66 protein-coding genes, 1 tRNA gene and 1 other RNA gene (2 of these 68 cut by a window edge) are annotated in these 54083 nt (G+C 69.7%); 49 read left to right on the top strand and 19 right to left on the bottom strand.

What is annotated here, in order from left to right; all coding sequences use genetic code 11:
- The 5 genes in view from BN1056_RS02145 to BN1056_RS02125 are tightly spaced (at most 56 nt apart) and all read right to left on the bottom strand, a layout consistent with a single transcriptional unit that may run on beyond the window.
- Positions 1 to 70, bottom strand: the 5' portion of a protein-coding gene (locus BN1056_RS02145; RefSeq protein WP_210578678.1) for a dihydrodipicolinate synthase family protein. It extends 848 nt beyond the left edge of the window; the window shows 70 of its 918 coding nt (coding positions 1–70); its start codon is at positions 68 to 70; the stop codon falls past the left edge of the window.
- 56 nt (positions 71 to 126) lie between these two features.
- Positions 127 to 951 carry an ATP-binding cassette domain-containing protein gene (locus BN1056_RS02140; RefSeq protein WP_210578676.1) on the bottom strand — a complete coding sequence of 275 codons (825 nt, stop codon included), beginning with the start codon at positions 949 to 951 and terminating at the stop codon, positions 127 to 129.
- Entirely contained in the window at positions 951 to 3095 is a 2145-nt protein-coding gene (locus tag BN1056_RS02135) for a dipeptide/oligopeptide/nickel ABC transporter permease/ATP-binding protein (protein WP_210578674.1), read from the bottom strand. The genes BN1056_RS02140 and BN1056_RS02135 overlap by 1 nt, the downstream gene beginning before the upstream one ends.
- Positions 3095 to 4060, bottom strand: coding sequence for an ABC transporter permease (locus BN1056_RS02130; RefSeq protein ID WP_210578672.1), 966 nt, complete (start codon positions 4058 to 4060; stop codon positions 3095 to 3097). Before BN1056_RS02130 ends, BN1056_RS02135 begins: the two co-directional genes overlap by 1 nt.
- Positions 4061 to 4100: 40 nt before the next feature.
- Positions 4101 to 5732, bottom strand: a complete 1632-nt coding sequence (locus tag BN1056_RS02125; protein WP_210578670.1) for an ABC transporter substrate-binding protein — start codon at positions 5730 to 5732, stop codon at positions 4101 to 4103.
- Between the two features lie 193 nt (positions 5733 to 5925).
- On the opposite strand from BN1056_RS02125, the gene BN1056_RS02120 reads away from it, so the two are divergent.
- The gene (locus BN1056_RS02120) at positions 5926 to 6657 is read left to right on the top strand and encodes a FadR/GntR family transcriptional regulator (RefSeq protein WP_210578666.1); all 732 of its coding nucleotides are present in this window, start codon (positions 5926 to 5928) and stop codon (positions 6655 to 6657) included.
- A 45-nt stretch (positions 6658 to 6702) separates the two neighbouring features.
- Here BN1056_RS02120 and BN1056_RS02115 read toward each other — a convergent pair whose 3' ends face one another.
- Positions 6703 to 7827, bottom strand: a complete 1125-nt coding sequence (locus BN1056_RS02115) for an alpha/beta hydrolase fold domain-containing protein (RefSeq protein WP_210578663.1) — start codon at positions 7825 to 7827, stop codon at positions 6703 to 6705.
- 187 nt (positions 7828 to 8014) lie between these two features.
- Here BN1056_RS02115 and BN1056_RS02110 point away from each other — a divergent pair, with 187 nt between their 5' ends.
- Entirely contained in the window at positions 8015 to 8668 is a 654-nt protein-coding gene (locus BN1056_RS02110; RefSeq protein ID WP_210578660.1) for a hypothetical protein, read from the top strand.
- 55 nt (positions 8669 to 8723) lie between these two features.
- Positions 8724 to 9239 carry a hypothetical protein gene (locus tag BN1056_RS02105; RefSeq protein ID WP_210578657.1) on the top strand — a complete coding sequence of 172 codons (516 nt, stop codon included), beginning with the start codon at positions 8724 to 8726 and terminating at the stop codon, positions 9237 to 9239.
- Here the strand turns inward: BN1056_RS02105 and BN1056_RS02100 are convergent.
- From BN1056_RS02100 to ssrA, 3 genes are all read right to left on the bottom strand, one after another.
- Entirely contained in the window at positions 9187 to 9999 is an 813-nt protein-coding gene (locus BN1056_RS02100; protein WP_210578654.1) for a hypothetical protein, read from the bottom strand. The genes BN1056_RS02105 and BN1056_RS02100 overlap by 53 nt on opposite strands.
- A gap of 175 nt (positions 10000 to 10174) precedes the next feature.
- Positions 10175 to 10999, bottom strand: a complete 825-nt coding sequence (locus BN1056_RS02095) for a MerR family transcriptional regulator (RefSeq protein ID WP_210578652.1) — start codon at positions 10997 to 10999, stop codon at positions 10175 to 10177.
- A 378-nt stretch (positions 11000 to 11377) separates the two neighbouring features.
- Positions 11378 to 11748, bottom strand: a transfer-messenger RNA (tmRNA) gene (gene ssrA / locus BN1056_RS02090).
- Between the two features lie 174 nt (positions 11749 to 11922).
- On the opposite strand from ssrA, the gene BN1056_RS02085 reads away from it, so the two are divergent.
- Positions 11923 to 12918 carry an aldo/keto reductase gene (locus tag BN1056_RS02085; protein ID WP_210578649.1) on the top strand — a complete coding sequence of 332 codons (996 nt, stop codon included), beginning with the start codon at positions 11923 to 11925 and terminating at the stop codon, positions 12916 to 12918.
- A 140-nt stretch (positions 12919 to 13058) separates the two neighbouring features.
- Here the strand turns inward: BN1056_RS02085 and smpB are convergent, their stop codons facing one another.
- The 4 genes from smpB to ftsE form a co-directional block, all read right to left on the bottom strand.
- Positions 13059 to 13589, bottom strand: a complete 531-nt coding sequence (smpB, locus tag BN1056_RS02080) for an SsrA-binding protein SmpB (protein ID WP_073330831.1) — start codon at positions 13587 to 13589, stop codon at positions 13059 to 13061.
- 130 nt (positions 13590 to 13719) lie between these two features.
- Positions 13720 to 15069 carry a M23 family metallopeptidase gene (locus BN1056_RS14925; protein ID WP_210578645.1) on the bottom strand — a complete coding sequence of 450 codons (1350 nt, stop codon included), beginning with the start codon at positions 15067 to 15069 and terminating at the stop codon, positions 13720 to 13722.
- 5 nt (positions 15070 to 15074) lie between these two features.
- Entirely contained in the window at positions 15075 to 15989 is a 915-nt protein-coding gene (gene ftsX / locus BN1056_RS02070; protein ID WP_210578643.1) for a permease-like cell division protein FtsX, read from the bottom strand.
- Between the two features lie 64 nt (positions 15990 to 16053).
- Positions 16054 to 16743, bottom strand: a complete 690-nt coding sequence (gene ftsE, locus BN1056_RS02065) for a cell division ATP-binding protein FtsE (RefSeq protein WP_073330837.1) — start codon at positions 16741 to 16743, stop codon at positions 16054 to 16056.
- A gap of 151 nt (positions 16744 to 16894) precedes the next feature.
- On the opposite strand from ftsE, the gene BN1056_RS02060 reads away from it, so the two are divergent.
- Positions 16895 to 17422 carry a TY-Chap domain-containing protein gene (locus BN1056_RS02060; protein WP_210578642.1) on the top strand — a complete coding sequence of 176 codons (528 nt, stop codon included), beginning with the start codon at positions 16895 to 16897 and terminating at the stop codon, positions 17420 to 17422.
- Between the two features lie 23 nt (positions 17423 to 17445).
- On the opposite strand, the gene BN1056_RS14920 is transcribed toward BN1056_RS02060, so the two are convergent.
- From BN1056_RS14920 to BN1056_RS02045, 3 genes are all read right to left on the bottom strand, one after another.
- Complete coding sequence (locus tag BN1056_RS14920; protein ID WP_210578641.1) at positions 17446 to 18132, bottom strand: single-stranded DNA-binding protein; 687 nt, start codon at positions 18130 to 18132, stop codon at positions 17446 to 17448.
- Positions 18133 to 18280: 148 nt separating this feature from the next.
- Positions 18281 to 19768: a GTPase gene (locus BN1056_RS02050; protein ID WP_210578640.1), complete on the bottom strand. Its 1488-nt coding sequence runs from the start codon at positions 19766 to 19768 to the stop codon at positions 18281 to 18283.
- Complete coding sequence (locus tag BN1056_RS02045) at positions 19765 to 21360, bottom strand: GTPase (RefSeq protein WP_210578639.1); 1596 nt, start codon at positions 21358 to 21360, stop codon at positions 19765 to 19767. Before BN1056_RS02045 ends, BN1056_RS02050 begins: the two co-directional genes overlap by 4 nt.
- Positions 21361 to 21572: 212 nt before the next feature.
- On the opposite strand from BN1056_RS02045, the gene BN1056_RS02040 reads away from it, so the two are divergent.
- From BN1056_RS02040 to BN1056_RS02020, 5 genes are all read left to right on the top strand, one after another.
- Positions 21573 to 21648: transfer RNA gene (locus tag BN1056_RS02040), tRNA-Arg, on the top strand.
- A 118-nt stretch (positions 21649 to 21766) separates the two neighbouring features.
- Positions 21767 to 22999, top strand: a complete 1233-nt coding sequence (locus tag BN1056_RS02035; RefSeq protein ID WP_210578637.1) for a tyrosine-type recombinase/integrase — start codon at positions 21767 to 21769, stop codon at positions 22997 to 22999.
- Between the two features lie 98 nt (positions 23000 to 23097).
- Positions 23098 to 23628 carry an ImmA/IrrE family metallo-endopeptidase gene (locus BN1056_RS02030; RefSeq protein WP_210578636.1) on the top strand — a complete coding sequence of 177 codons (531 nt, stop codon included), beginning with the start codon at positions 23098 to 23100 and terminating at the stop codon, positions 23626 to 23628.
- On the top strand, positions 23625 to 24029 hold the full coding sequence (locus BN1056_RS02025) for a hypothetical protein (protein WP_210578634.1): 405 nt from the start codon (positions 23625 to 23627) through the stop codon (positions 24027 to 24029). Before BN1056_RS02030 ends, BN1056_RS02025 begins: the two co-directional genes overlap by 4 nt.
- Positions 24030 to 24155: 126 nt before the next feature.
- Entirely contained in the window at positions 24156 to 24725 is a 570-nt protein-coding gene (locus BN1056_RS02020) for an SHOCT domain-containing protein (protein WP_210578633.1), read from the top strand.
- Positions 24726 to 24756: 31 nt separating this feature from the next.
- Here BN1056_RS02020 and BN1056_RS02015 read toward each other — a convergent pair whose 3' ends face one another.
- The gene (locus BN1056_RS02015; protein ID WP_210578630.1) at positions 24757 to 25170 is read right to left on the bottom strand and encodes a DUF6782 family putative metallopeptidase; all 414 of its coding nucleotides are present in this window, start codon (positions 25168 to 25170) and stop codon (positions 24757 to 24759) included.
- A 94-nt stretch (positions 25171 to 25264) separates the two neighbouring features.
- Positions 25265 to 25705, bottom strand: coding sequence for a helix-turn-helix domain-containing protein (locus BN1056_RS02010; RefSeq protein ID WP_210578628.1), 441 nt, complete (start codon positions 25703 to 25705; stop codon positions 25265 to 25267).
- 80 nt (positions 25706 to 25785) lie between these two features.
- Between BN1056_RS02010 and BN1056_RS02005 the strand changes: the two genes are divergently transcribed.
- On the top strand, positions 25786 to 26232 hold the full coding sequence (locus BN1056_RS02005; RefSeq protein ID WP_210578626.1) for a helix-turn-helix domain-containing protein: 447 nt from the start codon (positions 25786 to 25788) through the stop codon (positions 26230 to 26232).
- A 74-nt stretch (positions 26233 to 26306) separates the two neighbouring features.
- Here the strand turns inward: BN1056_RS02005 and BN1056_RS02000 are convergent, their stop codons facing one another.
- A complete protein-coding gene (locus BN1056_RS02000; RefSeq protein ID WP_210578624.1) occupies positions 26307 to 26567 on the bottom strand; it encodes a hypothetical protein in 261 nt (86 codons plus the stop codon).
- 317 nt (positions 26568 to 26884) lie between these two features.
- Here BN1056_RS02000 and BN1056_RS01995 point away from each other — a divergent pair, with 317 nt between their 5' ends.
- The 38 genes from BN1056_RS01995 to BN1056_RS01810 form a co-directional block, all read left to right on the top strand.
- Positions 26885 to 27139, top strand: coding sequence for a helix-turn-helix domain-containing protein (locus BN1056_RS01995; RefSeq protein WP_210578623.1), 255 nt, complete (start codon positions 26885 to 26887; stop codon positions 27137 to 27139).
- A gap of 82 nt (positions 27140 to 27221) precedes the next feature.
- Positions 27222 to 27425 carry a hypothetical protein gene (locus BN1056_RS01990; RefSeq protein WP_210578622.1) on the top strand — a complete coding sequence of 68 codons (204 nt, stop codon included), beginning with the start codon at positions 27222 to 27224 and terminating at the stop codon, positions 27423 to 27425.
- Entirely contained in the window at positions 27422 to 27676 is a 255-nt protein-coding gene (locus tag BN1056_RS01985) for a hypothetical protein (protein WP_210578621.1), read from the top strand. The genes BN1056_RS01990 and BN1056_RS01985 overlap by 4 nt, the downstream gene beginning before the upstream one ends.
- Entirely contained in the window at positions 27673 to 28335 is a 663-nt protein-coding gene (locus BN1056_RS01980; RefSeq protein WP_210578620.1) for a hypothetical protein, read from the top strand. The genes BN1056_RS01985 and BN1056_RS01980 overlap by 4 nt, the downstream gene beginning before the upstream one ends.
- 29 nt (positions 28336 to 28364) lie before the next feature.
- Positions 28365 to 29099, top strand: coding sequence for a hypothetical protein (locus tag BN1056_RS01975; RefSeq protein ID WP_210578618.1), 735 nt, complete (start codon positions 28365 to 28367; stop codon positions 29097 to 29099).
- 3 nt (positions 29100 to 29102) lie between these two features.
- Positions 29103 to 29429: a hypothetical protein gene (locus BN1056_RS01970; protein WP_210578616.1), complete on the top strand. Its 327-nt coding sequence runs from the start codon at positions 29103 to 29105 to the stop codon at positions 29427 to 29429.
- Positions 29426 to 31258, top strand: a complete 1833-nt coding sequence (locus BN1056_RS01965) for a ParB N-terminal domain-containing protein (RefSeq protein ID WP_210578614.1) — start codon at positions 29426 to 29428, stop codon at positions 31256 to 31258. The genes BN1056_RS01970 and BN1056_RS01965 overlap by 4 nt, the downstream gene beginning before the upstream one ends.
- Entirely contained in the window at positions 31258 to 32193 is a 936-nt protein-coding gene (locus BN1056_RS01960; protein WP_210578613.1) for a hypothetical protein, read from the top strand. The genes BN1056_RS01965 and BN1056_RS01960 overlap by 1 nt, the downstream gene beginning before the upstream one ends.
- Positions 32190 to 32396: a hypothetical protein gene (locus tag BN1056_RS01955; RefSeq protein ID WP_210578611.1), complete on the top strand. Its 207-nt coding sequence runs from the start codon at positions 32190 to 32192 to the stop codon at positions 32394 to 32396. Before BN1056_RS01960 ends, BN1056_RS01955 begins: the two co-directional genes overlap by 4 nt.
- Positions 32396 to 32704: a glutaredoxin family protein gene (locus BN1056_RS01950; protein WP_210578609.1), complete on the top strand. Its 309-nt coding sequence runs from the start codon at positions 32396 to 32398 to the stop codon at positions 32702 to 32704. Before BN1056_RS01955 ends, BN1056_RS01950 begins: the two co-directional genes overlap by 1 nt.
- On the top strand, positions 32701 to 33126 hold the full coding sequence (locus BN1056_RS01945) for a RusA family crossover junction endodeoxyribonuclease (protein ID WP_210578607.1): 426 nt from the start codon (positions 32701 to 32703) through the stop codon (positions 33124 to 33126). The genes BN1056_RS01950 and BN1056_RS01945 overlap by 4 nt, the downstream gene beginning before the upstream one ends.
- Positions 33123 to 33677 (top strand): hypothetical protein, encoded by a 555-nt coding sequence (locus tag BN1056_RS01940; RefSeq protein WP_210578604.1) that lies wholly within the window; start codon positions 33123 to 33125, stop codon positions 33675 to 33677. The genes BN1056_RS01945 and BN1056_RS01940 overlap by 4 nt, the downstream gene beginning before the upstream one ends.
- Positions 33677 to 33985, top strand: a complete 309-nt coding sequence (locus BN1056_RS01935) for a hypothetical protein (RefSeq protein ID WP_210578603.1) — start codon at positions 33677 to 33679, stop codon at positions 33983 to 33985. The genes BN1056_RS01940 and BN1056_RS01935 overlap by 1 nt, the downstream gene beginning before the upstream one ends.
- Positions 33982 to 34602, top strand: coding sequence for a hypothetical protein (locus BN1056_RS01930; RefSeq protein WP_210578602.1), 621 nt, complete (start codon positions 33982 to 33984; stop codon positions 34600 to 34602). Before BN1056_RS01935 ends, BN1056_RS01930 begins: the two co-directional genes overlap by 4 nt.
- Positions 34603 to 34629: 27 nt before the next feature.
- Positions 34630 to 34782 carry a hypothetical protein gene (locus tag BN1056_RS01925; protein ID WP_210578601.1) on the top strand — a complete coding sequence of 51 codons (153 nt, stop codon included), beginning with the start codon at positions 34630 to 34632 and terminating at the stop codon, positions 34780 to 34782.
- A gap of 113 nt (positions 34783 to 34895) precedes the next feature.
- A complete protein-coding gene (locus tag BN1056_RS01920) occupies positions 34896 to 35345 on the top strand; it encodes a hypothetical protein (protein WP_210578600.1) in 450 nt (149 codons plus the stop codon).
- 103 nt (positions 35346 to 35448) lie between these two features.
- Entirely contained in the window at positions 35449 to 36963 is a 1515-nt protein-coding gene (locus BN1056_RS01915) for an HNH endonuclease (RefSeq protein ID WP_244671457.1), read from the top strand.
- Between the two features lie 32 nt (positions 36964 to 36995).
- Positions 36996 to 37751, top strand: coding sequence for a hypothetical protein (locus BN1056_RS01910; protein WP_210578598.1), 756 nt, complete (start codon positions 36996 to 36998; stop codon positions 37749 to 37751).
- Positions 37748 to 37969, top strand: coding sequence for a MerR family transcriptional regulator (locus tag BN1056_RS01905; protein WP_210578597.1), 222 nt, complete (start codon positions 37748 to 37750; stop codon positions 37967 to 37969). Before BN1056_RS01910 ends, BN1056_RS01905 begins: the two co-directional genes overlap by 4 nt.
- Positions 37970 to 38093: 124 nt before the next feature.
- Positions 38094 to 38414: an HNH endonuclease gene (locus tag BN1056_RS01900; protein WP_210578594.1), complete on the top strand. Its 321-nt coding sequence runs from the start codon at positions 38094 to 38096 to the stop codon at positions 38412 to 38414.
- Positions 38415 to 38599: 185 nt separating this feature from the next.
- Positions 38600 to 38944 carry a helix-turn-helix domain-containing protein gene (locus tag BN1056_RS01895; RefSeq protein ID WP_210578592.1) on the top strand — a complete coding sequence of 115 codons (345 nt, stop codon included), beginning with the start codon at positions 38600 to 38602 and terminating at the stop codon, positions 38942 to 38944.
- 171 nt (positions 38945 to 39115) lie between these two features.
- Positions 39116 to 39685, top strand: coding sequence for a P27 family phage terminase small subunit (locus BN1056_RS01890; RefSeq protein WP_210578591.1), 570 nt, complete (start codon positions 39116 to 39118; stop codon positions 39683 to 39685).
- 42 nt (positions 39686 to 39727) lie between these two features.
- Positions 39728 to 41335, top strand: a complete 1608-nt coding sequence (locus BN1056_RS01885; RefSeq protein ID WP_210578589.1) for a hypothetical protein — start codon at positions 39728 to 39730, stop codon at positions 41333 to 41335.
- A 17-nt stretch (positions 41336 to 41352) separates the two neighbouring features.
- Positions 41353 to 42621 (top strand): phage portal protein family protein, encoded by a 1269-nt coding sequence (locus BN1056_RS01880; protein WP_210578587.1) that lies wholly within the window; start codon positions 41353 to 41355, stop codon positions 42619 to 42621.
- Entirely contained in the window at positions 42618 to 43796 is a 1179-nt protein-coding gene (locus tag BN1056_RS01875) for a head maturation protease, ClpP-related (RefSeq protein ID WP_210578586.1), read from the top strand. The genes BN1056_RS01880 and BN1056_RS01875 overlap by 4 nt, the downstream gene beginning before the upstream one ends.
- Positions 43797 to 43798: 2 nt before the next feature.
- On the top strand, positions 43799 to 44149 hold the full coding sequence (locus BN1056_RS01870; protein ID WP_210578585.1) for a capsid cement protein: 351 nt from the start codon (positions 43799 to 43801) through the stop codon (positions 44147 to 44149).
- A 16-nt stretch (positions 44150 to 44165) separates the two neighbouring features.
- The gene (locus BN1056_RS01865; RefSeq protein ID WP_210578584.1) at positions 44166 to 45080 is read left to right on the top strand and encodes a phage major capsid protein; all 915 of its coding nucleotides are present in this window, start codon (positions 44166 to 44168) and stop codon (positions 45078 to 45080) included.
- Complete coding sequence (locus BN1056_RS01860; protein ID WP_210578582.1) at positions 45080 to 45334, top strand: hypothetical protein; 255 nt, start codon at positions 45080 to 45082, stop codon at positions 45332 to 45334. Before BN1056_RS01865 ends, BN1056_RS01860 begins: the two co-directional genes overlap by 1 nt.
- A gap of 18 nt (positions 45335 to 45352) precedes the next feature.
- Positions 45353 to 45730 (top strand): hypothetical protein, encoded by a 378-nt coding sequence (locus BN1056_RS01855; RefSeq protein WP_210578580.1) that lies wholly within the window; start codon positions 45353 to 45355, stop codon positions 45728 to 45730.
- Between the two features lie 3 nt (positions 45731 to 45733).
- Positions 45734 to 46078, top strand: a complete 345-nt coding sequence (locus BN1056_RS01850) for a hypothetical protein (RefSeq protein WP_210578578.1) — start codon at positions 45734 to 45736, stop codon at positions 46076 to 46078.
- On the top strand, positions 46079 to 46366 hold the full coding sequence (locus BN1056_RS01845; RefSeq protein ID WP_210578576.1) for an HK97 gp10 family phage protein: 288 nt from the start codon (positions 46079 to 46081) through the stop codon (positions 46364 to 46366).
- 20 nt (positions 46367 to 46386) lie between these two features.
- Positions 46387 to 46779: a hypothetical protein gene (locus tag BN1056_RS01840; protein ID WP_210578573.1), complete on the top strand. Its 393-nt coding sequence runs from the start codon at positions 46387 to 46389 to the stop codon at positions 46777 to 46779.
- A 58-nt stretch (positions 46780 to 46837) separates the two neighbouring features.
- On the top strand, positions 46838 to 47635 hold the full coding sequence (locus tag BN1056_RS01835) for an Ig-like domain-containing protein (protein ID WP_210578571.1): 798 nt from the start codon (positions 46838 to 46840) through the stop codon (positions 47633 to 47635).
- A gap of 19 nt (positions 47636 to 47654) precedes the next feature.
- Complete coding sequence (locus BN1056_RS01830) at positions 47655 to 48032, top strand: hypothetical protein (protein ID WP_210578569.1); 378 nt, start codon at positions 47655 to 47657, stop codon at positions 48030 to 48032.
- 50 nt (positions 48033 to 48082) lie between these two features.
- Positions 48083 to 48415 carry a hypothetical protein gene (locus tag BN1056_RS01825; protein WP_210578567.1) on the top strand — a complete coding sequence of 111 codons (333 nt, stop codon included), beginning with the start codon at positions 48083 to 48085 and terminating at the stop codon, positions 48413 to 48415.
- Positions 48416 to 48435: 20 nt separating this feature from the next.
- On the top strand, positions 48436 to 51750 hold the full coding sequence (locus BN1056_RS01820) for a tape measure protein (RefSeq protein ID WP_210578565.1): 3315 nt from the start codon (positions 48436 to 48438) through the stop codon (positions 51748 to 51750).
- Between the two features lie 21 nt (positions 51751 to 51771).
- Entirely contained in the window at positions 51772 to 52617 is an 846-nt protein-coding gene (locus BN1056_RS01815; protein ID WP_210578564.1) for a hypothetical protein, read from the top strand.
- A protein-coding gene (locus BN1056_RS01810) for a fibronectin type III domain-containing protein (protein WP_210578561.1) crosses the window boundary here: on the top strand, positions 52614 to 54083 show its 5' portion. 573 nt of this gene lie beyond the right edge of the window; 1470 of the gene's 2043 nt are visible here — the first part of the coding sequence; the start codon lies at positions 52614 to 52616; its stop codon lies off the right edge, out of view. Before BN1056_RS01815 ends, BN1056_RS01810 begins: the two co-directional genes overlap by 4 nt.

Below are 54083 nucleotides of genomic sequence, written 5' to 3'. Positions count from 1 at the left end.
CCATGTCGATCTCGCCGTGCTTGAAGGGGGTGACGACCGGCGGGATGACGCCGGTGAAGCGGGTGTCCATGTGACGGTTTCCTTGCGGGTTGGGGTGCAGGTTAGGGGTGTTTGTGGGGCGGCCGATCAGGCCTCGAGCAGGGAGGGCACGGAGCCGAGCAGCGTGCGCGTGTACTCCTGCTGGGGGTGGGCGAAGATCTCCGCCGTCGTGTTCATCTCCAGGATCTTGCCGAAGTACATGACGGCGATGCGGTCGGAGACGTAGCGGACCGTGTTGATGTCGTGGCTGATGAACACCAGCCCCAGACCGAGGGCGGCCTTGAGGTCCTGCAGCAGGTTGAGGACCTGGGCGCGCACGGACACGTCCAGGGCGCTGGTGGGCTCGTCGGCGACGATGATGTCCGGGTCCAGGGCCAGTGCCCGGGCGATGGCGACGCGCTGGCGCTGGCCGCCGGAGATCTGCCGGGGCAGCACCTCCAGGGCGCTGGGCGGCAGGCCCACCAGGTGCAGCAGATCGCGGACCTTCGCCTCGCGTTCGGCGGGTGAGCCGATGCCGTGGACGTTGAGTGGGTCGATGAGCGTGTCGTGCACGATCATGCGCGGGTTCAGCGCGGTGGCCGGGTCCTGGAAGACCACGGACACCGAGCGGCCCAGGGCGCGCCGGTCGGCGGCGGAGTGCCCGAGGGGGCGCCCCTTGAAGTAGACCTCGCCGCGAGTCAGCGGTTGCAGGCCGGTCATGACGCGGGCGGTGGTGGACTTCCCGCAGCCGGACTCCCCCACCAGTCCGAGGGTCTCGCCGCGCTTGACCTTCAAGGAAACGTTGTTGACGGCGTGGACCGTGTCGGGGCGGAACAGCTTGCCGGTGCGGGACTTGTGAATGACGTGGGCATGGCGCAGCTCGATGACCGGATCGGTCTCGGGATTCCAGCCGGCGTACTTGTCGGTGGGCATCAGTGGGCCTCCTTGGCGAGGATCGCCTCGAGCTCGGGCGTGATGGCGTAGTAGTGCTCGCCGGCGCCGGCCACGGGCCGCAGCACCGGGCGGGTGTTCAGGCCGACGTCGGGGTGGGATGAGCGCGGGGCGAAGCGGTCGCCGGCCACGAACTCCTGCGGGCTGGGCACGGTGCCGCGCACCTGGTGCAGGCGCTTGGATCCGGCCTCGATGGAGAGCACCGCGCCGAGCAGGCCGCGGGTGTACTCGTGGACGGGGTTGGTCAGCAGTTCGGCGGTGGTGGCCTGCTCGACCACCTGGCCGGCGTACATGACGGTGATGCGGTGGGCGACCTTGGCCACCAGGGCCAGGTCGTGGCTGACGAAGACCATGGCGAAGCCGAGCTTCTCGCGCAGCTGGTTCAGCAGGTCGATGACCTGCTTCTGGACGGTGACGTCCAGGGCGGTGGTGGGCTCGTCGGCGATGACCAGGCTGGGGTCGCGGGTGAGCGCCATGGCGATCAGCACGCGCTGGCGCTGCCCGCCGGACAGCTCGTGCGGGTAGCTCTTCAGGGTGCGCACCGGGTCCAGGCCCACCAGCTCAAGCAGTTCCTCGGCGCTGCGGGTGCCGCCGCGGGAGGTGAGCTGCTTCATCTGGGAGCGGATGAGCATGGAGGGGTTCAGGGAGGACAGAGCGTCCTGGTAGATCATGCTCATCTCGTGGCCGCGCAGGGCGTTGTGGTCCTTGGGGCTCAGCTCCAGCAGGTCGCGACCCTGGAAGCGGATCCGTCCGGTGATGCGCGCGCTGGACGGCAGCAGCCCCATGACCGCCATGGAGGTGATGGACTTCCCGCAGCCGGACTCCCCGACCAGGCCCATGGTCTCGCCGGGGCGCACGGAGAATGACACGCCGTCGACGATATTCACCTCCCCGTGCTGAGCGGGGAAGGCGATCGACAGGTCCTCCACCTCCAGCACGGGCGCGGCCTGCGGGGTGGGGTAGACGAGCCGGTCGTGGCGGGCCAGTTCGGCGTCGCGCAGGGCGGCCAGCCGCTCGGCGAGCGGGACCTTCTCGGCGGCGGGCTCCACGATCCCGGTCAGGGCGCTCTTCTGCCCGCCGGGGACGGCGTCGGCGGTCAGCTCGGCGTGGGAGCGCACGGCGTGGCCGGCCTCGTCCCAGGCCTGCTGGGTCTGCATGGCCTCCTCGTCGGCCTCGACGTCCACATGGGCGCGGATACGCGGGGAGGCCATGGCGTCGGTCAGGCCCTCGGACAGGATGTTCAGGCACAGGGTGGTGATCAGGATCATCAGCCCGGGGAAGAACGTCGGCCACCAGTGGCCGGACAGCAGCAGGGCCTTGCCCTCGGAGAGCATGTTGCCCCAGGTGGGGGTGTTGACGGCCTTGATGCCGGCCCCGATGAATGACAGGGAGGCCTCGAAGACGATGGCGTCGGCCACCAGGACGGTGGCGTAGACCATGATCGGGGCGACGCAGTTGCGCACCACGTGCTTGGCCAGGATCCAGGGGACGCGGGCCCCCATGACCTTGGAGGCGGCCACGTAGTCCTCGCCGAACTGGGCGAGGATATTGGCGCGCACCACGCGGGTGAGCTGTGGGGTGTAGACGACCGCCGTGGCGATGATGATCACGGCCACCATCGGCAGCCCGGAGGCGGACATGGCCAGCACCAGCACGGCCGCGAGCGCGATCCCGGGGAAGGACATGACCACGTCCAGCACGCGCATGACCACCTCCCCGATCCACTTGCGGCTGGTGGCGGCGATGGCGCCGAGGACCGCGGCCAGGGCCAGGGCGATGCCGGTGGCGCTCAAGCCCACCACCAGGGAGACGCGGGCGCCGTAGATGGCGCGGGAGAAGATGTCCCGGCCGGTGGCGTCGGTGCCGAACAGGTGCGCGGCGGAGGGGGCGACGGCGGGGTCGGAGGAGACGACGTCGCCCACGCCCTCCACATGGGTGACGGTCTCGGCGGAGGCCAGGCCGGTGGCGCCCGGATGATAGGGGGCCACCAGCGGGGCGAAGACGGCCATCAGGGCGATGAGGGCCAGCACGATGACGGCGATCTTGGAGCCCAGCGGCAGGCGGCGCCAGCCCTGGAAGCGCAGGCCGGGGGCGGCAACCTTGTCCAGTGTGCGGCGGTGGGGCATCAGACGCTCCTGATCCTCGGGTTGACCAGCACGTAGAGCATGTCAACGACGATGTTGATGATGATGAAGGCCAGTGCGACCGTGATGGACACGCCCTGGACGATGTTGACGTCATTGCGGGTGATGCCCTGGAAGATGAGCTGTCCCATCCCCTGGATGTTGAAGATCATCTCGATGACGACGGCGCCGCCCATGGCGTAGCCGAGCCGCAGGCCCAGCACCGTCAGCGGGGTGATCAGGGCGTTGCGCAGAACGTTGCGGGCGACGACGACGTGCTTGGGGATGCCGGCGCCGATGGCGGTGCGCACGTAGTCGCGGTCGAGCTCCTCGACCATGGCGGTGCGCACCACGCGGGTCAGGGTGCCGGTGTTGGGGACGGCGACGGCCAGGGCGGGCAGGAAGATCTGCCGCGCGTAGGCGCCGGGGTCATCGCCGAAGGAGACCCATTGGGTGACCACCGAGGGGAAGGTGCCGGTGGCGCCGGGGATGTCGCCGAACCACTGGATCAGCAGCAGGGCCAGCCAGAAGGAGGGGGTGGCCAGGCACAGGATGGAGATCACGCGGATGACCTGGTCGGGCCAGGCGTCCCGGTACAGGGCGGCGATCACGCCGAGGATGGTGGCGGCGATGACGGCCAGGAAGATGCCGATGAAGGTCAGCTGCAGGGTGATGGGGAAGGCGTTGGCGACCATGTCGGTGATCTTCACGCCGGTGAAAGTGGTGCCGAGGTCGCCGTGCGCCAGGCCCACCAGGTAGTCCCAGAAGCGTTGCAGCAGCGGGTCGTTGAGGTGGTGGGCCTGGCGGTACTGCTCGAGGGCGTCGGCCGTGGCGGCCTCCCCCAGCGCCAGGCGCGCCGGGTCGGCCGAGGAGAACGACATGACGACGAATACGAGCAGTGTCACGCCCAGCACCATGATCGGCAGCGCCACCAGGCGGCGGCCGATCAGGCGGAGGAGGTTGGACACGGGAGTGCTCCTTGTTGCCGGAACTGGGGGAGGCGGACGGTCAGGCGGCGGTGGTGCCGACGTCGATGAAGGACAGGCCGGTCAGGGCGATCGGCTGGAATCCGACCAGCGCCTCGGCGTCGTAGGCGGTGGGCGACTTGCGGTGGAAGATCGGGTAGAGCGGCACGTCTGCGGCGATCAGGTCGAAGATCTCCTGCCACTTGGCCACCTGGGCGTCGCCGTCGAGCTGGACGGCCTCGTCCAGGGCGGCCTGCACCTGGTTGTAGGCGTCGGTGCCCTTCCAGTGCAGGCGGGTGTCGGTCCAGATGTCGCCGGCGTACCACCAGCGCATGAGCAGGTCCGCGTCGTTGCCGAAGACGGAGGGGTCGCCGGGGGCGATGACCACGTCCCAGTCGCCCTGGGCGGAGTCGATGAAGGCGTAGACGTCCGCGGACTTCTTCTCCTCGTAGTTGACGGTGATGCCTAGGGCCTCGAGGTTCTCGCGGATGATCGGGCGGACGGAGGCGAACCAGCCGTGGTCGGAGCACAGCAGGTTGATGCTGGTCACCCCGGCCTCGGCCAGCAGCGACTTGGCCTTGTCGGCGTCGTAGGTGTAGACGGTGCTGGCCTGCTTGTAGGCGGGGTGGTCGGCCTGGACGAAGCAGGTGGCGGGGGTGGCGAGCGTGCCCATGCCGGTCTCGCAGATCTTGTCGTAGTCCAGGGCGTACATGATCGCCTGGCGGGCCTTGACGTCGGAGAGCGTGGCGTTGTTGAACATGGCGAACAGCAGGGAGAAGCCCTGCTGGGCGGCCACGGTGATGGGCGCCTGCATGGTGGCCAGGTTGGCCACGGGGACGGCGTCGATGGCCTGGACGGTGCCGGAGGTGATGGCGTTGGTGCGGGTGGTGTCGTCGGGCAGGATCTGCCAGGTCATGGACTTGGCCAGCGCCGGGTGGGGGCCGTTGTAGTTGTCGTTGCGCTCGAAGACGATGGTCTGGGAGGCGGCGCCGTTGTCGGTCATGGTGTAGGGGCCGGTGCCGACCGGGTTCATGTCGAAGGCGGCGGCGTCGGCCTCGACGGCGGCGCGGGGCACGATCTTGACCACGCTGATGCGTTCGGCCACCAGCGAGTAGGGGTACTTGGTGGTGATGGTGATGGTGGCGTCGTCCTTCTTCGTCACGGAGTCGATGAAGGTGATGAACTGGGAGTACAGCGAGTTGTTGTCCGGGTCCAGGACGCGCTCGAAGGAGAAGACCACGTCGTCGGCGGTGACGGGCGTGCCGTCGGAGAAGACGGCGCCGTCGCGCAGGGTCACCTCATAGGTGGTGTCATCCACCTGGGTGGGCAGGTCGGCGGCCAGGGCGGCGTAGCACTCGCGGGTGGCGGGGTGCAGCTCGGTCAGGCCCTCCAGGGTGTGCCAGTTGGCGGCGACGGTGAGTGCGGCAGTGGTGGTCATGGGGTCGTAGCCGTTGGTGCCCAGCTCGTAGGAGATGCCGGCGGTGATGGTGCCGTCGGCGTTGGAGGCCGCGGCGTTGGCGGCAGGATCGGCCGCCACTGCCGTGGCTCCGGAATCGGAGGATGAGCTGGAACCGCCGCAGGCGGCGAGGCCGGCGGCCAGGCCGGCGGCCAGGCCCAGCGTGGAGGAAAGGCGGATGAAGTCGCGGCGGGAGGCGCGGGGAGCAGAGATCGTCATTGAGGACTCCTGAGATCGGACATCTGTTGTCTGATGTCGGTAGAATGAATGTAGCAGGCATCGGACATCTGATCAATCCCCGGACGGAAGATGGATTATGTGTAACGATGACCTGAGAGCCCTCCCGGCTTCACCTGGCCGGGAGGCGATAGGCGCGCGAGCGCAGCGGAGCCGAAGAGGGGACGAGCGAGCCATGACCGCCGTGGAGATCAAGCGCGGGGCCTACACCGCATCCAGTGGGGCGACCACGCAGGCCACCAGCGCCATGAATGCCATCAAGGACTACATCCTGCAATCCCACCTCCAGCCCGGCGACCCGCTGCCGACCGAGTCGCAGCTGTGCGAGACCCTGGGTGTGTCCCGCTCCTCCGTGCGCGAGGCCATCCGCACGCTGGCGGCCCTGGACATCGTGGAGGTGCGCCACGGCCACGGCATGTTCGTGGGCCAGGTGTCGATGCGCCCCATGGTGGAGTCCCTTGTCTTCCGGGGGCTGCTCAAGCCGGGCGACGACTACCGCAGCCTGCGCGAGGTGGTTCAGGTGCGCCGCACCCTGGACGCCGACCTCGCGGAGGCGGTGGTGGCGGCCTGGAAGGGACGCGAGGACGCGGAGATCGACGCCGTCGTGGATGAGATGGAGGCGCTGGCGAAGCGTGGGGAGACCTTCACCGACCAGGACCGCAGCTTCCACCAGATGCTGCTGGCGCCGGTACCCAATCAGCTGTTCGCCCACCTGATGGAGGCGTTCTGGGCGATTCACACCCTGACGGTTCCCATGCTCCATGCCCCGCGCCCGGAGGACATCGTCAAGACCGCCAACGCCCATCGGGCCATGCTGCAGGCGGCCCGCGCCGGGGACGTGGGCGCCTACCGGGAGGCGATAGTGGCGCACTACGAGCCGCTGGAGAAGGCCCTCACCCGCGACTGACCCCCACCGAGATCGGTAGAAGTTACGTACCGAGATCGGTAGAAGCTACGGCTGCGGCCGCCCGAGCCCACCATCGAGCTCGCCACCGCAGTCATTCGCGGCGATCATCGGGAAGGTCCCCTCCCCCACCACCCGCGCCAGGTTGAGGCGCGGGTCTTCGGGCTCAAGCAGCCGGGTGAGCCAGCTCAGTCGCGCGGTCTCCAGGCCGTCGCGCAGCCAGGTGGCGCTGACGTACTCCATGGCGTGGGTGGCTCCCGGCCACACGTGCAGCTCGCAGTCCCCGCCGTCACGCCACAGGGCCGCGGCGAAGGCGACCACCTCGTCCCGGAAGGTCTCGGCCCCGGCGACGGACAGGAAGATCGGGGGTAACCCGGCCAGAGCGCCCGGCTGGTCGACGGCGCGGCCGGCCGCCTCATGCACGCTCACCGCCGCTCCGCCCCGCCGGCCGGGCAGGATCTGCTCCCAGGCCCAGTCGTTCCAGTGCGCCGGCCACAGCCCGTCGTCGGGGAACTGGCGGGCCGACGGCGGCTGCACCGCGCCGTCGGGGCCAGGCAGCCCGGTGCGGTCGTCCAGCATCGGGTAGTCGAGCAGGTAACCCAGCGCCCGAGGCCCACCGCGGTCCCGAGCGGTCAGAGCCAGGCAGGCGGCCAGTCCCCCGCCGCCGCTGGGCCCGACGACGACGATGCGCTCCGGGTCCGCCCCGTAGTCCGCGGCGTGCTCGGCGGCCCAGGCCAGTGCCGCCAGGCAGTCCTCCCCCGCTGCGGGTGCGGGGTGCTCCGGCGCCAGGCGGTACTCCGGGGCGAGGACGACGCCGCCGAAGCGCCGCGCCCAGGCGGTCGGGGCGGCCAGGTCGTCGAAGCGGCAGCCCATCACCCGCCCGCCGCCGTGGATGGACAGCAGCAGCGGGGCGCCCGGCTGCGCCGCGCCGTCGGTCGGGGTGACGACGGTCAGCGGCATGGTGGTGCCGTCGGCGCGAGTGAGGGTCGCCTCGTGCAGGTGCGCGTCCGGGCAGGCGGCCAGATAGACGGCGCGGCGCCGGGCGATCGGGATGCGACGGTCGGTCAGCGTGGAGCTGTTCAGGGGCGGGAGTCCGCCGGCGGCCTCGAGGCGCTGGAGTACGAGCGCGGTGGCGGGCTCGTAGGGCGGGCGGGGCGGCGTCGTCGGCGTCATGGGCGGAGAGTACGCGTGCCGGCGCCCCGATCCGCTCCGCCTGGGCGGGCGAATTCGAAGAACCGGGTTGAAAGGCATGCACGGGCACCCAGGCGGCGTATCCTTCAATTCCGAGGCGGGCGTGTCGCATGGGTGCGAGAAAAAGGCGGTCATGTTCTGTTCACTTGCCCGTAGGCGAGGAGGCGCCGTGAACAAGAACGTGAATAAGAAGCAGACCGCCGGGGTCGTCGTCTTGGCCGGGATCGCCCTGCTCGCTGTCCCGTTCGCTATCGGTAAGAGCGGCGATGCCGCGACCGCCGCACCCGAACCGGCGGCGTCGCCTGAGGCACCGATCGCGCCGGAAGTACAGAAGCTCGCCCATCACGAGCTCGAGGGCGACGACTTGACCTTCGCCCCCGGGGTCGAGGTGCCCACAGCAGCAGACCTCATTCCCGAACTCGCGGGCGCCACCGTTCAGACGCAGGACGGCTCCGACCTCACCCTCGAGGCCGACGCAGAGAACCCCGTGGCCAGGCGCGCCCTGGAGGACAGTGGACTGGACCCCGACTCCACCGGCGTGGTGGTTCACGTGGCCGAGGGAGACCTCGCGGTTTCCGAGGCCCTGTACTGGCAGTGCGGCTGGATCGACGAGTACTTGAACGCGGCCGACGCCGGAGACACCACGCGCATGGATAGCGCCGAGGCACAATTGAGCACCTTCCCCACCCTCAACGCCATCACCACCTACGCGCCGGAATTCGCCGAGATGCACTCGTACATCGTGGTGCCCATGATTGACGGCGACCTCGATATCGGGCGCCGATGGCTCGACAAGAACTGCCAGACTTACATTAACCGCTGACACCACGCGGCCAGGCGGCGCACGAGGCTGCGGTCTCGCGAAAGGATGAGCGTTCATGACCGGAACGCCTGTACGGCGATTGCTCAGTTCCGGCGCAGTCATCGCAATCTACATCGCGTGCTGCGTGGTTTTGGGCATATCCGGGCACCTGGCACTAATCAGGGACGAGTCCATTCCCACGCCCATAATCCAGCTCTACACCGCGCTCCTCGTGATGCCACTCGTTTTGCCCGCAGTCGCCCTCCACATCGACAACAAGCTCAAGGCAAACCAGACATGGTGGACGAGCCTGCTACTGGCACTGGCCGAGTACCCACTATACCTGCTCGGAATCGCCCTACACTTCCGGTGCATCAACCCCATCATGGATGCGTCGCTTACCCCATGGTCATTGTACGCGGTGAGTGCCGTGTTTCCTGCGGCGACCGTATTGATCGCCCGGATCTACCGGATCATACGGCCGCCGCAGGAGCCCCAGAGATCGGGCGAGCAGAAAGCAAGCGTGAAGAGCCACGGGTCTACGCGTACGGATCCTCGTAGTCAGCTAGCCAGAACCCCGTCGTACCCGTGAGAAACGCCTTGCCGTCCACCACGCTCCCGGGGTGCGGCGCAGGTGTTGTGCCGATGGGAAGTCCCAGTGTGATGGGGAATCCACAATCGGCGTTCACCTTGTACCACTGATTTCCAGTGAGGCGGTTCGTCACGATCGTCACCTCATTGCAGACGGCCTTCAGCATGCCGATGGGGCTGACGTCTTCTGGCCCGGCCTCGCCGCTGTAGAGCGCGAACAGCCAGGGGCTAGCGACGAACCGCGGGCCGATGTAGACCTCGTTGGGCAGGTCTTCGTCCATCCTCTTTGCCGGCGAGTCCTTCATGCTGATCGGCGTCTGGACCTTCTCCCAGTCCTCCTCCGAGTCGAACACCTCGACGTCCACGGCGATCGCACCAACCCGGTAGTCGCCGTAGCGCGCCACCGGTCCGTCCGCCTCAAGCCCGTACACCGGATACATGTGGGGATCGTCGACCCAAATCAGCAGGCGAGTCATCTCCTCGCCGTCCTCGTAGAGGACGCTGAGATGGGCGATGCCCGGTACGACCTGCCAGCCCTCGACGCTGACACGCGCAGTGCCGACCACGGTGAGCGACTCTCTCGAGCTGCCGTCCGCGGTCTCGAACAAGCAGATGTTCGCCCCCGAGTCGTCGGTGTAGACCACGATGTGGTTGAACTGATCGTTGCGCGGCAGGCCCACCATCGCAGGCAGCGGCAGCAGGTCGTAGGTTGCCTGCCAGTCAGGCAGAAACCCCATTGCTTCCAGGTAGTTGTTCTCCATGCCAGCAGGGTCTCACGAAGGTCCGACACGAAAGCTGGCGACTTCAGACCGGACAGGCGGCGCCAGCACGGCCTAGGACAATCCACCTCGCCGATGATTCACCCATCCCGGGCTTCACCGGCGAGGTGGATTGCCGCAATCCCTCCAGGGGCTTCGCTGTGGTGCGACTGCACGCTCAGCCGAGGGGTAGGCACACCTCGGTCACGAGCTGGTCGGCAGGAACCTCGTCCGGCGTCGTGAGGTAGATGTTGAACGATTTGTCCGCCAGGGAGTCGTCTGCCGGCGGTGTCAGCCCCTCGGCGGCGATTCGGGTTGCCAGCCGGTCGTGAGCCCCGGTGAGCTGGTCGTACGGACCGACGACGTGGGCCACGAGGCAGTCTCGAGCCGGAAGTTCATGGATCTGCAGCGGGGCAGCGGCCGTTGTTCCGGGTGCGACGGGCAGGAAGATCTCCTCGTCGACGTCACGCTCGGTGAACTCGGCGTCGTGCTCGATCACTCCGCACGGGCCGATGGGCGTGATGCCCTGCCGGGCGATCTCCGGCATCATGCGGGCCCAGAGGAGATGCTCGTCGGCGTAGGTTGGGACGACGTCGCGCAGGGCGACGATGGTCATGGCCGCGATGGTGCGGCGCTCGACGGTGATGGACATGCTGGTTTCTCCTTCGATGAGGTGAGAGATGAGAGCCAGCCGAGCCTGGGCGGCGCGCGTCTCCTCGATGACGGTCTCGCGCTGGAGCTCCAGCGCAGCCGACCATGCCGGGGTGCCGCGGGCGGCGAGCAGGGCGGAGATGGCGGAGACGCCGAACCCGACATCGCGCAGGTTCCGGATGTCCGCGGCGTCGCGCAGCTGGTGCGGCGCATAGCGGCGGTATCCCGTCCACGGGTCGACGTCGGCGGGCACGAGCACACCGTGAGCGTCGTAGTGGCGCAGCATGCGTACCGACAGGCGAGTCAATGAGCTGAACTCGCCGATCGTCATGAGATTCGTGGTCTCGGCCATGAGTCAACCATGTGCCCTCACACCGTGTCAGGGTCAACCCTCAGGGCCATCGACGGGCGGGGCGGCGACGCCCCGCATCCCTGGGGCGACTGCAACGGTTGCCCCGCCGGTGTATTGCACGACCCCGGGCGGTGTTCCACGACCTTGGTGCGTACTGCACGACCCCGGGGTGGTCGTGCAACAGGCACAAAGGTCGTGGAGTGTCACCAAGGTCGTGCTGAAGACCGCCTCCAGCACCCACGATCAACACCAAGTCACATGTGAAGCAGCGTCTCAACACCGATAACCCGATGACCCGACTCTCACACGCAGGATCGAAGCCGGACAAGAAAACAAAGAACCTGCTGGCGCGTGACCGTGTCAGCGCCAGCAGGTTCTTGGTGGAGATGCGGGGAATCGAACCCCGGTCCGACGGTGGTGCAACAGGACTTCTCCGGGTGCAGTTCGCTGCTGTTTTTCTCGGCCCCGGCGTCTCACGCGAACAAGGACGCCGACGGGCTCAGCCACCTTGAAGTCCCGAGACCCCCGGTGGCGTGGGGCCTCAGCAGTGGCTTCCTAGATGACGCCAGGAACCGGGGCGGAAGCTCCCCCGGGCTGACGGACTTCGAGGCTCGCCTCAGGCGGCGAGGGCGAAGTCGGTGCGAGTGTTATCGGCACCTATTGGTTCGCACAGAGCGTTGACGAGATGACTGTGCATCCTCGACCCGCTTCTCCTGAATCCACGACCGTCGTCGAAACCGATCATCCCCTGTTGAGTTTTCCCCGCCCGGCATGCCTCGCGGGAACCCGCTGAAACCTCAGCAACTCAAGGATACCAGCGCCGGTTGCAGCGGCCGCGAGACCTTCGCCACTAGATTTGTTTCGCCGGACCACTGGGAGCCGCTAGGCTGACGGCACCGGCACAAACTCGTAGGAGGCCCGTCATGGAGACCCGCCCGCTCCCCGCCCTCGATCGCAATATCTCCGCCGTCGGCGTCGGCACCTGGCAGCTCGGCACCGACTGGGGCGAGGTCACCGCCGATGACGCCACCGCCACCCTGCAGGCGGCGCTCGACGCCGGCGTCACCTTCATCGACACCGCCGACGTCTACGGCGACGGCCGCTCCGAACGGTTCGTCGGCGCCTTCGCCACCGCCCACCCCGACGCCGGACTCACCATCGCCACCAAGATGGGCCGACGCGTGGAGCAGCTCCCCGAGAACTACACGCGCGACGCCTTCCTGGCCTGGAACGACCGTTCCCGGCGGAACCTGGGCGTGGACACCATCGACCTGGTGCAGCTGCACTGCCCGCCCAGTGAGGTCATCTCCGCCGAGCGCACCTGGGACTGGTTGGAGGAGATGGTGGCGGACGGCCGCATCCGCGCCTACGGGGTCAGCGTGGAGACCTGCGCCCAGGCCCTGGATGCCATGCGGCGCCCCGGGTGCGCCAGCGTGCAGATCATCCTCAACGTCTTCCGCCGCAAGCCGCTGGAGCAGGTGCTGCCCACAGCGCAGGCCACGAGCACCGCGATCATCGCCCGCGTGCCGCTGGCCTCCGGGCTGCTGTCCGGCCGCTACACCGCGGACACCACCTTCCCCGCCTCCGACCACCGCAACTACAACCGCGACGGCTCCGCCTTCGACATCGGCGAGACCTTCTCCGGCGTGCCCTTCGACGTCGGTGTCAAGGCCGCCCAGGAGTTCACCGCCCTGTGCCGCGAACTCGGCCCGGCGGGCGCCTCCCCCGCCCAGGTGGCGCTGCGCTGGATCCTGGACCAGCCGGGCGTAACCACGGTGATCCCCGGCGCGCGCAACGCCGAGCAGGCCCGCGCCAACGCCGCGGCCGCCGCGCTGGAACCGCTCAGCGAGCAGTTGCACGCGGCCCTGGCGGACCTGTACGACCGGCGCATCCGCGCCCACGTGCACGACCGCTGGTAAGGCGAGCCGACCCGCTCGCCACCGTCCCGCTCGTCGGGAACCGGTCGGGAACCGGTCGGCAGCCCGACGACGGCGCCCGACGCCCCCTCTGACCGGCAGACGCCGTCACGCCCGCCGGAGGAGTTCCCGGGATGCCCGCGTCAGCCGCGGCGCCGATTGGCGGCGGCCATGGCGCGCGCCGCATCCCGCTTGTCCTGCGCCTCCCGCAGGGCCTGGCGCTTGTCCCAGTCCTGCTTACCGCGGGCCAACGCGATCTCCAGCTTGACGCGCCCGCCGGTGAAGTACAGCTCCAGGGGCACGATCGTGTAGCCCTTGGCCTGCACCCGCTGCGCGAGCTTGTCCAACTCGGCCCGGTGCAGCAGCAGCTTGCGCTTGCGGCGCGGGGAGTGGTTGTTCCAGGTGCCCTGCAGGTACTCGGGGATGTGGGCGCCCTGCAGCCAGGCCTCGCCGTTGCGGTCGATCTCGATCCACGCCTCGGTCAGGGAGGCCCGGCCCATGCGCAGCGCCTTCACCTCGGTGCCGGTCAGGGCGAGCCCGGCCTCGTAGCGGTCCTCAATGAAGTAGTCGTGAGTCGCCTTGCGGTTGCGGGCGATGGTCTTGTGCGCGTCGGCGGCCGCCTTAGCGCGCTCCGCCGGAGTGAGTTTCCTCGTCCCCTCGGTCTTCTTGGCCACCGGCGTCTCCTTCCCTCGTCCCGGGCCGTCAAGCCACGGCGCCGCATCCTACTGCCGCCGGCGGCGGTCGCCAAGGCCTGCCGTCGGCGAGGGCCTCGCCTGCTCCCCGGCGCCGGGGCCGCCCCGGGCGTCAGAACCCGGGCAGGGTCATGGGATCGACGGTCGCCCCGTTGAGGTAGACCTCGAAGTGGCAGTGCGGTCCGGTGACCCCACCGGTGGCCCCGGTCAGGCCGATCTGCTGCCCCTTGGAGACCGCCTGCCCGACGTACACCTGCTGCACCGACAGGTGGCAGTAACGCACCTGCACCGACTGCCCGTCGATGATGCCGCCATTGATGGTCACGCTCTTCCCGCACGCCGTGCCGCCGTAGTCGGCGGTGCTGGTGACGGTGCCGGACACGGCCGCATACTGGGGCGTGCCCGTCCAGGCCATGAGGTCGACGCCGGCGTGCAGTTTCGAGTAGTGGAGCACGGGGTGATAGCGCCAGCCGTAGGACGAGGTGACCACCAGGGCTCCGGCGATCGGGTGCCCGATCTTCCCACTGCCCAGGGATGAGGTGTCGGTGCTGCCGGAACTGGCCACGCTCTGCCCGGACTTGGCGGCCGCGGCCCGGTTCTCCGCGTCGATGCGCTGAATCTCGGCGGCGGCGGCGGCCTCGTCGGCCTCGGCCTGCGCCTGCTGCTCCTCCAGGTCGGCCTTCTTGTCCTCCAGGTCCGAGGCGGCGGTCTCCTTCTCGCTCTTGAGGGTGGCGACCTCGTCGCGCTTGGTCTGGGCGGTGTCCTTGGCGGTCTGGGCGGCCTGCTTGGCGGCGTCGGCCTCCGCCTTGAGCGTGGTCACGCGCTCGGTGGTGGCATCCTGACGGGCCTCGCGGTTGGCGGCCTGGGCACGCTCCTCCTCGGCGGAGGACAGGACGGACTCCTGCACGCCGGTGGCGATCTCCATGGTGGAGGCGCGGTCGCTGAGCTGGTCGACCGAGTCGGAGGACAGCACGTAGGTCCAGGAGGTGATGGCGCTGTCACCCTGGTAGGTCGCCACCACCAGGTCGGCCACGGAGGTGGTGTTCTCATCCACGGTGGTCTGCGTCTGCGCCGACTCCTCCTGCAGCGTGGCCAGCTCGGACTCGGCCACGGCGAGGCGGTCGGCGGCGGTCTGCTGCTCGCGTTCCTTCTGCGCCAGGACGGTCTCGGCGTCGTCGAGCTCGCTCTGGGCCGTGGAAAGGGCGGTCTCCGCGTTCTGCAGGTCGATGTATGCCTGGCCGAGCTCGGCGGACACGCCCTCCAGGGAGGCGGCCAGCTCGGCCTGCTTCCGCTGGGCGGCGGCCTGATCGTCGACGGCGTCTTGACGCTCGTCTGCCAGCGCCCCGTTGGAAAGCGGGGCGGCGACCAGCATCAGGGCGGCGGCGCCGACGGCGGCACGCCGGGCCCGCCGCCTAGTGCGGCGGCTGGGACGCGGGCGGTTTGCAGCGCGGACTGGGAGCATGGGAATCAGACCCTCGTGTACCTAGACAGTGAGAAGGCGGAGGACACCAGCGCGAGGACGATCGCGGCCAGCAGCAGCCAGGGGGCCAACCGCAGCACGTCGCCGGTGCCGATGAAGGCGGTGAAGGTTAGGGAGGTGGACAGCCAGTCCACCACCACGTAGCGCACCAGCGCCCACAGCGCGGCCACGGATCCGATCGCGCCGATCAGGGCGGCAATGGCGCCCTCAAGCATGAAGGGCAGTTGGATGAACAGGTTCGAGGCACCGACCAGCCGCATGATGCCGGTCTCCTTGGAACGGCTCATGGCGGACAGCCGGATAGTGGTGGAGATCAGCAGCACCGCCGTCAGCGCCAGGATGGCGGCCAGTCCCCCGGTGATCCAGGAGACCCGGTTCATCACCACGAACAGTGGCTCGAGGGTCTCCGCCTGGTCGATGACGCGTTCGACGCCGGCACGGCCGGTGAACTGCTCGGCCACCACCTGGTACTTCTCCGGCTCGACCAGCTTGATGCGGAAGGACACCGGCATCATGTCCTCGGTGGCGTTGCGGCCGATGCGCGAGTCGCCGTAGGCGTCCATGAACCGCTCGTAGGCCTCGGCCTTGGACTCCACGGAGTAGGTGTCGATGTAGGGGGCGAGTGTGTCGGAGTTGATCAGGTCCTCGACGGCGTCGATCTGCTCCTGGGTGGCCTCGCCGTCGGCGCAGGCGGCCGCGGTGGACGACGTCGGGCACATGTAGACGCTGACCTCGACCTTGTCGTACCAGTCGCCCTTCATCACCGAGATCTGGTTCTGCAGCAGCACCGAGGCACCGACGAACAGCAGTGACACGAAGGACACCAGGATCACCGAGACGGTCATGACCAGGTTGCGGGTGAGCCCCTTGAAGGTCTCGGAGATGATGAAACGGAATCGCATGCGGTTACCTCAATGCCTCTTTCGCGAGATTCGTAGCCCTTGCATCACACGCTGCACGCGGGCCTCAACGGTCCGAGCCGTACACGCCGCGCGCCTGGTCGCGCACGACCTCGCCGGCCTTCAGCTCGATGACGCGCTTGCGCATCTGGTCGACGATCTCGTCGTCGTGGGTGGCCATGACCACGGTGGTGCCCTGCCGGTTGATGCGGTCCAGCAGGCGCATGATGCCCACCGAGGTGGACGGGTCCAGGTTGCCGGTGGGCTCATCGGCCATCAGCAGCTTGGGACGGTTGACCATGGCGCGGGCGATGGCCACGCGCTGCTGCTCACCGCCGGACAGCTCGTGCGGCAGGCGCTTCTCCTTGCCGGACAGCCCCACCAGCTCGAGCGCCTCGGGCACGGCCGTGAGGATGTAGTGGCGGGGCTTGCCGATCACCTGGGAGGCGATGGCGACGTTCTCGAACACGCTCTTGTTCTCCAGCAGCCGGAAGTCCTGGAAGACGAAGCCCATCTCCTGGCGCAGTTTGGGCACCTTCCAGCTGGAGATCTGTGACAGGTCGCGGCCGAGCACATGGATCGACCCGGAGGTGGGGCGCTCCTCGCGCAGGGTCAACCGCAGGAAGGTGGACTTGCCGGAACCGGACGCGCCCACCAGGAACACGAACTCCTCGCGCTCGATCTCTATGGAGACGTCGTCGAGCGCGGGCCGGGCTCCGCGCTTGTACACCTTGGAGACGTTGTCGAATCGGATCATGGGGTAGTTGCTTCCTGCTCGTGGCCGACGCAGGCACGCCGGGGCTGCAAGCCACGGTAACCAGTGAGGCTTGGAATCCCGGCCGTGACACGCCAGGACACACCGACTGCGGGTGTGGTGAGGCCCGCGTTGGCGTTCTAACGTTCCGAGCATGTCAGCAACGCATTCCGACGACGACTCCCCCACCCCGGCCGGTGAGCCGGGGCTCGACGTCGGCTCCTGGAACCGCTTCATCCCGTCTCTGACCCACCTGCTGCAACAGACCGGGCCCGACGACGGCGCGATCGGAGTGCGGCTCACCGCCGCCGCGCCGATTGTCACCGCCGCGACGGCCGCCTACGCGCGTCCCGAAGGCGGCCTGCGCCGGCTGCTGGGGCGACGGCGTCGCCTGTCCCCCTCCCCGCTGCCACCGGTCTTGACGGTGCGGACCCGCCCGGACGCGGTGGTGCTGACGGCGCCGCTACTCGACGCCGACGGCCGGGCCCGGCTCGGGGAGGATGCCCTGGCGGCCCTGGACTCGCTGGGTTGGAAGCGACAGGACGATGCGATGGTGCTGCACGTGGTGGACGCCGCGGCGGCGGCCGAGTTGTCGACGCGAGTACTGATCGAGGTGTTCGACGTCGCCCACCCGGCCGACCTTGTTGCCGTCGCGGAGCCCGCCGCGGCGCCCGAGGCCTGAGCCGGCGCCGCCGCGGCGGCCGGTCACCCGTCCTCGTCGGCGAGCGTGTAGTCGAAGGAGGACGCGTCGGCGGCGGGGCCGCTGGTGGAGCCGGCGGCGGAAAACGACTGGGATGGGCCGACCGGCGGCGGGTTCTGGCCGGTGGGGCGGATTACCTCGTCCGGGCCGGCGACGGCACCGGTGACGGCCGAGCCGGCGGAGGTGGCAGCGGCCGGTGCGGAGGCGGCCGGTGCGGCGGCGTCCGTCATCCCCGCCGCGGCGGTGGAGCCGGCGGTATCGGCCGAGCCGGCGGAGGTGGTGGCGGCCGACTCCTCGCCCGTACCGGCGTCGCCGGCCTCGGCGGTATTCGCGCTGTGGACGATCCGCATGAAGCGCGACTCGCCGCGGGTCAAATCGTGTCCGCCGCAGGAGACGGTCAGCACGTTGGTGGTGAACTGCTCGGTTCCCTTGGACCAGTTCTCCTGGGAGAAGCGGCCCACCAGCACCACCGGATCGCCCTTGTGCAGCGAGCGCCCCAGGTTCTCGGCCAGTGGACCCCAGGACTTGGCGGTGAACCAGATGGTGTCGCCGTCCTGCCAGCCGTCGGCGGTGCGGAAGGACGGGGAGGTGGCCAGGCGGAAGTAGCAGTAGGGGCGCCCGCCGGCGGTGCGGGTGACGGCGGGGTTGGTGCCGAGGACGCCTTGGATGACGAGATCGAGTTGACGGCTCATGGGTGCTCCTTGCGTTGGAAGCCGGCACCGTGCCGGCTGCCTCAACGGTCCCGCGGCCGCACCCCGCGCCGCCACCGGCCTGTGAATGCGGGGGCGGCACCCCCTGCACGAGCCGTACCTGTGGACGCCGGTGACCACCGGCGGACCGCTATCGACCCGGAACCCGGAGGGCCTCGCGGAGCGCACGGTGGCGCGCCAGCACGCCGTCGGCGGGGCGAGTGAGGTCGCGTTCCACCACCGACACCAGCCTGGCGCGCACGGTACGGGCATACTCATCGGCCTCACGGCGGGCCCGCGAGTGCCGTGCGGACAGTGCCGCCATCGCCACGACCAGGCCGATGATCAGCAACGTCACCGGCGCGATCAGGCCGGCGCCGACGGCGCCGCCCCGCATCAGCACGACAACCGTCCACACCGCCGCGACCAAGGCGGCCAGCGTGCCGCCCCACCAGGCCAGTTCGATCAGCGGCGTGCGGTGGCGGGGCAGCTGCACGCTGCCGACCGCCTCGGCGGTGCGGGCGGCAAGGGCCTCGGGGGTGGCGACGGCGTTCTCTACGCTGTGCAGCCAGGCGCCGGGCAGGCCCTCGGTGGTGCGCCGCAGCCACGTGGTCTGAATGGAGGCGACGGCGTCCCGGGCGGGCGGGGCGGGCCGGGCCATGGCGCGCGGGAACGTGCGGGCCAGGCCGGTGCGCACCGAGTCCTCCACCGCCTGGGCGCCGCACGCGTGCACGAGCGCGGTGACGGCGGCATCGGCCAGTTCGGGGCGGGTGGTCACGGGCCGCGCGGCGGCCGCGGGACGCAGGCGCATGGCGATGGCGTCAAGCCGTGCCGAGGCGGTGCGGGCGGCGTTGGACTCGCGGGAGACCCGCTCCAGGAACAGCTCACGTACCGCCCCGAGGTTGTCCCCGCGCACCGCGGAGACCGGCAGTACCTGCACGTCGTGCAGGCCGTCGGCCGCAAGCAGGCTGCGCACGTCCGCGAGCAGCGTGTCTACGCCGCCGGCGGGCAGGGTGTCCACCTGGTTGACGAGTACGAGCATGTCCTGTTGACGGGCACCCAGCCCCCGCAGGTAGCCCTCATGCAGGGCGGCGTCGGCGTACTTCTGCGGGTCCACCACCCACACCAGCAGGTCCGCGAGAGGCACCAGCCGGTCCACCTGGAGGGCGTGCTCGGTGTTGACGGAGTCGTAGTCGGGCACGTCCAGCAGCACCAGGCCGGCGAAGGCGTCCTGGTCGGTGGCGTCCAGCAGCGACTCGCGGCGGATGCGGCGCTCGTCGGCCACCTCCAGGAAGTCGAGCAGGGCCGCGGCGTCGTCGCCCCAGGTGCATGCGGTGGCGTGAGCGGTGGTGGGGCGGCGGGCGCCGACGTCGGCGAACTGCAGGCTGGTCAGGGCGTTGAACAGGGAGGACTTGCCGGAGCCGGTGCCGCCGAACAGGGCCACCACCGTGTGATCCACGCCGAGTGCCAGGCGTTCGGCGACCTCGTCCAGTTGATCCCGGGCGGGCAGGGACAGCGAGGCGGGTATCTCCGTAGGGCAGTTGTCCAGGGCGGCGCGCAGGCCGTCCAGGCGGGCCTGGAGGTGGGCGGCGTCGAGCACGGTTTCCCCGGCGGGGGCGGTGGTCGGGTTTGCGGTCATGCGGTGGCTCCGGGACGAGTGAACGGTGCGAGTTCGCCGGCGCGCAGGCGCAGCGCGGCGGCCAGGGCAGGATCGGGGGCCAGCGCGCGGGCGGCGCCGGCAGGGACGGCGGCGGCGAGCACGTCGGTCAGGGTCTGCGCCAGGGAGGTCTTGGCGTCGGTCACGGCCTGCCCGAGGCCCAGGCGGTTGGCAGCGGCGCGGACGCCGTCAATGCCGGCGGCGGCGGAGATCAGCAGGTCGCCGGCTCCCTGCGGGGTCAGGCCCTTGGGCGGGGTGGCGATGCGGGCGGTCTGGTCTGCGGCCCAGGCGTCGACGACGGCGGTCGCGTCGGCATCGGTGGGAAGCAACTCGCCGGCGCGGTCGGAGGCGCCGGCCTCCTGCCAGGTGCGGGCGGCGTCGTCGCGAACGGTTACGAGGGCCGCCTCCAGGCGGGAGGCGACGGACTCGCGGACGTCGTCGGCGAGCGCGGACAGGGCGGCGGCGCGCGCCTTGCCGGTGCGGCCGAACCAGCCGGAGCGGAGTTTGCCGCCCTGTGCGAGCGGGGCCAGTGGTCCGCCGGAGGAGGCGAGGGTGATCCAGCGGGTGGTGGGGGCGCCCTGCGCGCAGGTGCCGCGCTCGACGTCGACGCGCAGGTCCGCGCTGGGCGCTTCCAGGAGGTGCTGTGAGGCCTGTTCCAGGCGGGCGGCGGCGTCGTCCTGGGCGTCGACGCCGTCGGCGAGGGTGAGCAGATCGGCACGCAGGCCGGTCCATACGCCGCGGCCGGTGCGGCGCACGAGCCCGGCAGCGCGGTGGCGGCCGGCCAGCAGTTGCAGCCAGTCGCGCAGCTCGCCGACGGAGGCGTCCGGCAGCATGCCCTCGTGGGGGCCGGCGTCGGGGACAACGAAGAAGGGGGATTCGGCCAGGCCGAGGGCGTCCAGCCGCTCGATCAGGTCGCGGCGGACCTCGGCCAGCACCTTCGCGGGAACGCGGTTCAGGACGATGCCGATGGGCGTTTCCCGGGCGGCCGCCTCCTCCAGGGAGGCCCAGGGGGTTTGATCGCCGTAGCGGGCGGCGGTGGTGACGAACAGCCACAGGTCGGCGGCGTCGAGCAGCCGGGCGGCGAGGGCGCGGTTGGTCTCCTGCACGGAGTCCAGGTCGGAGGCGTCCACGAGGGCCAGGCCGGCGGGGACCGCGGCGGAGGCGACGGTGACGCAGACCTGGGCGATCGGGTGGTCGGCGAGTGATTCGCGGTCCTCGGGGTTGACCACCAGAACCGGGGTGCGCGTGGTGGGGCGCAGTACGCCGGCGTCGGAGACCTCCTGGCCGAGCACGGAGTTGACCAGGGTGGACTTGCCGGCGCCGGTGGAGCCGCCGACCACGACGATCGCCGGGATGTCGGCGTCGGCGAGACGTGGCAGTACGTGGTCGCGGATCTGGGCGATGAGGCCGGCGCGCAGGCGGCGGGCGTCCTCGGCGCCGTCGGTGTTCAGGCTCAGGTCGAGGCTGGAAAGGTCCCCCACGGTGTCGGTGAGGACGTCGATGAGCTGTGCGCGGCTGAGCGCAGAGACGGGGACGTCTTCTCCGGCGGACAGCGGGGAAGCAGATGAAGCCATGGTCCAACCTTAGGCGGAAGCCGGGGCGAAGCCCGTATCGACCCGCCACTGTGGGGTTTGGGCGGGCTGAGCGGTCGGCGGGGTTGCGCGCACCGGCCGGGCGAGGGCGGTGCCGTCGGGGCGGGCGGGTATGGCGCCGGCCGAGCGGGGGCGGCGCCACCGGCGGCCTCGAACTGGGAACATGTGCCCGCGGTGACGTAATCTGAGCGCAAGCCTCCGTAGCTCAATGGATAGAGCATCGGCCTTCTAATCCGCAGGTTCCCGGTTCGAGTCCGGGCGGGGGCACCAACGAAAGGTTCACATCGCGCGGGAAACCGTCACTCCCCCGCCGACGCTAGAGCCCTCTATATCGTCTATTTCGGCTATGGTATGGCTGCACCTGGGGCTGCACCGACGGAGGGCTGGCATGGCGGGTAGGGGCAAGGGCGAGGGGTCCATCTACAAGGAGGCGTCCGGATTGTGGGCGGCGGTGATCCCGCTGCCGCCGGACCCGGTCACGGGCAAGCGGCGACGCAAGTATGTGCGCGCCAAGTCCAAGGCCGAGGCTGTCCGCAAGATGCGCGCCGCCCAGCTGGAGCTGGCTCGCACAGGTGACATCTCCACCGGCCGGGGGCTGACCCTCGCGGAGTGGCTGGACCGGTGGATCGAGCAGGACGTTGCGCCCCGTCGTAAGCCGGCCACCACCGCCGACTACAGGTCGGTCATCCGTGTGCACATCAACCCGGCTATCGGCTCCCGCCGCGTCGACCAGCTCACCGCCGCCGACGTCCGCACCCTCCACGCCCGCATCGCTGCCGCCGGCGCCTCCACTAGCACCGCCGCGAAAGTCCACAGGGTGTTGCGGGCGGCGCTCGCGGTGGCCGAGCGTGAGGAGATCGCCCCTCGTAATATCGCCCGCCTGGTCAAGGCGCCGCCCGCCCCGATCCGGGCGCCCCGGGCCATGACCGCTGACGAAGCCCGAGTATTCCTCGCCCACCGCACCACGGACCGGGCACGCTGGATGGTCTCCCTCATGCTCGGCGTCCGCCAGGGCGAGGCCCTGGGCATGACCCTCGACCACCTCCACCTCGCCGACGGCGACGGCAGCACGCCATGGGTGGACCTCGCGTGGGAGCTGCGCAGGGTCACCTGGGCGCACGGCTGCGGCCCTACCGACGGCGGCGGCTGGCCGTGCGGGCGGAAGCGCGGCAGCGACTGTCCCGACCGCACCGCCCCGATCCCCGACGGCCTAGAGGCCGAGCAGGCCCACGGCGGCCTCTGGCTCCTGCGCCCGAAGACCGTCGGTTCCCATCGCCGCGTTGCTCTGCCCTCCGTGCTCGCGGACGCGCTCACGGAGCACATCCAGGTGGCTCGGCCGACCCGGTTCGTCTTCGAGACCGCGCCTGGCCTCCCGGTGGACCCGCGGCGCGACTACGGCGCCTGGAAGGCTGCGCTCGCGGAGGAGGGACTGCCGGAGATGTCTCTCCACTCGGCCCGTCACACGTGTGCGACGCTGCTGCTGGAGGCGGGGGTGCCGCTGCGGACCGCGCAGGAGATCCTGGGACAGACGCAGGCTTTGACGACGGCCCGCTATCAACACCCCAGCCTGGGAGTGCAGGCACAGGCGCTCGACGCCGTCGCCGGGGCGCTCACCCAATGACCTTCTGCGTCCCAGTGATGAAATACAAGCCATAGACCCTACTGTGGGACGCCATGGGGCGCTAGCCTTGAGGAAGGGGCACCCCCCCGCATGCCGACGTGGGACGTGAGAGCGAGGTGGTCATGGTGTTGGTGTGGGAGTCTGCGCGGAATGCAGCGCGCGTATATCAGAAGGCTATTGCTGGCAAAGAGGGCAACGAGGTAGACCCGTTCGAGCTCGCTCGCGCCCTCGGCGTGAAGGTCTCCGTTGAGCCCCTCAAAGCTCAGTACTCCGGGTTCATCTCGAAGGACGCAGGCAAGGCTCCTGAGGTGCTTCTGCAATCGCGTGAGTCCTACGAGCGTCAGCGCTTCACCCTGGCCCACGAGATAGGCCACTACGTCGAGCGTGCCACCCTCGCCGACGACGACGACTTCTCCTTCTCCGACCTACGCAGCACGGACCACTACGACCTGCACGAGTTCTACGCGGATGAGTTCGCCGGCGAGCTCCTCATGCCGAAAGATGCTTTCGTTGCCGCCTGGATGGCCAATCCCTCTCTGGGATACCTTGCCGACCGCTTCGCAGTGTCGAAGGCTGCGGCAGCCAAGCGCATCGACCGTCTCCGCAAGACCGGAGACATCGCTGCATGACCAACCCGGACGACTCCCCCGAGGTTACTGCTCGTCAGCTCCAGAAGGTCCAGGAGCTTCTTGACCGGTACGGCCATAAGACCATCGACGAGATCAATATAGAGGTGACTGCTGGGACCGGGCGCCTCGCCAAGAAGGACGTCCCCAAGACCGAATCGCCGAAAGACGTTCGGGACCGCCAGTTCAATAAGCTTCGTCCGATCCTGTTCCGCTTCGGGATCAGAGTTGCCGGCTCATGCGTGGTTACTTCGATCGCCCTGGTCTTCATCATGTTGTTCTTCGACACTCATCTGTCGGACTCGGTCGCGATTGCGATGATCTCTGGTCTAACCGTTGAGACGCTCGGTATCGTCGCTGTCATCACGCGGAGCCTGTTCCCCAGCAACGAGAAGCAGGAGTAGGCCCGCGTTGCTCGGCGCGCCTCGCCCCATCCTCCTCGGTTGACCCCTGCTGAGCACCTGGTTGCATGGCGTGGTCTCGGGTAACCTGCCCGTGTCCGCTCCCCCCCCATGCCCCAGGAGGCACCCGTGGAACCGCTCATGCAGTTCAAGTCGCACATCGCCGGCAAGAACGCCGACGTCGCCATCTACCCCGACCGCATCGTGTGGTCGCGTAAGGGCTGGCTCGGCGCCGGCTCGAAAGCCGCCCTCGGCGTCATGACCATGGGCGCATCGCTGCTCGCCACGGGCATCCGCCGCAGCGAGGACGGCGAGGTCATCCCGATCTCCTCCGTCAGCCATGTGGGCAAGCGCCGCGGCAAGGGGCTGAACACGGAGGTTGTGTTCACCACCTCCGGCGGTGACCTGGTGATGCGCGTCGGCCACGGCCTGGCGGACAAGGTGATCGAGACGGTAATGGCGATCCAGCGCGGCGATGTCCCACTCGCACCGGTGGACACGGCCCCCTCGTACGGCCAGGCGCCAACGCAGGCACCCGCCGCCGGCTATGGCGTAGCCCCGGAGCCCGCCGCCCCGTCCGCCGCCGGCGGCGAGGACGTGATGGCCCAGATCCAGCAGCTGGCGAGCCTGCGAGACGCCGGCGTACTGACCGAGGAGGAGTTCACCGCGAAGAAGGCCGAGCTGCTCTCCCGCCTCTGACCACTCCCCCTTAATCGACCGTGGCGCCGCCTCACTCCCTGTGGGAGACGGGCGGCGCCACTTTTGTCGTACGCAGGGTGCTCTGGTATGCGATAACCACCCAGCGCGCGACGTCTAGCTCGACGGCCAGAGCTCCCAGATGCGGACCCACCGAGGCCTCAGCGCGGCGGTAGGCATCCGGGGTGATGAGTCTGCAAGCGACGGCACGGTTGATGTGCGCCTCAACCGCGCCGTCCTGGTGGCCGTCGTCCCCGCGGAAGGCGTGCGCGAGCTCGTGCATGAGCGTTGGGACGGCGAGGCGGTCAGGCATGCCGGCCCGCAGAACAATGGTTCGCGTATCCAGGTGGTAGGCGCCCCGCAACCCGGCCGGCATGCAAGTCGCCCTTTGCACGAGGATGCCCTGCTCGGCAGCATCGTCGAGCAAAGCATCCATCGTTGGTCTCATGAGCGGGGATGCTAACCCTGACCTCAGACACGAATATCGACCGTACTTGTAGCGCCCCACTTACAAGCAGGGTCGCGGTGCGCTCGCCGCCAACTCAGAGCGACTCGTCCTCCCCATAGGGGATGTCCTGGGACTCCTCGCCGAGATCTGCACGCCAGCCAGTCGTCTCCGCCAGCTCCTCGTCAGCGCCGGGCTCGACCTGGGCTGCAAGCTCCTCCAGCGGCGGCAGCCCCTCCGACCAATCGGCACGCCGCTCCCCCAACTGCACGACCTCGGCACGCTCGCGCTCGCGGACCATCTTCTGCGCCTCACGCAGCACCTCCACCGGGTCGAGGTCAAGCGCGTCGCAGATGCTGCCAAGCTCGTCAAGCGTGATGACCTTGGCTCCTTTCAGCATCTTCTGAATCTGCGTAAACCCGACTCCGGAGACCTCTTCAGCCTCCCGAAGACTGAGACCAGACCGATCGCGCGCATCGGCCAAGATCCGAGCGACAGCGCTCCCAAGCTCTCCAACTTCACGACTCCTAGCGGGCATGCGTCAAGTATGCCATATAGCAACAAACCTCGGACTGTTGTTATTTGACTACACGGAGCGGTCGACCCTACTGTTGCCATATGCAAACGACGTGGAACGAAGCAGCTGCTGCGGGACTGCGCGAGGAGATGCAGCGTCAGCACCTCACCTTCCGCGCTCTCGCCGCCAAAGCTGGACTTGAGGCATCGAACGTGTACCGAAAGATCACGGGCAAGCGAGCCATCTCCGTGGATGAGTTCACCTCGCTGAGCCAGGCTCTGGGTGTCGAACCGGCGGACATGCTGGCTCGTGTCTCGGCCGATGGAGATAGTTCCGTCGTCGTCGAGCCCGAGCCCGCCCGAGCGGAGTTCGAGGGTGCCACGACAGTCGAGCGTGTAGGTGCGGCGCTCGCGGACGTCCCGGTCGAGGCCCTCCTGGAGCACGAGGCCGCGTGTGACTCGTGCTGGTCACTGGACGACGCCGCCAGGCACCTGTCGGGTGATGAGGACCCGGCCACGCACCGCTCCTCCGACGAGGAGGTCGCGTGATGAGCGATGCGATGCCCCTTCTTGTGGACCGACTGACGGCCACCGACTACGTAGTCGCCGGCGACAACACCGGGTCACTGCGTCTCGTCCAGAGCGGACAGGTCGTCCGGGATTGTCGTGGTGGTCTTAAGCAGCAGCGTCAGGAAGCAGAGGTCTCCGGCCGGGACGACCTGATGGGAGACGACCTCCCATCCGTCCATGTACTCAGCGAGCTGGGGAATGGACTTGGTGAAGCTGATGGTTTGAATGGATACGCCTCCGGGGCCGTCAGCCCCGAGAAGCGTGGCTGTCGGCTGGCAGAAGGAGACGTGCCTGTATTCGGTGCGTCCGCTCATGATTCCTCCTCGGTAGGCGGTGCTGACGCGTCGGTTGCGTCGGCGGGTTGCGGTGACTCGGAGCCTACCGAGGAGGCTCCGGTCCCGGGTCGGGAAGAGAAGACTGCCTCCTCGGTGAGCGGCGACGTGGCGGCTGAGGGCCCGGCGTCGTCGCGGGGTAATGGGGATGAGGCCACCGAGGAGGTGCACCCCGCCGCGGGCCGGTCTGACTCCTGCCGGTCGTGCGGCGCTGGGTGCGGGGCGGGGCTGGCGTCTCGTAGCTGCGCCGGCCCCGCCCACCCCACCACCAGTGACGCCCTGGATGGGGGTGAGGCGTGATGACGGCCGCGACGCTGGAGGCGATCGCTGAGCGCCTGGACCGGATCGAGCGGGCACTGACGGCCGGTGCCGTCCCGGAGGTGCGGTCCCTGTCGGTGGCGGATGTGTGCCGCCTGACCGGCATCCCCCGCCCGGCCGTGCTGGCCGCGATCCGTACCGGGGACCTGCCCGCGATCGAGATCGGGGAGCGGACTCGGGTGGTGCGCCCCACCGACCTGGATACCTGGCTCACCTCCCGTGAGCTCCGCATCTAACCCCAAGCCACGCCACGGCAAAGAAGTGGCCGCCAGCAACGCGACTGCCGGCGGCCGGTGAGCCACAGAAAGGAACGAACCAATGGCTCGAACCAAATCTTACAAGCCCCGCCACAAGGCGGACCGGAAGCGTCTGGTCGACGTACTCCGGGACGCGGCCCGCACTGCGGAGTGCGGCCTGGCCGACTGGCTGCTCGCCGACGACGGCGTAGCCGAGGAGGCCACCAACTACCTGCGATCGCTCGTGATCGCCGACAACACCATGGAGGAGGTGCCGGCCCGATGACTGCTCGTGTGTCTGGCCTGTCCCGCGCCGCCCGCGCGACTATCGCCGCTGAGGGGATCACCGTGCGCCAGTACGTCGACCACCACTACGGCCCTGACACTGCCCGGTGGCCGGGTGACCGGTGCGGCTGCACCGATGACCGCTGCGACGGCTACCACCACATGGCTGGCGAGCCGTGCCCGTGCGTGGAGGTCCTGGCCCGCAACGCCGCCGCAGCCACCACCTCCCGCGAGGAGGCGATGGCGCGATGAGTGCGGAGAAACGGATCATGGCTGGTGCGTGCCTGCTGTGCGTGGGTGTGCTGGTCGGCTGCGTGCAGGCCTGGCTGGCGGTGACTGGCCGGGCGCCGGCCATGTCGGGGCTGTCGCTGCTGGCGCTGGGCCTGGGTGGCCTGGGCGCTGGCCTGATGCTCACCGCTGATGGCGGACCCGACCCTGCGGGTGTGGGCGCTGAGCCCGCCCCGCATGGTCCGGCCGGTGCCAGCGGCGCTGCAGCATCGGCGCCGACCCCTGACACCGCCGACGTCGACGACGGCGCCGGTGGCGAGGAGGTGTTGGCGGCCGCCGCGCGGATCGTCGACGGCGCGGTCGAATGTGAGACGGACGCGGTCATCGAGCGGATACACGCTGGTCCGCACTCGCATCTGCGGATGGTCCTGTCCCCGGGCGGGCAGGTCACGATCGGCACGGACGCCGACGGTGACGGCGGCGACGGTGTGCCAGTGATGGTGTGTGAGCTGGTGGCTCCCCCCGACTGGATGGGCTCGGCCCTGATGGCGCTGACTGAGGCGCTGATGTCGCCTCGTCGAGTGCGGGAGATGCTGGCTGGGCTCGCGTCCGAGGGTGATGCCTCCGCTGTGGCTGCCGTCGAGTACCTGCGCATCAACCCCCAGGGCGGGGGTGAGTCGTGATGGGCCTGGCGGTGAAGGATTCGCCGACGATGGACCTGGTGCTGGCGGCGGTAGCCGACGGCAACCACGCCTACCCTGCCCTGGAGCGGGCCACAGGACGCACCCGTAAGCGGCTCTCGACCATCCTGTCGCGCCTGCGCGGCAGGGGCTTGATCGAGGGTACTGCGTCGGACGGCTCGGTGCGGGTCACCGGCGCGGGTCGGCGGATGCTGGCAGGGGATCGGTCGGCTATCGGCCAGCTGGGGCGCTGTCCGACCACGGCACACCTGGTGCTGTCCACTCTCGTGGTGGCGGGCCCGTGCCCGCTGGGGGTGCTGGCGGACGCGACCGGTGTGCGCAAGTCCGCGGTGCGCGCCGCCCTGGCCAAGCTGCGTCAGCGCGGCTGCCTGTCCTACACGGGTGGTGCCTATGCGCTGACCGGCCAGGGACGGGCCTTGGAGGCCGAGTACACGGCCGCTTACGGTGCCCCGGCTGGCCTGCCCAGCAGCGAGCAGGTCGCCGCGGCGTGGCGGGCTGAGCGGGACCGGAAGGAGGCTCGCGCTGAGCAGCTGCGAGCTGCCCGGGCCGAGCAGGAGCGCCGGCGCGCCGCCCGCAAGGCCTCCAGGCCCAAGCGCCGGCGTGCGAAGGCAGCCAAGCCGAGGACGATCAAGCGCGTCACCAAACCAGCCGCAACGCCCGCTGCGGCGTCGTCGGTGCCGGTGCGTCTTGGCCCCATTAGGGAGCAGCGGCGCCGTCCGCTGCCCACCGAAGGCTGGGTGAGGTGACCCATGACCGCTGCGAACAACATCTCGGCCGGGTCGCGCCGCAAGACGTGGATGGCCCTCACGGACTACCAGCAGCGTCAGGCCCTGCGCCTGACCCTCAACGCCCTGTCGGCCGCCGCGACCGGCAGCCCTGCCGGGGTCGCCCAGGTGCTGGCGGAGGCCGCCGCCATCAGCCCCGGGGTGGAGGACCACGTGGCGTGGGCGGCCGCCTACCTGACCGCGAGCCTGCGACTGACCGTGGACCCGACCGGCCAGGTCAGCCGCCACCTCACCACCGGCAGACAGCTGCGCGCCCAGACCGCGCCCGCCCAGGAAGGACTCTTCACATGACCACCACGACACAGACGACACGGGACAAGACCACACCCACGATCGACGCCGATGATGACCAGGCGCGGCTGGTGGCTGAGCACCTGCTGGCCGTGGCTGTGGCGGGTGAGGAGACGGTGTGCGTCTCGCAGGCGACCCTCGCGGCGACGACGGGCCTGTCGGCGCGGACGCTGCGGCGGGTGCTGGACCGGCTGCTGGAGGCCGGCTGGATCACCGTCACGGTGGCGGCGACGCCGAATATGCCGGCGACCTACGACCTGTCCCGGCTGCGTGAGCTCGGGATCATGCCGGCCTCGCAGCCGGCCCCGGCCGCCGGCGCGCCCGCTGGTGGTGTGCGTGTGCTGTCGGAGGCTGAGGCCCGCTCCCCGCTGGGGAACGTGGTGCCCGGTGAGCGGGTCATGGTCGAGCCGGGCCTGTTGGAGGTGGGGCCGAATATCCGCCGGGCCCTGCGGGTGGATGAGCGCTTCACGGCCACGATCGCTGAGATGGGGGTGCTGCGGGATCTGCACGTGTATCCGACGCTGACGGGCCTGGTGGTGCTGGACGGTCACCGGCGCCTGGCCGCCGCCCTGGAGGCGGGCCTGGGGCTGGTGCCGGCGCTGATCGTGGAGCCCGCCGACGACGCCGACCGGATCAGTCAGCAGCTGGTGGAGAACGACGAGCACGCCCGCACCCTGCCCACCGAGCGGGCGGATGCGATCCATCAGCTGGTGCTGCTGGGCATGCCCCGCAAGGATCTGCAGCGCCGAGGCGTGCGCTACTCCGAGCTGATCAACGCCAAGGCGATCGCCAGCGCCGCAGAGCCGGTACGCGACCTGGGCCGCCGCATGAAGGATATGGACCTGACGGTCCTGGGGAAGATCGCCACCATGACCGACCTGGCAGCCTCTCCGGAGGCGCTGGCGGACGCGGTCAAGCAGATCGAGGCCCACCCCGAGCAGGTGGACCACATCGTGGACCGCACCAAGTGGGACGGCCTGTGCGCCCGGGCACGCCAGAAGTGCACGGATGAGCTGCTCGCCAACGGCCACCGCCACGTGATCACCCGCGAGAAGTTCGCCAAGGCCGCCGGTACTGCGCGGCCCCTATCGGACCTGCTGGATGAGCACGGGAAGCCGGTCGACGAGGCCTCGCACGTCTCCTGCCCGGGGCACGTGACCGTCATCGACTACGACTACACCTCGCTCCACGGCGACGACCCCGACCCCCGCTGCAAGGTCGCCTTCTACGGGTGCATGGACTGGGCGGCCCACGGGCACCGCAACAAGTACGCCCAGCCGTCGTCGGGTGCGACGTCGGGGCCGCAGAGCGAGGAGATGCGGGCCGAGCGTGCCCGGGTGCGCCGGCGCAACGAGGACATGGACTCCGCTAACCGGGTGCGGCGGGCGTGGATCCGCGAGCAGCTGCTGCCCCGCCGGGTGCTGCCCACCGACGCCCTGGGCTACGTCCTCGCCGTGGTCCGCTACGCGCACTCCTACGTCTCCGGCATGGCTAAGGACAAGGGCATGGAGCACCTCGGGTTGTCCCCTGCCGGCCTGGACCAGGACGCCGGGTCACCGCGGGAGGCGAAGCGGGGCCTGCTGTCCTGGGCGCTGGCGCTGATGGAGGGAACCATCGCCCGCGACTCCTGGCGCCAGGACAACCCCGCCAGCCACAGGTACGACCGGATGCTCGCCACCCATCTGGACACCCTGGCCCGCTGGGGGTACGCCCCCGCCCCGATCGAGCAAGAGCTCATTGATGGGCTCGACACCACCGCTAACCACGACGACGAGGACGGTGCCGGCGAGGACGCCGGCACTGAGGAACACGAGAAGGGGGAGGACTGATGAGCGCTGTTGTGCGTTTGACGGTGCGGACCGCGTCGCTGCTGGGCGCCTTGCAGGGTCTGGTGCCGCACCTGCCGTCCCGGCAGCGGGATGAGGACCGGCCGGTCGGGGTCGGGGTGGCGCGCCTGACCGTGGCCGGCGACTACCTGCTGTGCCTGGCCGTCGCCAAGGATAAGGCGCGGTACGTGTGTACCCGGGCCCTGGTGGTCGACGTCGACGACGACGGCGTGCCGGTGCCGGACGTGTGGGCCACCCGGCCGGTGCTGGCGGACTTGATCGGCATGCTGGCCCACGCCACCGCCGAAGACGTCGAGATCGTCATCGACGAGCCCAACCTGGCCCTCACGGTGCGTGAGGTGGGGGTGCTGTGGGGAGGCCGGCAGGTCACGGTGCGCACGGCCCCCCCGCCCCTGGACCCCGAGCGGGCCGATGCGGCCGCCATGCTGGTGCAGGCCTCCCAGGCCCGTCTGGCGTCCCGCGGGCACGTGGCCCTGTGGGCGAAGGACGCCACCGCCATGGGCCGCACCGCGGCGATGGTCGGTGACTCACTGTCGTGCCGGCTCGGGGTCATGGGCGGGGATCAGACGGTCCTGGTGTGGGGGTACTCCGCTCGCCGCCGTCTGGACGCCAACGACCTGGAGGAGGTGGTGCCTGGGTCCGTTTACCTGGGGGTCACCCTGGGCTCCCAGGACCCGCACACGCTGCCTGTGTTTGAGGACGTGTCCTGCTACGCCGGGGACCTGCTGGACCCGCTGCTGGACGCAGTCCTGCCCGACCTGGACGGCGATGACGCCGACGCCGAGGTCTCCAGCATGGATGTGGAGGCCGCGTTCGTCCGCGCTATCGACGGCTACCTGGCCGGCCAGGCCCCCGATGACGACACCGCCGGCGACGACGCCAGCGGTGGCTCGCCGTGGGGTGGTGATGCGGCATGAGAGTGATCGTGCGTATCGAGCGGGACCTTGCCGACCCGATCGAGGTCATCGAGGAGCTGCCCGCCGAGGCCATTGATGAGTCGTCCGGGTCTGAGGTGGTGGCGGCCATCCGCCGTGAGGCGGCCCGGGCGGAGCGCCTGCTGTCCTGGGCCACCTCGCGGGCCCGCAGCCGCATCAACGCCGCCACGGATCGGGAGGCGTGATGGGTACCCACGACCGCAACCTTCCCTGGTTCGACGTCTACACCAAGGACCACTGCCCGCGCTGCGACCAGGTGATCCGGCACCTGGAGCAGCTGGGCGCCCGGTACCGGGCCCGCCCGCTGGCTGATCACCCCGAGGCCCGGCGCCTGGCCGCCGACCAGCACGTCACCAGCGCGCCCGTAGTGGTGGCAATGACCCCCGTGGGGCTCGTGGCCGGCGTGTGGGGCGGCTTCCGCCCCGACAAGGTCCGTCAGCACATCGACACCTACGCGCCCAGCGTCTGGGATGAGCAGGAGGCCGGAGCATGACCACCAACGCGATCACCACCGGTGCCGGGGTGCTGGTGTGGGAGGCGCCGATGCGCCTGGCGGCCGCGGATGTCCTGACCGGCAACGGCCGGGACGGACGGCGGGAGAAGATCCGCAAGACGCGGGCGATCCGGACCGTGGCTGAGGCGACCGCCCGCTACCGGCGCGCCCCCCACCTTCACCGGGCGCGGATCGTCATCGGCGTCGACTACCCCGACCGCCGGCGCCGGGATATCCACAACCTGCACTGGACCGTCAAGCCCCTGGTCGACGGCCTCACCAGGGCCGGGCTGCTCCCGGATGACGACGACCGCCACCTGGACGGCATCACCCTCCAGCCCTCCGGCCGGCTCTCGCCCAAGATCCTCGGCCAACGCACCTACACCTTCCACATCCACGTCTACCAGGAGCCCCAGCCATGACCGACACAATCACCATCCGACCCACCCCCGCTGCCGAGCTGGAGCGTGGAATGCTCATCCGCCACCATGGTGAGACCCGGCAGATCCTGAGGGTGTGCGACTACGGCACGCAGCACGTCGTCATCTATTGGCACGACGGCACCACTACGTACCGTTCCGACGCGACACTCGACGTCGTCGTGCCGCCTGAGTCCGACCCTGAGCCCGAGGCCGAGTCCTGGCCGACGGAGCCGATCATCCGCATACTCGACGGCCACCAGGACCACCGCGACATCGGCGGCATGGTCGCCCTGCGCAGCAGCATGTACGCCTACCACCTGTTCTCCGGCGGGAGCGACGCCGGCTACATCTTCAGGGATTCCGCAGATGACGAGATCGAGACGTGGGAGGACTTGTCCGTCGTGCCGACCGAGGCCGTGCGGACGCTCAGCAGGCGGCTCTCTGAGCTGGGCATCGCCTCGCCGCTCAGTCACGACGCCGCCATGGCCCGCGTCGTCGACGCCGCCGAGGGCCTCGTCCAGGTCGCTGACACCGGTCAGGACGCGGACTGATGACCAGTGGTATGACGATCACCGGGACGGATCTGGCGGGTCTGATCCCTGCCGGGTCCTCGTCCGCGCCGGTACCCGACTCGGTGGCCTACGCCCTGCTGGAGCGCCTTGCCGACGCCGGCGGCCCCGACACCTGCGCGCACGGCCACGAATGGACGATCGCCACCGCCCGGGTCCGGGTACGTGACCGCCGCCGCTCCGGCAGAGGCATCGTCATCGAGCGTGACTGCCGCATCTGCAAGCACGAGGCGTACCGCGAGGCCCGCCGCCACACCCGCCACCAGATGAAGGGCGGGCGGTTGACGTGAGGACTGTCTCTGATCTCGCGCGGCTGTGGGATGACGCCCTGACTCAGGTGTCCCCTGACTACTGGAAGTGGCCGAACCACGACACCCCGGCCGCGTACCTGTCCCGTGTGGCCGCGTCAGACGCTATCGGCGCGGGCCTGCTGGTCGCCCACTACGGGGCGCTGCGCTCCGCCTACGCGCCGGGTATCGCCGAGTACCTGTCCCGGGTGATCGCCCTGGGCGGGGTGCTCGGCACTGTCGGCATGCGCTACGGCGGCGCGCGCGTGCGGGTGGCCCGTGACCGGACCGCGCAGGTGGCCGCCGTCATCAGCGAGTGGCGCGCCATGGACGCCGACACCGACGCCGAGGCGGCCATAGACGCCAGGGCCGGCCTGGGCACGGGGGCGGACCTGTGGTGGTCCCGGCTGCTCGACCAGCACGCCCGCCCTCTGTGGGTGACCGCCTGCGCCCCGGTGCCGCGTGAGGCCGCGATCTTGTCTGCCGCCACGGCCCTGTGCTGGCTGTCAGACCTCTACCGGGCGGGCCGTGTCGCCAGGCACCCGGTCTCCGGCGTCTACCTCACCGTGCACGAGCTGGCCGCCTACAAGCGCGACCGCCACCACCAGACAGCCAACTAACCGACCAACCAGCAAAGGACCACAGCCATGACAGCTCTCCTACCACCCGAGCCCAACAACCAGGGACCCGCCTACGTGATCGGCAAAATCATCGGCGGCCTCGTCCTCGCCGGCCTAGGCGCCGCCGTCATCTCCGCGCTCGCGGCCCTGACCATCATCATCTGGCGGTGGGCACTATGACCGCCACCGAACCCGGTCGGTACATCAAACGCCCAGTCGTCACCGAAGCCATCCAATGGGACGGCAGCGAGGAGTGCCTTGATGCCATCGCGCGATGGGCTGAGGATGCCCTGGTGACCGTCTCTGTGGAGGGCCAGCTATGCGTCGACTCCCCGGAGAGCTCCATGCTTGCCTGCCCCGGGGACTGGATTATCCGCGGCGTGCCAGGCGAGTACTACCCCCGCGAGCCGGACACCTTCGACTCCGCCTACCGGCCCGCCCCGCAAGGCAGCGCTGCGGGACTGACAGATCCCGACGCCGCCTATCTGCGCCGCATCGCAGATCTTCTGCCCGGCAAGCACCGCGACCGTGCCCGCAACATCGCCCGGGATATCGAGCTGTTCTTGACCCGCGTGGAGGATTCGATCTGGGTGATCGACCACGCCGACGTCGGCCCCGAGCGGAAGCTTGCGGAGACCCGGGAGCTGCTCGCCCAGTGCCTGGTAGCCGCGGACACGCTCGTCGAGGACGAGGCCGCCCCCCAGCCGTCCGGTCCGGTCAAGCGCCGTCGTCGGAGGCGCTGATGCCGCTCGTGCCGCTTTGCGCTCGCGGCCCCCCCGTAGGTTGCGTGCCGCTGTTGTCCGTTTTGTCTTGCTGCCTTGGAGGAGGTGTCCGCGTTTGTCGTACATGTTGGTGGATGATCAGCTGTTCCAGAACCGCAAGTTCCGGGCGCTGATGCGCCGGGGCCGCCAGGGCGATGCGGACGCCTGGGGTGCGGGACTGCTGTGGATGATGGCCGGCTCCCAGGTCAAGGCCGGCTACGCCACCGGCATGCTGACCACCTTCGACGTGCTAGCCCTGGTCGAGGACCCCGAGGTCGCTCCTCGCCTGGCCAGGGTGCTGGTCGAGGAGGGCCTGTGGCACGACGTGGAGCACCCGTGCCCCTACGGGCGGTGTCCGGACGCCGCCCCGGGCCAGTACGTGTTCCACGACTGGCGCCACTACCACAAGAAGACCGGCGATGAGGAGCGGGAGGCTCGCGCGCTGCAGGCCGAGCGCAACGACCCCCGCCTTAAGCAGGAGGTGTGGCAGCGCGACCGGCTGCCAGGCCAGCCCCAAGGGGCCCCGCTGGAGGCGTTGTGCGCCTACTGCGGCAAGCCCGTACGTCGCACCACGGTCAAGGGCGACATGGCCGCTGAGGTCGACCATGTCATTCCCAAGCCGCTGGGTGTGGACAACCTGGTGATCTCCCACAGGCGCTGTAACCGTGTCAAGGGTCAGCGCACCCCGGCGGCGGCCGGGCTAACACTCCACCTGACCGACGCTCACCGTGCCGCGTTGGAGCGGCGTCGAGCAAGCTCGCACCCTGGAGGGTACGCAGGGCTACTCGACGCCATGCTCGGACGTGACCAGTGGCCGCTGGACACGGACGGAGTGCTCTTCACCGACACCGACTCCCATCCTGCCCGGGAGGAGGGCGAGCGTAGATCGCACCCATCAGGGTCTGCTGAGCCGCTCGCCGCTCCTCCCGCAGTGGGATGGGAGGGGCGTGGATCGCACCCATCAGGGTCTGCTGAGCCGCCCACAACTGGTGCCGTCGGGGACAGCCCGACCGCTCCCGCCGGCGTGCCTGAGCCCATGGCGCCCCTGGAGCCGCCTGGCAGACAAGACCCCGCCCCGGCATTCCCAGGGAGGAGTCTGCCCAATTCCGGGTCTGCGCGCCCCCAGGATGCGCCCGTGCAGGGCTCCTCGGCGACTCAGGGCACCGCTGCGCCTGTGCCCGCCCAACCGGCCCCCGGGGTCGACAGGATCTCCAGGATCGGCGTTCTGGAGGCGCTGGAGGCATGCTTCGGCGCCCCGTTGCCAGCCGATCTGGCCGTGGCCGCCATGGCCGCTCACACGGGCAAGAGCCTCACTCCCGACCAGCAGACCATGCTTGATGCCGCCCTCGCGTACGCGTACGCGCGTACGGGCGCGCACGGCCGTGCGCGCGCTCTCACGGGCGCACGCGCGCTGGCATGGCATGGGACGGCATGGGATGGCCTGGCACGGCAGGGCATGGCATGGGACGGCACGGCACCAGACGGCGGCACCGGCAGGTCCCGCCGCCGGCGCAGGAGAGCCAAGAAGAAGCCCACCACCTGCCCGACCCACGGCGACCGAATCCCCTGCCGCCTATGCCAGGAAGAAGAACTCCAATGACATCCTGTGTTTGTGGCTGCACGATCCGGGGCATGCACGCCCCGGACTGCGACGGCACCAGCACCGACCGGGCCGGCCGGCTGGTGGAGTGCTTGGGCTGTCTGCCTCGGCCGGTGGTGGAGGGCGTGCTGTGTGGCCGGTGTTGGGGGCGTCTGCAGTCGGCGGTGCGTACGCTGCCGTCGTTGGTGGAGCACCTGTGTGCGGTGGCGGCGCCGTCGGTGCCGTCCCCGTCCGGCCAGGCTGGTGGTGGGGTCGTGCCTCCGGGGCCGAGGGCGCTGTATTCGCAGGCGCTTGGGGCTGCGGATGATCTGGTGGGGATGCTGGCTGCCTGGTGTGATCAGGTGGCCGGCGACCGTGGGCTCGCTGTCCCGCGGCCGCCGGGGCTGTGGCTGACCGATGACGGCGAGGCGGTGGCCGGGGTGCGCTCGCCTGGAGCCGCCCGGTACCTGGCTGACTGGCTGGGGCCGCATCTGTCGTGGTGCGCTGCCCAGTCGTGGGCTGGGGACATGGTGGAGGACCTGGGCCCGGCTGTGGCTCGGGTGTCGGCCGCGTGGCCGGTGGAGGAGCCGGACCGTCGGATCACGACGGTGAGGTGCCCCAGGTGTGGGCGCCGCTCGCTGGTGCTGCACCCGCCGCGTGTGGAGCGCGGCTCCCTGCAGGTGTCCTGTTCGGCGCCGGCGTGCGGTGCGGTGCTGTCGGAGGAGGACTGGGCACGCGCCCGATCGTGGGCGGTGGCTGTGGCCCGCATGGCCGCCGGCCCCGACGACGCCCCGGAGGCTGGGACGTGATCGTCGACGGTGAGCAGTGGGAGCGGCTGGCCGACGTGCCCCGGCTGCTCGGGTCCCGGCCTGCCGCCACCATCCGGGCGTGGGTCCGGTCGGGCCGGGTGCGGGCCATCCGCCTGGGCGACGGCGGCCATCGCGAGGTGTGGGTGGCGATCGCCGACGTGCTCGCCGCTGACGCCGCTACGCCGCGCCGCCGAGCCCGCCGTCGGCGTGTCACCTAGCCAATGCTTGCCGCCGCCCGCCTGGCGCTTATAACATGCCTGCCAGCGGGACAGCTGCGCCCGCTAGCCAAAGCCTCGACCATATTGGTTCGGGGCTTGCTTGCTGTCTGGGTGGTGGTGACTGGTGGCTTCCGCTCGTCGTAGTACCCGCCGGTTCGCGAAATTGCGCGAGGAGTTCTACCAGCAGGGGAAGCGTCTGGATGCTGACCCGGCGACTCGCGCGGAGTCGGTGTGCTGGATCTGTAAGCAGCGTATCGACTACGACGCCGCTCCTGGCAGCACTGAGGATTCCCATGAGCTGGACCACGTCATCGCTGTGTCGCTGCGCCCGGATCTGCAGGAGGACCCATCGAACTTCGCGCACTCGCATCGCCGGTGCAACGCGGCGCGCGGCAACGTGGCGCCGACGGGTGACCTCGGTGATGAGGTGCCTGCCTGGTGGTGACCAGCCCGGCGGGACGCCGTCAGCTGTGCCGCCTCGACGAGGGCCGGTGAGCGCGGCGCGCGGGAAAAATCCACGTGGGGCCGGGGCGGCACACCTCCCGCGCGCGCTGATCCTCTCTCCCCGGGGTTTCAGCCCCCGGGTGGCGCGGAATCATGCGGATACGACACGAAAACGGGGCACTCAGGATGCATGATCGAGCCGCCATCAGGCGACTGTCCGCCCAGGGGCTCGGCCCCTCGGCGATCGCCCGCCAGATCGGCTGCTCGCGCTCCAGCGTGTACCGGGCCCTCGCACCGGATGCCGCCCTGTCCTACCGGCGGCAGCGCCGCTACGACATCGAAGGCGCCGCGGTCGACGAGCTGCTGGCCGCCTGGCCGCGCATGACCGCCGTCGCGCTCGCGGCCCGCTCGGGCTGGTCGGGCTCCCTGAGGCAGTTGCAGCGTGAGGTGCACGTCCGCCGGTCTGCTGCTATCCGGGCGGCGGACGCATCAGGCGTAGTGATCCGTCCGGCGCCCATCATTCCGGCCTGATTCCTGCCCGAAACGGGGCCGGAAATGGCGAGTAGATGACGGAAAAAAGCGAAAACGAGGCGGAACAGGCCGGAAAACGCCGGTCGTGGTCGGAAAACGGCGATTCTGATCGGGAACGGGGGCGAAATGGGCAACAAGACGCGCAAGGAGCCCCCGAAGCCTCCGGAGTCCTTGTCTGAGGACGCTAAGGCCGCATGGCGTGAGGTGATCGCCGCCTACGGGCCGTGCCCGGAGCGGATTGCCGGCCCGCTGCTGGAGGAGTACGCCCAGCAGGTCGCCATCGCCCGCAGGGCGCGCGCCCGGGTTGACGAGGAGGGCCTGATCGTCGGCAACGCTAAGGGCGAGCCGGTACCGCATCCGGCGCTCGCGGTGGAGCGGCGCGCGCTGGAGGCGATGTCGCGCCTGGCCGGCCGGATGGAGGCTCCGCCCCGCCGACGGGACGGGTACATGGTCGAGGCGACCCGCAAGGCGCTCGCGGCTGCCCCGGATGTGAGGGATCAGGAGCGGTTCAAGGGTGCGGTGGCGGCCACGATGACGCTGGCGTGGATCATTGATGAGGCACAGCGTGCAGGTGGTGAGGCGCTGCGGCGCGCCGCCTATGGTCCGATCCCCTCGTATTTGAAGGCGGTGCGTGAGCTCGGTCTGACGCCCGTGGTGCAGGCCGTCGACGCGGTCCAGGCGGCCGATGAGGCGCCGGTGACGGATCTGGGCAAGTGGATGGCTAAGCGCGCAGGAGGGTGATGGTCGGTGGCTGAGCCGGTGCAGGGTCATACCGAGCCGCGGTTGTGGACCAAGCCTCTGCGTGAGCTCACGCCCGAGACTTCGCTCGGCTTCGAGGTGATCGACTTCGCCCGCGACTTCCTGTCGCTGGAGCTGCGTCCCTGGCAGCAGTGGCTGCTGATCCACGCGCTGGAGCTGCGTGAGGACGGCGCCTACCGGTTCCGGCGGGTGATCGTGCTGGTCGCGAGGCAGAACGGCAAGAGTCTCTTGGCGACCGTGCTGGCGTCGTGGTGGCTGTTCGTGGATTCGCTGCGGTATCCGCGCCGGGTGCCGCCGATGGACTTCAAGATCGTGGGCACTGCGCAGAACCTCGATATTGCGCGTGGCCCGTGGGAGCGGGTGAAGACCTGGTGTGACCCGGACCCGGAGACACCCGAGGCGGAGGATCTGGCGATCCCGGCCTTGCAGGCGGTCACCGCGAAGGTGACCGACACGAACGGCAAGGAGCGGATTCTTGCGCGCTCGCAGGCGCACTACGAGATCCGGGCTGCCAAGTCGGCGCGAGGGAAGCCAGCCGCCCGGGTGCTCATGGACGAGCTGCGCGAGCAGGAGAACTGGGCGGCGTGGAACGCGACCAGCCAGACGACGAAATCGTTCTGGTCCGGGCAGCTGTGGGGCGTCTCGAACGCGGGCACGCCGGCGTCGGTGGTGCTGAAGAAGCAGCGTGATGTGGCCTTGGAGAACCTGGCCGAGTGGGACAAGACGGTCGGCGCCGGGGCGATGAGCATCGACGAGTACGTGGCCTCTGGGCGGGACACGACCGTCGGTTTGTTCGAGTGGTCGGCGCCCGATGACTGCTCTCTGGACGACGTCGAGGGCATCTTGGCGGCGAACCCGTCGATCGGTCATGGGTCGGCGATCACAGTGGAGCAGTGCCTGTCCGACGCTGCGTCCATGGAGGAGGCGGACTATCGCACGGAGGTGCTGTGCCAGTGGGTCGCGGCCCGCGTGCCTACCTACATCTCCCCCAAGGCGTGGGATGAGACGGTGATGCCGGCCTCCGAGGTCGCGGCTCTGATCCCTGCGGGTGCCCGCACCGTGTGGGGCGTGGACACGTCGCTGGATCGGCGGATGACCTACGTGGCCGCGGCCGTGTTCCTGTCGGATGGGCGCCCGTTCGTCACGGTGCGTGCGCAGCGTGCCGGGATGATGTGGCTGCCCTCCTGGCTGGCTGATCTCGCTGAGGAGTCCGGTCACTTTGAGGTCGCGTTGCAGTCCAAGGGCTGCCCGGCCCTGGAGTTCGTGGAGCCGTTGGAGGCTGCGGGGCTGACGGTGCACCCGATCGACGGGTCGACCGTCGGCATCGCGACCGGCCGGTTCCGCGACCGGGTGCGTGACGGCCAGCTGGTGACCGTGGCGCAGCCTGTTGCCCGCCTGGGGATCGAGGGCGGGGTGACGGCCCGGTATGCGGAGAACGACGCGTGGTCGCGGGTGCGGTCGGTGACCGACATCGCTCCCGTGATCGCTGAGACGTGTGCCCTGTACGGGCTGGAGAAGTGCGGTGGTGGGGCGCCCGAGCCCGTGGTGCCGCCCCCGCCCGCGCAGATCATCACCCGCGCCGACCTGGGCGGCGGGCCTGAGAGCCAGAACCTGGCTGACGTGCAATTCTGAAAGGCAGGTGGGACGCCTTGACTCGTGAGATCGGCTATCAGGTCGACCGCCTGGCCTCCTGGGCGCGGCTGGCCGTAGACACCACGGAGACCAACCCTGATCTGGTCTGGCCCAAGTCCGTAGCCGTGTACGCCAAGATGCTGCGGGAGGACTCGCAGGTCTCCTCCGTGATCCGGGCGGTGTCCTTCCCGGTCCGGTCGGCGACCTGGCAGCTGGACCCCACCGGGGTGAGTGACGAGGTGGTAGAGCTCGTCTCCGACGACCTCGGCGTGCCGGTGCGCGGCCGGCCCACTGTAGCCCGGCAGCGGACCCGGGGACGGCTCTCCTGGCGTGAGCACCTGCGGCTGGCACTGACCGAGCTCGTCTACGGGCACGCCTTCTTCGAGCAGGTCTACGACATCACCGACGATGGCCGGGCGCACCTGGCTAAGCTCGCCTGGAGGCCGCCGAAGACGATCTCGGCGATCGACGTCGCCGACGACGGCGGCCTGGTCGCGATCGAGCAGTACGCCTCCGCCCGGCCCGTGCGGATCTCCGTGCGCCGCCTCGTCGCCTACGTGAACGAGCGTGAGGGCGGGGACTGGACCGGCCAGTCGCTGCTGCGGGCCGCATACAAGAACTGGCTGCTCAAGGACCGCATGCTGCGTGCCCAGGCGCTCACGATCGAGCGCAACGGGCTCGGCGTCCCGGTCTACACCGGCGCTACTCCCCCGTCCACCGCGACCGTGGAGGAGGCCCGCCAGTGGGCCGAGCAGGAGAAGAACGAGGGACTGAAGGTAGCCAAGGGCTTCCGCGCCGGTGAGGCAGCCGGCGCCTCGATCCCCGCGTCCGCGTCCCTCGACCTCAAGGGCGTGTCCGGGGACCTGCCGGACACGAACAGCCCGATCCGCTACCACGACGAGCAGATCGCCCGCTCCGTGCTCGCCCACTTCCTGAACTTGGGCACCGAGACCGGATCGTGGGCACTCGGATCCACGTTCGCGGACTTCTTCACCCAGTCGCTCAACGCCGTCGCCGAGCAGATCGCCGACGTCGTCCAGCAGCACGTGATCGAGGACCTCGTCGACCTCAACTGGGGGCCGACCGAGCCTGCCCCGCGCCTGGTGGTCTCCCCCATCGGCAAGGAGCAGCCCGCCACCTCCACCGTCTTGAAGGAGCTCGCCGACGCCGGCCTGATCGTGCCAGACGAGCCCCTGCGCGCTCACGCACGCGAGATGTACGGGCTCCCCCCGGCCGACGACTCCGACACCGAGACCACACCAGCTGAAGACCAGGAGCCCCCATGACACCAACCAACCGACGCCCGCCGCGCGCCTGGGCCACCGTCCACCAGGCATCCACCACCAACAGCGCAGAGCCGTCGGCTGCCGACGTCGTCATCTACGACGCCATCGGCTCCGACGGCTGGGGCGGAGGCCTGTCCGCGAAAGACCTCGCCGACCAGATCAGCGCCCTCGACGTCGACACCCTCAACGTCTACATCTCTTCCCCCGGCGGCGACGCGTGGGACGGCCTCGCCATCGCAAACGCGCTGCGCCGCCACCGCGCCACCGTCAACGTCACCATAGACGCGCTCGCGGCCTCTGCGGCGTCCGTGATCGCGATGGCCGGTGACCACGTCACCATGGCTCGGGGCGCCGAGATGATGATTCACGATGCCTCCGGCCTGGTGTATGGCAACGCTCAGGACATGCGCGACACCGCCGACGTGCTCGACAAGCTGTGCGACTCCTACGCCGACTGCTACGCCGCCCGCGCCGGCGGCACCCGCGACCAATGGCGGCAGGCCATGCGAGCAGAGACCTGGTACAGCGCCGAGGAGGCAGTGCTCGCCGGTCTGGCTGACCGGTGGGACGACGCCCCCGAGACCACGGCTTCCGGGCACGACCTGCCTCACCGCACCTTCGACCTAGCCGAGTTCCGATTCCGAGGGCGCGCCGACGCACCCGCCCCCACCATTCCGCTTCCGGCCGCAGGCCCGAAGACACCCAACCCAACCGAGGAGGAGACGCCCATGAGCGACCACCTGACCGATGGCATCCGCCAGCGGCTCGGCCTGCCCGCCGACGCTGACGACACCGCCATCCTTACCACCCTCGACGACCGGCTAACCGCCGCCGAGGCTCCCACCATCCCCGAGGGGACCACTCTCATCGATGAGCAGATGCTTGACGCCCTGCGCGCCGACGCGGCCGCGGGCCGAGAGGCCCTGTCCGCGCTGGCGGCATCCCGGCGTGACGAGCTGGTCGACGAGGCGGTCCGTGAGGGCCGGATTGCTCCCGCTGCCCGCGCCCAGTGGCGCGAGATGGCGGATAAGGACGAGGAGACCGCCCGCAAGCTGCTGGCCTCCCTTGCTCCGAACACCGTCCCTGTCGCCGAGGTCGGTATCGGGACGGCTGACGAGACCATGACCGCAGATGACCAGCTCTACGCCGCGGCGTGGGGCAGCAAGGAGAACTGACCATGGCTGACTACCTGCCCAAGCACGTCCCCGGCCAGGCGATCACGCTGGCCGCTTCCGTGAAGGTGACTGGCGGGCGTCTGGTGGAGGTGACCGGTGCCGGCACGGTCGGGCCGGCCTCCGCGGACTCCGCCTCTGTTGTCGGCGTTGCCGGCTTCGACGCCGACCCCGGCGACTCGGTGACCGTGTACCGGGGCGGCGTGCAGCGTCTCGTCGCCGACGGTGCGGTGACTGCCGGCGACGCCGTTGCCGCGGCCGCCGACGGCACGGTCTCCACGACTGGCACCAACAAGCTCGGCATCGCCCTCACGGCCGCCGACGAGCAGGGCGACGTCGTCGACGTCGCGCTCTGAGAAAGGAGACTGTCCCATGCCGTCCTACACCTACCCGGTCGCAGCTCCGAACCGGACTCTGACCACCGAGGAGATACACATTCTCCTCACCAACACTCGCGTGCTGGCCCGCCGTCTCGCGGACCTGACCCAGATGCGCTTCGTCGCCGACTACCTGCTGTCCGGCCGGTTCGACGCGACCGGCGGCGGCATCTTCTACGAGACCGGTGAGGAGATCTTCGCTGCCGACGCCCCGGAGGCTGTCGCACCCGGCTCTGAGTACCCCAAGACGGTGCTCACCGCCGGAGAGCTTGCCTCTGCCCGCACCGTCAAGTGGGGCATCGAGACCGACATCACCGACGAGAAGATCGCCCAGCAGGGCCAGGTCGTCGTCGACCGGGCTCTCGCCCGCCTGGCGAACACGGTGATCCGGCACGTCGACGCTACCGCCTGGGGCGTGATCGCCTCGAAGGTGACCTCAACCGAGGCCTCCGCAGCCTGGACCACGCCCGGTGCGGCCCTGGAGGCGATTGTCCGCGTGCAGGAGGAGCGCGCCGCCCTGGGCACCGGCCTGGACCTGTCCACCGTCGTACTGGCCCCCGCCCAGTACGCCAAGGTCCTGGCGATGCTGGTCGACGCGGACGCTCTGCCCCGCAACGACTCCAACCCCGTCCTGGACGGGACGCTGCCGCTGCGCGCCTTCGGCCTGGAGTGGGTCACCTCTCCGCACGTGACCGGCACTGACCCGTGGCTGATCGACCGAGCGCAGCTGGGCGGCATGGCCGACCAGACCCTGGGATCGCCCGGCTACGTCTCCGCCTCCGGCGTCGGCATCGAGACCCTGTCCAACCGGCACAAGGACGACAAGTACGAGGTCCGCGCCCGCCGCGTGACCGTGCCTGTCGTCACCGAGCCGATGGCAGGCGTGCGTATCACCGGGACCGGTCTGTGATGGCCGCCCGCTACAAGGTGACCGCCGGCGCGGTCGTGCTGCCCACCCGCGCCGGCTCCGACACCTACATGTACCGCGGCGCCGAGTTCGATGCCGCATCCTTCGCCCCGGCAGCGGTCGAGCACGCGATCACGGTCGGTCTCATCACCGCAGTGGACGATGCGCCGGCTGAGGCCGACGGTGAGGATGAGGCCGACGGTGAGGATGAGGCCGACGGCGGAAAGGCCAAGACCGGCCGGCGGCAGGCGAAGTGACCAGCGGGGAGGCGCGCGATGGCGATCCAGCCCAGTGAGCTCGGCGTTGCTGACCAGACGCTCGCGCGTCGGGTGCTCGCACACGCCCAGGTGATCGCCCCGTGCCTGCACTCCCTCGACGACGCCGCCCGCCTGGACGCGCTCGCGATCCTCCAGGGCGTCGCCGCGGAGGCGCAGGCTCGGGGCCTGCGGTCGGTCGCCTCCCAGTCGGTCGGCACCGCCCGCGTCACCTATGGGTCCGCAGCGTCATGGTTCACCGACGACGACCGGGCCGCGCTGCGCGCCCTGTGCGCGCAGGCGTCCCGGTCGTCGGTGGCGTCCTCTGGCCACCCCGTTGGGTCGTTCCCAGCCCCGTCACGAGACCTTCGGGCTATCTGGCCCGAGCGGGAGGACTGAACGGTGGAGTTCCCCGACACGTTCACCCGTATCCGGCCCGGCCGCGTCCCAGATGAGATGAACCCGCGCCGCACGGTCCGCTCATGGGACGCCGGCACCCAGGAGATCACCCTGGCCGGCTTCCTCGACTCCGAGAGTCCCGGCGAGCAGCCATCAGCAACCCGCAGCGAGCTCGTCACCACTGCGGTGCTCTATCTGGCTGACACGCGGGCGGACGTGCGCCGCGGAGACCGCATCACCGACGGCGCCCGCACCTGGGACGTGCAGGGCTTCCCCGCCGCTCCCAGGAACCCGTTCACCGGCTGGCAGCCCTACAAGGTCGTCAACCTTCAGGAGGTGCGCGGATAAATGGCCAAGAGCAGCGTCGGCGTCCAGTTCAACCAGTCGTGGTTCAACCGGATCATGAAGGGCTCCGGTGTCCGGGCGCTCGTCGACCAGCGGGCAAAGGCGGTGCAGGCCTCAGCCCAGGCCTCCGCCCCTGTGGACACGGGGGCATACCGCAGGGGCATCGTCGTGCAGTCCCACGACACTCAGTACCGGCACGTGGCACGCGTGGTCGGCACCGACCCTAAGACGATGATCATCGAGTCCAAGACCGGTAACCTGGCCCGCTCCCTCAAGGGCGGCCGCCGATGACCCGGATACTGCCCCCAGACATGGAGCTGTGGCTCACCGGCTACCTGCGCGCCGCCCTTGAGGCTGACGGCGAGGACGTCGAGGTTGACGCCAAGGAGCCCGACGAGCTGACCACCCCGCTGGAGCGGCCGCTGATCATTGTCCGTGACGACTCCGGGGCCCGCACCGAGTCGATCACCTTCGACCGGCAGGTCGGCGTCTCCGTCCTGGCCGGCACCCGCACCGACGACCGTGAGGCCCGCCGCCTGGCCCGTCTGGTATACGCCATCGCCACCGACCCCGACGTCGCGCTCGCGGCCGGGTCACCGGTGGCGGCGGTGACCGGCGCGAATGGCCCCTACGCGGTGGCGGAGGACCAGGATGTTTCCCGCCGTTACTTCACGGTCTCCTATTCGGTAGTCGGCTCCTGGTGAGCTCCGCCGACCGTCGCCTTCTACAGAAAACAATCCACCACGCTATTGAGAGGCCATCATGCCGCTTTACAACTCCTCCGATTACGACCTCAACTCCATCTCCGTGCCGCTCACTGGTGTGGCCGCGTACGCGCCGGTCACGTCCGCGAACGTGGTCTCCGATGAGCTGCTCGGGTCTCCGACGATCACGCTGCCGTCTGCCTACCGGTCTTTGGGCCTGTACAAGGAGGACGGCGGCCCGCAGGACTCGCGTGACGATGACGACGCGATAGAGCTGTTCCAGACCGGGTACAAGATGTCCGGTGACTCCACGCTGACCGTGCAGATCAACCTCGCCGAGGACAACGAGGCCGTCAACGCCCTCCTGGATGGCAAGACGCCCGACGAGAACGGCGTGGTCTATGTCGACGCCGAGCTGCCCTCCAACACGTTCCTGCTGTTCGTGGCCACCCGGAACAAGAACGGCACCGAGCTGCGCCGTAACGGCGTCGCCCGCATCCAGTCCATCGAGACCGACCAGGAGGAGCGCGGCTCCATCCGCGGCAAGTCCGTCACCTTCGAGTGGGTGCCCGACGCCCTGTTCAACATGTCCCCGTACAAGAAGTGGTTCGGCACTCCGGGCACGATCACGATCCAGGTCACTCCGTCCCCGGCGGAGGTCGCGGTCAACAGCACTGTCCGGCTGACCGCAGTCACCGACCCGGCCGGCCTGAAGGTCACCTGGACCTCCGACAAGGACACCATCGCCACGGTCGGCCAGGACGGCACCGTAACCGGTATCGCCGAGGGCACCGCGAACATCACCGCGTCGGTCGGCTCCGCCAAGACCACCGTCGTCGTCACCGTCACCGCCTGACCTGTAGGAGGACCGCATCGTGAGCAAGCACGTGGATTATGAGTCGCTCGACTTCAACGGGTGGACCGCGGAGGACGAGGACGCGGCGATTGAGGCGGCTGCCAACGCGGCCGCCATCAAGTACGTCGTCGGCGACTCCACCTTCTTCGGCCGGTTCCCCGACGGCACGGTCGTCGCCACGCCGCTGAGGTTCAGCTCGGAGATCATCGACAAGGTCGCGGAAGTCGCCTCCGGTGACAAGTCCGAGCGTGAGCAGCTGTCCGCCCTGCTGGACCTGCTGGGCCAGAAGGACGACGTCGCCTACCTCGCCCAGGCCGACCTGATCAGCGTCATGGACTACGCCGTGAAGTACTTCGGCGTGTTCGAGCGCATCATCGGCCTGGCCCTGGGGGAATAGCGTGGCTGGTCCGTGTCTCCCACGATCACCCCGTTGCCCTGCGCGCAACCATGCGCCGCGTCTACGGGGTCTCGTGGGAGCAGGCCGGCCAGCCCTCCCTCCCCTGGCGTGAGGTCCACGCCCTCGTCCTGGCAGCCATCCAGGACCCCTCCACCCCTCTCGGCGCCGAGGCGGTCGGCTGGGACTACCCCGCCCGAGAAGTAGAGCTGCTGCTCCTGATGAGCCTCGGAGCAGACCCCAAGGTCCTGCCCTTCACCCCAACCAGCTCCGAACCGCCCCCAACGCCGTCGAATGACGATACCGGGGATGAGGAGGACCTGGAGGCGCTCGCGGCCGCTGCGGCCGCGGACCTGCAGGCCCTGATCACCATCGCGACCGATTAACCCCGGGGAGGTGCCCCTGTATGTCCTCAGAGGTCGGCTCCGGCCACGTCTCGATCTTCCCCGTCATGACCGGCTTCAAGCGCCGCGTCTCCAAGGAAGTGCAGGGCGCCGCCCAGGAGGGCTCCCGCGGGTTCTCCCGCGCCTGGCGAGGCACCGGCAAGACCCTCGGCTCCAGGCTCGGCCGCGACACCGCCTCCGGGTTCGCTGTCGCCACCTCAGGCATGGGGTCTGACGGTATCAAGACCCTCACCGCCAACGTCGCCAAGGCGACCCGCCAGCTATCCAAGGACCGGCTGGCGCAGCAGGACGCCGCCGGCAAGGTCCGCATCGCCGAGGCCCAGCTCGCCGAGGCCATGGCCAAGTACCCCGAGGAATCCTCCCAAGTCATCCGCGCGCAAGAGCGACTGGCCTCAGCGCGACGTGCGGAAGCAGCCGTCAACGAGCGGGTCAAGACCTCCTCCGAGAGCCTGAAGACAGCGCAGGAGGCGCTCGCGGCCACGCAGAGCCGGTTGGAACGGTCCTCTGGCGGTGTGGCGTCGGCGTTGCAGCGGACGGCGTCGGGATTCAAGGCGGGCCTGTCGTCCATGACGAAGGCGGAGTCGGCCGCGACCGGCGTTGCTGGGGCGTTCGGTGGCCTGGTGCGTGCCATCGGTGCGCCGGTGACTAATGCCGTCTCGCGGTTCACCGCGGGCTTCCGGTCGGCTCAGGTCGCCTCCATGCGGCTGTCCGGGCTTATGGGGACGCTCGGCGGCAAGGTGCGGTCGGCGTTGACGCAGGTACAGTCCACCGCGTCCGGCATGTCGTTGGCACTGTCCAACGGGGTCTCGCGGGTGCGGCAGTGGTCATCGTCGCTCGGCGCCGCTGTTGGTGGCCCGCTGTCGTCGCTGTCTGCGAAGGTGACGTCTGTCGCGTCGACAGTGTCCTCCGGGTTCGCGGGGATCGGGCAGAAGATCGGGGCGGCGTTCGCACCGGTCGCCTCGAGGGTTACGGGCTATTTGGGGCCGGTGGCGTCGGCTGTGGGGAATCTCGGGTCGAAGATCGGGACGGCGCTGGCGCCGGGACTGTCCTCCATGACGTCCAGTATGGGGTCGGCCATGTCGTCCGGCGTGGCGTCAATGACGTCGAAGCTGACCTCTGGCCTGGCATCGATGGCGTCGGCCGCCGGATCTGCCGCATCTCGGATCGGGTCGGCGATGTCGTCGGCGCTGTCGGGGACCGCCACTGCGGCCGTGTCCGTAGCAGCCGCGGGCATCGGCACCGCGCTCACGTCGGGGTTCAGTCGGCTGACGGCGATCGACACCGCGAAGGCGAAGCTGCGTGGTCTCGGCAACGACGCCCAGTCGGTCGAGGCGATCATGAAGAACGCGACCGCCTCGGTCAAGGGAACCTCCTTCGGCCTGGGCGAGGCGGCCACCGTGGCTGCCAGCGCGGTTGCCGCCGGTATCCAGCCGGGTAGTGAGCTGGAGGGTGTGCTGTCCACGGTCGCGAACACTGCGGCCGCCGCGGGCACCGGCATGGAGGAGATGGGCGCGGTCTTCAACAAGGCCGCCGCGGCCGGCAAGGCCGACACCGAGGTCATGAACCAGCTCGCCGACCGGGGAATCCCGATCTGGCAGTCCCTGGCAAAGCAGTACGGCGTCAGCAATGAAGAGGTCCGCAAGATGGCCTCTGAGGGGAAGATCTCCTTCAAGGACTTCTCCGACGCTGCTGCTGAGGCCGCCGGGTCGGTGGCCGAGGAGATGGGCGGCACCGTCCCAGGCGCCATGAAGAACGTGATGGCGTCGATCGGTCGTATCGGCGCGAACGCGCTACAGGGGATCTACCCGACGATCGCGCCCCTGCTGCAGGCCACGATCAAGGCGCTGGGTCCGCTGGAGGACCAGGCGACCAAGCTCGGTGAGGCGCTAGGGGACAAGCTGGTCCCGTTCATTGAGAAGGTTACCCAGGCGCTTTCTGGCCTGGGCTCCGGTCTGGGAGGTCTGACCGGTGGCCTTGGTGGTCTCGGCTCGGTGATCGCCCCAGTGGCAGGGGCGTTCCTCGCACTAGGGTCTGGCGGCTTGGGATCTGTCTTGCAGCGCATCCCGTTGCTGTCGTCCATGATCCCGGGCCTGTCCAGCGGGTTGAAGGTTCTGTCTGGACCTGTGGGGCTCCTCGTGGGCGCGTTCGCCGGTCTGGTCGCGTCCAGCCCCCAGCTGCAGCATGCGCTCGGTGGGCTGGTTTCCGGGGTGCTCACCTCGCTGGGGCAAGTCGTTGCCTCCCTGCAGCCGGCCTTCGCTCAGCTGATGCCTGTGTTGTCCCAGGTGGCAACCGCTCTGGGCGGTGCCCTCGCTCAGGCGGTCACGGCGCTGACCCCGGTAATCACCCAGATCGTCACCGTTCTGGGTGACATGGTGGCGCAGGTTCTGCCGATGCTGATCCCGGTGATCACGCAGATCAGTGACGTGATCGCGCAGATCATGCCGATCCTGGTGCAGGTGATCGGGCAGATCCTCCCGCCGATCATGGAGCTGGTGCAGGCGCTGATCCCGGTGTTCATGCAGGTGGTTCAGGCGGTCCTGGCGATTGTCTCGGCGATCCTGCCGCTGCTGCCACCGATCACTCAGCTGATCGGCCAGCTGCTGCCGCCGCTGATCAAGTTGTTCACGGCCGTGATCACCCCGGTGATCAAGCTCGCCGGGCAGATCATCTCCAACTTGATGCCCGTCATCCAGGGCCTGCTGAAGGTCCTGCAGGGGCTGATCCAGTTCGTCACGGGCGTGTTCTCGGGGAACTGGCGGCAGGCCTGGAATGGTGTCAAGCAGATCTTCTCCGGCGCCGTGCAGGCGATCGGTGGCCTGATCACCGGCACCCTGAAGACGTTCTTCTCCAACATTCCGGGCATGATCAAGGGCGTGTTCTCCGGTGCCGGCTCATGGCTGCTCGGCGCCGGGAAGAACATCATCAACGGCCTGATAAGCGGAATAAAGTCAGCGTTCAACAAGGTGAAGAGCACTCTGTCGGGCCTGACGAAGCTCCTGCCGTCCTGGAAGGGGCCCGCTCCCGTTGACAGGCGGCTGTTGACTCCGGCGGGCAAGCTGATCACCCAGTCCCTCGTAGACGGTCTGGAGTCCGGGTACGGGGACGTGCGCCGCACTCTCGCCGGCCTGACCAGCGACATCGGCTCCACGAGCGTGGAGGCCCGCGTATCCGGCGCTGCCGGAAACGCCGGAGCCGAGGGCAAGGCGCAGAAGGTGGTGAACATCAGCATCGGCGCCATCAACAACCCGGCCGCCGAGCGGACTTCGACCTCCACCATCGCCGCCCTGCAGAAGGCCGCGGCCTTCACCCTCGCCTAACCACCGCCAAGGAGGTGCCTTATGCGGAAGGCTACGTGGCTTGTCGACGGCGTCCCGCTGGATGACCCTGACGGCAGGTGGCGGCTGGAGGCGGCCACCTCCGTGCCGGCTCCCGCGTCCCGCGCGGTCGCCTCCACCACCCTGCCGTCGCGGGATGGTGTGCTCGCTGTTCGGCAGGGCATGGGTACCGGCACGGTGGCGCTGTCCGTGGCCGTCGTCGGGACGGGGCGGGGCGGGGACCTCGCTGACGTCGACGCGACCGCCTCATGGCTGGCTGCGCTGCTGGCCGGCGCCCGGACGGTGACGTGGCAGCCCGGCGAGGGCCGGTCCCGGTCCGTGGATGTCGTCGAGGCGGCGGTGGCGGAGCCGGAGATCCGTGGCCGCCGGCACGTGGTCATCTCCGCCGCGCTCACGGTGCACCCGTGGTGGGTGGAGGACACCGCCGCCGTGACCTCGCCCGCGGCCACCGTGACCACTGCCGGCGTGCGCCTGAACACGGGCCTGTGGGCTGGGGTGTCCGGCCGGCAGCAGGACGCCATCGTACGCATCAGCGGCAGGGTGGTGAACCCGCAGGTTGCTGACATTGCCTCCGGCACCTCGGCGTCCTACACGGGCACGATCCCCGCGGGCACGCACCTGTACATCGAGTCCTGGCCGTGGCTGCGCGCCTGGACCTCCACCAGTACCGCGGCGTGGGACATCGCCCAGGGCACGGAGGTGCAGGTCGACCACGGCGAGGCCGGCCCGCTGACCATCACCCCAGTGCTGGGGGCCGGCCCCGGCCAGGCAGCCCCGCAGGTGACGGTGTCGGCCGCCGGCGTGTCCAGTGCGACCGCGGTGATGCGTGGGCGGAGGTGGCACCAGTGACGGCGCGTCTGGTCGCCTACTCGCCCAACGGCGACCGTATCGGGCTGCTGCCGGATGCGTCCTCGTGGTCGGCGTCCCTGCCGCTGAACGACGTCTCCGCCCTGGACCTGTCCTACCCGCTCACGGGCGCCCGCGCGGGCCTGCTGGCCCAGGCCGTAGAGGTCGCCGTCGAGGTCCACGACGGCACCAGCTGGGTGGAGCCCCGCAACGCACGCTACCGGGTCCTGGAGTCCTCCGCAGATCGGGCACAGGGTGCCGCCGACGTCGTCTCCTACACCTGTCCCGGCTACGGCGGCATCATGGACGGCGTCTCCGTGCCCCCGCAGGCGCTGGCCCCCAAGACGGCCACGTGGGACTCCGACGGCAAGAGATCCTTCCTGTCCGCGTCGGTGGGTCAGATCCTGCTCACCGTGCTGCAGGAGGCCCGCCAGACCGTCACCGGCCTGGCCCCGGGCCTGGAGACCGCCTTCACGTCCACCGCTGACTCCTCCGGCAGCACGTGGGCGAAGCGGATCACCATCTATTACGAGCCCGGCACCAGCCTGCTCACCATCCTCGACAACCTGGCTCAGCAGGGGCAGTGCGACTGGTGGCTGGAGGGCCGCCGCCTGCACGTCGTCAACCCGGACTCCACCTCCACCCGAACCGGCCGCCGCCTGCACGCCGACGCCTCCGAGCGGCCGGTCCGGATGAGCCGGGCCGGCCTGCTGCACACGGCGATCCTCGTCGGTGACGACGGCCTGACCTGGAAGGTGGACAACCCCTCCACGCCACGCCCGTGGGGCGCGACAATGACGGTCATCAACCAGGGCGGCGTCCGCGACGAGGGCACCGCCCGAACCCTCATTGATGAGCAGCTGACCTCCGGCTCCCAGCCCCGTATCGAGCGGACCCTGTCCGCCGGCATGGACCGCATGAGCGTCCGTTTCCAGCGGGACTTCCTGGTAGGTGACTGGCTGCTCGCCCCGGACGAGACCGACGTCTGGCAGGAGATGCGCGTCCACCAGGTCACCCTCTCCCAGGACACGGACGGCATCGCGCTCGCGGTGACGCTCAACGACCGCTTCATTGACCAGGACGTTCGTAACGCCAAGCGGACCAAGGGCATCGTGAACGGGGCGTCTGGGGATGCCGGCACGGGTTCCCTGCCGACGTCGGCGACGCCGGAGGGCGCGGTCCCAGCGGCCCCTACCGGGGTGGTCGTCGGCTCGGAGGCCTACCTCGACGACGACGGTGTCGCGCGTGCTGTGATCCGTGTTTCGTGGGCGCCGGTGACGGTAGACACGCGTGGTAACGCGCTCACGTCTGTGGCCGGCTACGAGGTCGCCGCGCGTCGTGCTGGGGATGCCGCCTGGTCGACCACCGGCACTGTGTCCACGTCCGACACGGCTGCGGGCCTGTCCCCCATGGCCACGGGCACCGCATACCAGGTGCGTGTGCGGGCGTTCACGGACACCGTCATGGGC

The organism is Actinomyces succiniciruminis (assembly GCF_900002405.1).
GTDB lineage: Bacteria > Actinomycetota > Actinomycetes > Actinomycetales > Actinomycetaceae > Actinomyces > Actinomyces succiniciruminis.
The sequence above is the reverse complement of the archived record's forward strand: the minus strand, read 5'-3'. Positions and strand labels throughout refer to the sequence as shown.

Excerpts from the sequence above, each read along its gene's own strand:
- BN1056_RS01955 (WP_210578611.1), top strand. The coding sequence starts at position 32,190 with ATGAGAGTGATCGTGCGTATCGAGCGGGACCTTGCCGACCCGATCGAG.
- BN1056_RS01855 (WP_210578580.1), top strand. The coding sequence starts at position 45,353 with ATGGCGATCCAGCCCAGTGAGCTCGGCGTTGCTGACCAGACGCTCGCG.
- BN1056_RS01910 (WP_210578598.1), top strand. The coding sequence starts at position 36,996 with ATGCACGCCCCGGACTGCGACGGCACCAGCACCGACCGGGCCGGCCGG.
- BN1056_RS02010 (WP_210578628.1), bottom strand. The coding sequence starts at position 25,705 with ATGCCCGCTAGGAGTCGTGAAGTTGGAGAGCTTGGGAGCGCTGTCGCT.
- BN1056_RS01870 (WP_210578585.1), top strand. The coding sequence starts at position 43,799 with ATGGCTGACTACCTGCCCAAGCACGTCCCCGGCCAGGCGATCACGCTG.
- BN1056_RS02005 (WP_210578626.1), top strand. The coding sequence starts at position 25,786 with ATGCAAACGACGTGGAACGAAGCAGCTGCTGCGGGACTGCGCGAGGAG.
- BN1056_RS02135 (WP_210578674.1), bottom strand. The coding sequence starts at position 3,095 with ATGCCCCACCGCCGCACACTGGACAAGGTTGCCGCCCCCGGCCTGCGC.
- BN1056_RS01970 (WP_210578616.1), top strand. The coding sequence starts at position 29,103 with ATGACCGCTGCGAACAACATCTCGGCCGGGTCGCGCCGCAAGACGTGG.
- BN1056_RS02120 (WP_210578666.1), top strand. The coding sequence starts at position 5,926 with ATGACCGCCGTGGAGATCAAGCGCGGGGCCTACACCGCATCCAGTGGG.
- BN1056_RS02115 (WP_210578663.1), bottom strand. The coding sequence starts at position 7,827 with ATGACGCCGACGACGCCGCCCCGCCCGCCCTACGAGCCCGCCACCGCG.
- BN1056_RS02140 (WP_210578676.1), bottom strand. The coding sequence starts at position 951 with ATGCCCACCGACAAGTACGCCGGCTGGAATCCCGAGACCGATCCGGTC.
- BN1056_RS02015 (WP_210578630.1), bottom strand. The coding sequence starts at position 25,170 with ATGAGACCAACGATGGATGCTTTGCTCGACGATGCTGCCGAGCAGGGC.
- BN1056_RS02045 (WP_210578639.1), bottom strand. The coding sequence starts at position 21,360 with ATGGCTTCATCTGCTTCCCCGCTGTCCGCCGGAGAAGACGTCCCCGTC.
- BN1056_RS01915 (WP_244671457.1), top strand. The coding sequence starts at position 35,449 with ATGTTGGTGGATGATCAGCTGTTCCAGAACCGCAAGTTCCGGGCGCTG.
- BN1056_RS14925 (WP_210578645.1), bottom strand. The coding sequence starts at position 15,069 with ATGCTCCCAGTCCGCGCTGCAAACCGCCCGCGTCCCAGCCGCCGCACT.
- BN1056_RS01945 (WP_210578607.1), top strand. The coding sequence starts at position 32,701 with ATGACCACCAACGCGATCACCACCGGTGCCGGGGTGCTGGTGTGGGAG.
- BN1056_RS01965 (WP_210578614.1), top strand. The coding sequence starts at position 29,426 with ATGACCACCACGACACAGACGACACGGGACAAGACCACACCCACGATC.
- BN1056_RS02095 (WP_210578652.1), bottom strand. The coding sequence starts at position 10,999 with ATGGCCGAGACCACGAATCTCATGACGATCGGCGAGTTCAGCTCATTG.
- BN1056_RS01820 (WP_210578565.1), top strand. The coding sequence starts at position 48,436 with ATGTCCTCAGAGGTCGGCTCCGGCCACGTCTCGATCTTCCCCGTCATG.
- BN1056_RS01950 (WP_210578609.1), top strand. The coding sequence starts at position 32,396 with ATGGGTACCCACGACCGCAACCTTCCCTGGTTCGACGTCTACACCAAG.
- BN1056_RS01995 (WP_210578623.1), top strand. The coding sequence starts at position 26,885 with ATGACGGCCGCGACGCTGGAGGCGATCGCTGAGCGCCTGGACCGGATC.
- ftsE (WP_073330837.1), bottom strand. The coding sequence starts at position 16,743 with ATGATCCGATTCGACAACGTCTCCAAGGTGTACAAGCGCGGAGCCCGG.
- BN1056_RS01980 (WP_210578620.1), top strand. The coding sequence starts at position 27,673 with ATGAGTGCGGAGAAACGGATCATGGCTGGTGCGTGCCTGCTGTGCGTG.
- BN1056_RS01835 (WP_210578571.1), top strand. The coding sequence starts at position 46,838 with ATGCCGCTTTACAACTCCTCCGATTACGACCTCAACTCCATCTCCGTG.
- BN1056_RS02050 (WP_210578640.1), bottom strand. The coding sequence starts at position 19,768 with ATGACCGCAAACCCGACCACCGCCCCCGCCGGGGAAACCGTGCTCGAC.
- BN1056_RS02035 (WP_210578637.1), top strand. The coding sequence starts at position 21,767 with ATGGCGGGTAGGGGCAAGGGCGAGGGGTCCATCTACAAGGAGGCGTCC.
- BN1056_RS01985 (WP_210578621.1), top strand. The coding sequence starts at position 27,422 with ATGACTGCTCGTGTGTCTGGCCTGTCCCGCGCCGCCCGCGCGACTATC.
- BN1056_RS01975 (WP_210578618.1), top strand. The coding sequence starts at position 28,365 with ATGGACCTGGTGCTGGCGGCGGTAGCCGACGGCAACCACGCCTACCCT.
- BN1056_RS01860 (WP_210578582.1), top strand. The coding sequence starts at position 45,080 with ATGGCCGCCCGCTACAAGGTGACCGCCGGCGCGGTCGTGCTGCCCACC.
- BN1056_RS01845 (WP_210578576.1), top strand. The coding sequence starts at position 46,079 with ATGGCCAAGAGCAGCGTCGGCGTCCAGTTCAACCAGTCGTGGTTCAAC.
- BN1056_RS02125 (WP_210578670.1), bottom strand. The coding sequence starts at position 5,732 with ATGACGATCTCTGCTCCCCGCGCCTCCCGCCGCGACTTCATCCGCCTT.
- BN1056_RS01875 (WP_210578586.1), top strand. The coding sequence starts at position 42,618 with ATGACACCAACCAACCGACGCCCGCCGCGCGCCTGGGCCACCGTCCAC.
- BN1056_RS01865 (WP_210578584.1), top strand. The coding sequence starts at position 44,166 with ATGCCGTCCTACACCTACCCGGTCGCAGCTCCGAACCGGACTCTGACC.
- BN1056_RS02105 (WP_210578657.1), top strand. The coding sequence starts at position 8,724 with ATGACCGGAACGCCTGTACGGCGATTGCTCAGTTCCGGCGCAGTCATC.
- BN1056_RS01960 (WP_210578613.1), top strand. The coding sequence starts at position 31,258 with ATGAGCGCTGTTGTGCGTTTGACGGTGCGGACCGCGTCGCTGCTGGGC.
- BN1056_RS02100 (WP_210578654.1), bottom strand. The coding sequence starts at position 9,999 with ATGGAGAACAACTACCTGGAAGCAATGGGGTTTCTGCCTGACTGGCAG.
- BN1056_RS01815 (WP_210578564.1), top strand. The coding sequence starts at position 51,772 with ATGCGGAAGGCTACGTGGCTTGTCGACGGCGTCCCGCTGGATGACCCT.
- BN1056_RS02060 (WP_210578642.1), top strand. The coding sequence starts at position 16,895 with ATGTCAGCAACGCATTCCGACGACGACTCCCCCACCCCGGCCGGTGAG.
- BN1056_RS14920 (WP_210578641.1), bottom strand. The coding sequence starts at position 18,132 with ATGAGCCGTCAACTCGATCTCGTCATCCAAGGCGTCCTCGGCACCAAC.
- BN1056_RS01825 (WP_210578567.1), top strand. The coding sequence starts at position 48,083 with ATGCGCCGCGTCTACGGGGTCTCGTGGGAGCAGGCCGGCCAGCCCTCC.
- BN1056_RS01935 (WP_210578603.1), top strand. The coding sequence starts at position 33,677 with ATGACCAGTGGTATGACGATCACCGGGACGGATCTGGCGGGTCTGATC.
- BN1056_RS02085 (WP_210578649.1), top strand. The coding sequence starts at position 11,923 with ATGGAGACCCGCCCGCTCCCCGCCCTCGATCGCAATATCTCCGCCGTC.
- BN1056_RS02000 (WP_210578624.1), bottom strand. The coding sequence starts at position 26,567 with ATGAGCGGACGCACCGAATACAGGCACGTCTCCTTCTGCCAGCCGACA.
- BN1056_RS01925 (WP_210578601.1), top strand. The coding sequence starts at position 34,630 with ATGACAGCTCTCCTACCACCCGAGCCCAACAACCAGGGACCCGCCTAC.
- BN1056_RS01840 (WP_210578573.1), top strand. The coding sequence starts at position 46,387 with ATGGAGCTGTGGCTCACCGGCTACCTGCGCGCCGCCCTTGAGGCTGAC.
- BN1056_RS02025 (WP_210578634.1), top strand. The coding sequence starts at position 23,625 with ATGACCAACCCGGACGACTCCCCCGAGGTTACTGCTCGTCAGCTCCAG.
- BN1056_RS01895 (WP_210578592.1), top strand. The coding sequence starts at position 38,600 with ATGCATGATCGAGCCGCCATCAGGCGACTGTCCGCCCAGGGGCTCGGC.
- ftsX (WP_210578643.1), bottom strand. The coding sequence starts at position 15,989 with ATGCGATTCCGTTTCATCATCTCCGAGACCTTCAAGGGGCTCACCCGC.
- BN1056_RS01990 (WP_210578622.1), top strand. The coding sequence starts at position 27,222 with ATGGCTCGAACCAAATCTTACAAGCCCCGCCACAAGGCGGACCGGAAG.
- BN1056_RS01940 (WP_210578604.1), top strand. The coding sequence starts at position 33,123 with ATGACCGACACAATCACCATCCGACCCACCCCCGCTGCCGAGCTGGAG.